We start from the raw sequence: 57,671 nt of genomic DNA on the forward strand, positions 1-57,671 counted from the left end.
CCAAAATAATTACCTCTAATCCGTAGCTGCTTTATATTCTTTTTTATCGATCACCATTTTGGCAATAATCTCTTGGTACTATTTTTACCAAAATAAATACCTCTAATCCGTAGCTGCTTTATATTCTTTTTTATCGATCACCATTTTGGCAATAATCTCTCTCAAGATTTCAGAAGTGCCGCCACCAATAGGTCCTAATCTGCTATCTCTTAACAGTCGGGCCATTGGATAATCTTCCATATAGCCGTATCCTCCTAAAAACTGCAAGCAATCATAAACAACCTCATCGGCCATTTTGGTAGATTTTAATTTTGATATGGTTGCCTCTTTAACTACATATTCACCTCGATCTAACCGATATGCCACAGCATAATTATACTCCCTACATATTTCCATATCCGCATACAAATCTGCATACTTATGCCGCAAAGCCTGGTAGCTATCTATTGTTTTACCAAAAGTAGTACGCTCAGACATATATTGACGGGCATACTCTAAAGCATATTCTGCCCTAGCATGTGCATTAACACCCATAATTAATCGTTCTAGCGCAAAGTGTTGCATGATATATGAAAACCCTTTTCCCTCTTCACCCATTAAATTAGAAGCAGGTATAACTACATTATCAAACGCAATCTCAGCAGTATCTGACGCTCTCCATCCTAACTTATTTAATTTAGAGGCAGACACCCCTACAGTTTCTTTATCTATAACAAAAATACTAATCCCTTTGTTTCCTAACTCTGGACTTGTCTTTGCCGCAACAACCATATAATCACAGTAAACACCGTTGGTGATAAACGTTTTTGAGCCATTGATAATATAAGATTCTCCCTTCCGTTCTGCTGTGGTACGCATCCCGGCTACATCACTACCTCCAAAAGGCTCGGTTACACAAAGACAACCTATTTTTTCACCTGCAATACTAGCTGTTAGATATTTATTTTTAATGGCATCATCTCCTTCCTTTGTAATATGAGTCATTGCTAAATAAGCATGTGCCCACATTGCAGCTGCAAAACCACCTGAATTAATTTTTTGCAACTCCTCTAAAAAAATCACAGTATAAAACAAATCCAAATCCAATCCTCCAAAGGTTTCCGGAGAAGCCAAACCAAAATAGCCCATATCCCCAAATTTCTTCCAAATAGAACGGTCTATGGTTCCTGTTTCCTCCCATTTTTCAATATTCGGAACTACTTCTTTCTTTAAAAAATCTTTTAGACTTTCTCTAAATAATTGATGTTCTTCTGTGAAGTACATACTTTTCATAGTATTATTTTTTAATCAAGGGTCAAATATAGCTTAATTCTATCAATCTTTTTCGCCGGAAATTCAGGAACATCTAGTAAATCTGAAAACGAAACAAACCCTCCATTTTTATCTCGGTATGCCACTATATTTTTAGCTAAGCCATACTTTATATACACGATCTTTGAAATTTCATATGCGGTTGCCGTATTAATATTAACCAACGTTACACTTGGCTCATGCTGAACTTCAAAATAGGTAAGCAGCCTATTTGCCACCTCAACATCTAACCCGTACACATCATACAACTGTTCATTGACTAGAAAACCTCCTAGTGAGGCTCTAAATTTGAGGATACGCGCTGATAATTTCTCTCCAACACCCTTTACTTTTTGTAACTCTAAAGCTGTAGCCGTATTTAAATCTTGCACCACAATAGTACTTTCTGTACTTTCCTTTTTAGCTAGGTTAGCGCCTTGAATTGAGGTATCCGATTGAACGGCACTTTTTTTAGTCCAATCTGGAAATTTAAAATATCCAGAAATCAGCTCCAATAGCGAGTCTGAAACTTGAGTTACTTTTTGAAATTCTACTGCAGAATTAACATATAGATCTTTTTGTCTAAAAGCAATGAGTCGATCTATTTCCGAAGTAGACATGCCCAACACATACCCTTTATAGTCCGTGATATAATTTGGATTGAACGGATAGATATGAAGCGTGTCTTTTTTTAAAGATTGATTTTTTAAGGAGTCTATAACTCGCTGCAGCTCTGCATCTGTGGTAAGCTGGGTTGTTGGAGTTTGAAAAACCCCCATAGTAATTACAAGGTAAAGTAGTTGAAGAATTACGAGTATCATCAACAAAAAATAAATCCCACTTCGTTCATCTTTATTGAACTTAAAGTGGGATTTAAAACTTTTCAATGTTGCGTTTTTATTAGTAAATCTTTATAGCATCCAAATACCGCTGCAGACTCTTTTTAACTTTAGGGAATAAAATTAAGAGACCTATCATGTTCGGGAACACCAATGCCAATATCATAGCATCAGAGAATTTAATCACTGCATCTAAAGTTGCAGCAGCACCAATTACAACAAATAGCAAGAATAAAACTTTATAAATTATATCTGCTACTTTTCCTCTTCCAAAAAGATACTTCCAAGATTGAAGTCCGTAATAAGACCAAGAAATCATAGTTGAAAAAGCAAATAGTATAATTGCAATTGTTAAAATATATTTAAAGCCTGGAATAACAGAATCATAGGCCATAGACGTTAAATCTACCCCTCCTACATAAGCTCCAGTTGCATTTATTTGCACTGTACTACCTACTGCATTTCCATAATCAAAGGCAGCTGTATCCATATTAAAGAAAATAATTACCAATGCCGTCATTGTACAAATAACAACTGTATCAATAAATGGCTCTAACAATGCTACAATACCTTCACTAGCCGGATATCTTGTTTTTACTGCAGAGTGTGCAATTGCCGCCGATCCTGCACCAGCTTCATTAGAGAATGCTGCTCTTTGGAAGCCAACAATAATAACACCTAATATACCACCTAATCCAGCTTCAGGAGAAAATGCTCCTGCAAAAATCATAGAGAAGGCATCTCCGATATACTTTATGTTAGCAAAAATTATCACCAAGGATGCCAAAACATAAATACCAGCCATAAACGGTACAATCTTTTCTGTTACACTAGCAATCTTTTTAATCCCTCCAATAATTACAATACCCACCAAAACGGCTAAAACTACACCTATCATTAAGCCAGTGGCACCTCCTTCTAAATTCAACATAGAACTTAATTGAACTGCCGCTTGGTTCGATTGGAACGCGTTACCTCCTCCAAAAGAAGCGCCAACACATAAAACTGCAAAAACCACAGCTAAAAATTTCCCTAAACGAGTCCAACCTCTTTCTTTTATCCCTTTTGACAAATAATACATTGGACCGCCATATACCGTTCCATCTGCACCGACATCTCTATATTTAACTCCTAATGTACACTCCACAAATTTTGTAGACATCCCAATGAGTCCACAAACAACCATCCAAAACGTTGCGCCAGGTCCACCTACGGCAATAGCCACGGCCACACCTGCAATATTACCTAAACCTACAGTACCAGACACTGCTGTTGCTAATGCTTGGAAATGACTTACTTCTCCCTCTTCACTTTCATCCCTAATTGTATCAGGAATATCACCACTTTCCGTCATGTGAAGCTCTACTTTTTCAACACCGTATTTTTCTACAGCTTCATACTTACCTCTTACTACTCTAATGGCCAAAGGAAATTTAGTAATTCCAGGAAACTTAAAATACACAGTAAAAAATGTTGCCCCAACAACTAAAAGGATAAGCACTACAGGGATATTATGCCCTGCAATATTAATAGGAGTTAATACAAGGCTCTCCCATCCATCGGCAATGGGCATAAAAAAGTCATTAATTTTCTCATCTATACTCTTTTCAGCAGCATCTTGAGCCATTGAAATTAAAGGCAAAAAAAGAGCCACTATTGAAAGAAATTTAAGTTTCATAAAGTTGGTTTTATATTTTTTTTAGTTAGTTAAGGTTGACAATATCCAAAAAATAATCAACGCAATCAAGGAATATTTACTAAATTATAATGGTTTTTGAAAGATTTGATTCAATTTTATAATCTGCTCTGGCCTCCCTAAAACAATAACTTTACTTTTAGGCTCTAGCTCTAAATCTGCTTCTGGGTTAATTATATATTCCCCGGCTGGAGTGATATACCCTATTATAGTACATCCCGTTTTTTTTCTTAAGTCCAAATCCCTTAATGAATTGTATTTCATTTGACCTCGAAGATCATCTATTGCTATCTCTTCTAATGTAGTAGTGTGCTCACCTTCCGCAGAGAGTTTATCCATAAAACTAATTAGGTCTGGCATCACAACTAAAGATGCCATATGATTCCCTCCTATTTTATCTGGCATGATCACTTTATTTGCTCCTGCCAACATTAGTTTTTTCTGAGAATTAGCCAAAGAAGCCCTACTTATTATAAAAAGTTCTTTATTTAATTGGCGCGCCGACAATACCACAAAAAGGTTAGACGCATCATCTGGCATTGCAGTTATTAAATATTTGGCCCTACCAACACCTGCCTCCTCCAAAATCTCATCATCAGTAGCATCGCCCTCCATAAAGAGAACCTCATCTTCATACTTTTCTATAACTTCCTTGTCTCTCTCGATAACTACAAAAGGTCTTTTATAAGTACTTAAACGCTGTGCTGCTTGCTCACCATTTCTACCAAAACCACAAATAATTATATGGCCAGACAATTCGTTTATCTTACTCTTCACTCTCTTCTTTTTTAATAATTGCAATGAATTTCTTCCTAAAAGATATTCCGTTATAACAGATATGGCATAGGCCACTATAAATACACTAGATACAATTAAAAAAATTGTAAATATTTTTGATACATCATCAAGCGGCTTAACTTCTGAGAACCCAACTGTGGTTACCGTAATAACTGTCATATAAACAGCTTCCATCCAGCTGTAATTTGAAATAAACCGATATCCTAAAACCCCAACCGCCAACACTAAGACAATTAACATCTCAGCCAAGTATATTTTGGATCTAAATAATTTTACCAATTTCATCTATCTGTGGTTTTGCAATACTTATCTCATGAACTCATCACCTACAACCAATTAAACCCGATCAGTTCCTATTACAAATCAAAAACAGACGTTCTCTTGGTATACATTAAGTCTTTAATTTTTAACCAAAAAGCTAGAAATAAATAAAGAGCAAATCCAAAGCCTAAAGTCACAAAAGTTACATAAATAAAGGAAGTACGCACTACTCTTGCCCGAATACCTAGTCGTTCTGCAATCCGCCTGCAAACTTCAAAGCCACGCTTTTGAAAATAATACAATATTTTATAGAAAAAAATCATTGTCTAAATTTAATTATTTCTGCTTAATAAACTACTACCAACTGCACATTGCAAACATTTATTTTTTAAACAGTAGTTCGAATAAAGCTCCAATATAGCCTGACTTTCCTTTGCAGAATGGATAGACTTGGTAAGTTTTGTAAAATTAGTTACAATACTATTCTTCTCCTTTTGCAAGCTGGAAATGATATTTAGTACAATCTCATTCTCATCTTTCCCTAGGTGTTTGGCGTAACAAAACCGCAACGGCAGTATTGTATTAATGACAATAAGTTGAACAAAGGACTTGGTTATCTTTTTGCTGCTTTTCCTAGAAATCTTTCCAAAAGTGTAGTGATCATCCCAATAGGCACTGGCAGCTACATTAAACACCTCATACATCTCCTTAAGCGAGGTTGTCCGCATTAGCACAGCAAACAATGTTTGATGCTTCCCATAGAGATTAGCAATTTGAGACAATCTAATTGTTGGAAAATTGGTTGGTCTCAATCTATAAAAAGCAGCCTTGACAACAGTTTCATCAGCTACTTTAAATTTCCTTTTCAAAAAAGTATATTCAGTATTGAGGCGACTATAATAAACATCCAAAACATCTTTATCACCCAACAAACCCGCTGCACCTAAGAGCAAACTTTCTGTTTTTACTGGGTCGTTACAAATCTTTCTAAAAACCTTATAATCAATAGATTTTGCAATTGCATAAAATGATTCGCCATTAATTATAGAACCGAAATTTTTCATCAGCATAACAAACAAAACCTGCTCCCAATCATTCTTAGACTCCTTCAATAAATTAAAAACAACAGCAGATTTTTTCTCTAAGCGTTCTATAAACAAACGATCCAACCAATTTTGAAACAAAAATTGATCTACACCTCCAATTTCCTTTTCACAATTTATAAAATTCTTGTTTCGGGTGTCGAAAAGATTCTGATAGGCTTTTAATAGTGTTGGAGCAATGAATGCTTTTAATTCTAAGGTAGGAATTTCAGAATTATCAGCTCTAAATATGGTTGCATCATCTTCCCAAACAACGTGTAGAATTACATTGTTATAATTTTCGTCTACCTCATGGTTATGAGCATACCAATCGGAAGCTTTGATATGTAGCTCCACATTACCCGCCCACAATTGACTCCCAATAGTAAGTTTTGCATTAAAAAAATCTGGACCAGCATTTGTATTATGAGTACCGACGGATTCAACCACTATAGCTTCGCCCTTGGTCGTGTGTAAACCTTTTAACTGCACTTTTTTATATTTCCATATAAAATGTAAAAGGTCTTCTCTCATCCTATATCCTTATTTTTCGTTTTGTTCCACCATGTTCAACGCAAACCTACTCTACAACATCTCCTTCCCAATTCATAAACCCTCCTTCTAAGTTATACGCATTCTCAAAACCAAGACTATTCATTATTGCGCAAGCTTGCCCACTACGGTTACCCGACCTGCAATATACATAATATGACTTTGTTCTGTCTAATTTCTCTAATTCCTCTAGGAAACCCTGTCCTAAATAAATATCTATATTGGTCGCGTTCGGTATATACCCTTCAGCTACCTCATCTTCAGTGCGTACATCCAAAACAAAAGCATTGTCATCTTCTGCTAATTTAGCACTCCATTCTTCTTGTGTTAAATCTATCATAATTATATTTTTTTCAAATGTAATTAAAATAAAAAAGAATTACATTTGTATATACAATAGTTGTAGTGTAATGAATGTAGAAAAAATTATAAAGGTTAAAAAACCACTGCCCGTAGAGACAAAAACTATTCTTCATTTACTATTGGTAAATCAAAGAATATCAGAATTTACAGCGGAAGCTTTAAAACCTTTTGATGTTTCAACACAACAATTTAACGTATTGCGAATTTTAAAAGGTCAAAACGAGAAGGCAGCAAACCTAAGTACACTTAACGAAAGAATGGTAAGTAAAATGAGTAACACCACTCGATTAGTGGATAAGTTAATTTTAAAAAAATTGGTAAAACGAACCGTTTGTGAGTCCAATAGGAGAAAAATAGAAATATTTATCACAAAAAAAGGCAAGGAAGAGCTTAAGAAAATGAGTGAGGTAATTTTAAAAACCGAAAAAAAATTACTACAAAACATTTCCACTAGTGAAATGAATGAATTAAACGAATTATTAAATAGGTTAAACACAAACAATTCAGAAGAACAAAAATTATGAAAAAACTATCAGTAAGCATTTTTGCATTAGTTATGGCATTAGGATCTATAACAGCACAAGAGAAAAAAGTAAATACAGAAGCTAGTTCCATTGAATGGAAGGGCTATAAAGTAACAGGTTCGCATACAGGAACCTTAGCCATTAAAGAAGGGGCTTTAGTTTTTAATAACGACAAATTAAGCGGTGGAGAGTTCGTTGTAGATATGACAACATTGACTGTTACAGACTTGGAAGGTGGAATGAAAGCAAAATTGGAAGGCCACTTAAAGTCCGATGATTTCTTTAGCGTAGAAAAAAATACTAGTTCCAAATTGGTATTTACCATAGATTCAGCAGAAGGTAAGAATGCATATGCTGCAACTGGAAACCTTACTATAAAAGGGATCACCAAACCTGTATCTTTTGTAATTTCCGTATATGGCAGTAAAGCTACAGCCAGTTTAAAAATAGACAGAACAGACTATGACATACAGTACAGATCTGGTAGTTTCATTGAAAACTTAGGAGACAAGGCTATTTACGATGATTTTGATTTAGTAGTGGATTTAGAATTTTAAAAAACAAAACAATGTTACAAACCTCACTTTTGTGAGGTTTTTTATTTTTTATTGGATCACAGTTTGGTATTACAAAATTCATTATTATATTTGACCCAATGAAAACAATAACAAACATATGGTGGTGGAACAACTTACGTCAAACGTCGTGAGCTAAGCACCATTGTAATTAGTATACAAAAAAGGCTTGTCTATCACGACAAGCCTTTTTTTTATACCATCTAATTAACCAAGATTACAATGAAATACAATTTAACATCACATCATAAAAAAATACTTGCAGATACCATTACCCCCGTAAGTGTCTATTTAAAAATAAGGGATCGGTTTCCGAATAGCATTTTATTAGAGAGTAGTGATTACCATGCAAATGACAATAGTTTTTCATATATCTGCTGTAATCCTATTGCATCTATAAAAATAGAAAATGAAATTATTATTGAGAATTACCCAGATGGCACCTCATCAAAAACAAATATAGTAGCTACTACAGATGTTGCAGGTGTTTTACATGATTTTAGCAAAAAATTTAGCTCGTCTACCTCTGATTTTAAGTTTATAGACAATGGCCTTTTTGGTTATATGGCTTATGATGCAGTACGTTATTTTGAAGATATACAACTCTCTCGGAAAGACAATTCTATTACCATACCAGACATGTATTATGCGGTATATCAAAATATAATTGCTATTAATCATTTTAACAACGAAGCTTATATTTTTGCAAATTGTTACGAAACTGAAAGTAATATAGCAGACATAGAACAAATATTACAAGTTAGGAACTTTGCCTCCTATAATTTTTCCAAAACCGACGAAGCTACTTCTAATTTAACAGATGCCGACTTTTTAGATCAAGTAGACTTAGCGAAAAAACACTGTCAACGTGGTGATGTTTTTCAACTTGTTCTCTCTAGAAGATTTTCTCAAAAATTTAAAGGAGATGAATTTAATGTATATCGCGCCCTTCGTTCTGTAAACCCATCCCCATACCTATTCTATTTTGATTATGGCGATTTTAAAATATTTGGAAGCTCTCCAGAAGCACAAATCATTGTAAAAGAAGGAAAAGCGGAAATTCACCCCATTGCAGGTACTTTTAAACGAACTGGTAATGATGAACAAGATGCAATTTTAGCAAAACAGCTAACAGAAGATGACAAGGAAAATAGCGAACATGTAATGTTGGTTGACTTAGCACGAAATGATTTAAGCAGAAATGGGAACGTAGTTACCGTAGAAAACTATAGAGAAGTTCAGTTTTTCTCCCACGTTATCCATTTGGTTTCTAAGGTTACAGGGCAAATGAAAAACAACAGCACTACCATGAAAGTTGTAGCAGACACCTTCCCAGCTGGCACTTTAAGTGGCGCTCCAAAGCACATGGCCATGCAACTTATAGAGAAATACGAAAAAACAAGCAGGGGTTACTATGGAGGAGCAATTGGGTTTATGGACTTTAAAGGCAACTTTAACCACGCAATAATGATTCGGACCTTTTTAAGTAAAAATCACGAATTACACTACCAAGCTGGAGCCGGCTTAGTCGCAGCATCTAACCCAGCAGACGAATTACAAGAAACCTACAATAAATTAGGGGCATTAACGAAAGCTTTAGAAATAGCAGAGAACATTTAAAAGATGAAAAAAATACTAGTTATAGATAATTACGACAGCTTTACGTACAACCTAGTTCACTATTTAGAAGATTTAGATTGTAGTGTTACTGTAAAACGAAATGATCAACTAACCCTAGACGAAGTAGATTCTTTTGACAAAATAGTACTTTCTCCAGGACCAGGAATCCCAGATGAAGCCGGTTTATTAAAAGAAATTATTGCAAGGTATGCTCCAACAAAAACCATATTAGGGGTTTGTTTGGGACAACAAGCCATAGGTGAGGTTTTTGGAGGCACACTTATCAATTTAGAACAAGTATACCATGGCATTGCAACAAAAATTAAAGTGATTAAGGAGGATATTTTGTTTAAAGGGCTGCCCAAAGAGATTGAAGTAGGAAGATACCACTCCTGGGTTGTTAATCCCAATTTACCCGAAGTCCTAGAAGCAACCTCCGTTGATGAAAATGGACAAATAATGTCGTTACGCCATAAAATATATGATGTAAATGCCGTGCAATTTCATCCCGAATCTGTGTTAACCCCAGACGGAAAACAAATGCTTAAAAATTGGGTGAATAAGTAAACCTGAATCCTGATATCAAACACTTAAAAGAAAATGAAGACAATACTAAATAGACTAATTAATCACGATATTCTTGAGAAAGAAGACGCCAAACAGGTTTTGGTTAATATTGCCAAAGGCGATTACAATACCAGCCAGATTGCCGCTTTTTTAACAGTTTATATGATGCGTAGTGTAACCATTGAAGAGTTAGAAGGGTTTAGAGACGCATTACTAGAGCTTTGCCTGGTTGTAGACTTATCTGCTTACAACCCCATTGATCTATGCGGTACTGGCGGTGATGGCAAGGACACCTTTAATATTTCTACCCTAGCATCTTTTGTAACGGCAGGTGCTGGCATTAAAGTTACCAAACACGGAAACTATGGAGTTTCAAGTAAATGTGGCAGCAGTAATGTTATGGAGCATTTAGGAATCAAATTTAGTAACGATGCTGGTTTTTTAGAAAAAACTTTAAACGAAGCTGGTATTTGTGTTTTACATGCACCCTTTTTTCACCCAGCTATGAAAAATGTGGCCCCTATACGCAGAGAGTTGGGTGTTAAGACCTTTTTTAATATGTTAGGTCCTATGGTGAACCCCGCTTTTCCAAAAAACCAAATGGTGGGCGTCTTCAATTTAGAACTTGCTAGGATGTACGGGTATTTATATCAGAATACAGATAAAAATTACACCGTATTGCATGCCTTGGACGGCTATGATGAAATTTCATTAACGGGAAACACAAAAACCATATCACGCCTATCAGAAGGAATGCTAACACCCGCAGATTTTGGAGTGAATCAAATTAAACAATCGGATATTGTTGGTGGTGAGAGCATTGAAGATTCTGCTCAAATATTCTTAAATATTTTAGGTGGGAAGGGAACAGCTCCTCAAAACAACGTTGTTTGTGCCAACGCAGGTATAGCCATTGCAACCGTAGAAAATTGCAGTCCAAAAGAAGGGTTTGAAAAAGCGAAAGAATCTTTATTGAGTGGTAAAGGACTCGTAGCGCTACAAAAATTACAAAAGCTTAGTGTATAGATGGATATCTTAGAAAAAATAGTACGTGATAAACGCAAAGAAGTAGATTTAAGAAAATCTATTATCCCCATTTCTCAATTGGAAAATTCTGTTTTATGCAACAGAAATAAAGTTTCATTGGCTCAAGCTTTAAAAAATAGTGCAACAGGAATTATTGCGGAACACAAAAGAAGATCCCCTTCTAAATCTATCATTAACAACAACCTAAACGTACAAGATGTTGCTACCGGCTACGAAAGTGCCGGTGTTTGTGGCATGTCTGTTTTAACGGATGGCAAATATTTTGGGGGATCCTTAGACGATTTGTTAGTAACCAGAGCTGCAGTACAACTTCCCCTTTTGCGCAAAGAGTTTGTCATTGATGAATACCAAATCCTTGAAGCAAAGGCCTATGGTGCAGATGTGATCCTTTTAATTGCCGCAATACTTACACGGAACGAAATCAAAAAGTTGTCAGAGTTTGCAAAAAAATTGGACTTAGATGTTTTGTTAGAAGTACACAATGAAGAGGAATTGCATAAATCTGTAATGCCTAGTTTAGATATGTTGGGTGTAAACAACAGAAATTTAAAGACTTTTTCTGTTAGCTTAGAAACTAGCAAGTCCTTGGCTTCTTTAATTCCCAATGATTTTGTAAAAGTGTCTGAAAGTGGAATTAGCAGTATTGAAGCAATAAAAGAATTACAACCCTATGGATACCTTGGGTTTCTTATAGGTGAAAATTTCATGAAGACAGAAAATCCCGGTAAAAGCGCTACTAATTTTATAAAATCTTTAGTCTCATGAAGCTAAAAGTTTGTGGTATGACGTCTACAGATAATATGGAAGCAGTGGCAACATTGCAACCTGATTATTTGGGCTTTATTTTCTGGGAACCATCTACTAGGTACTTTAAAGGAAAAATGGGAAACATCCCCAATACTATAAAAAAAGTTGGGGTTTTTGTAGATGCCTCCTTGGATCATGTCATTGAAAAAATTAACGAACATAATTTGGCTGCGGTACAACTGCATGGAAAAGAATCTCCTGAATTCTGTATGGGAATTCGCAACTCTAGTCTGGGACTGCAAGGGGCACAACCTAAAATCATAAAGGTGTTTTCTATAAAAGATACTTTTGACTTTAGTGTTTTAAAAGCATATGAAAAGGTGTGTGATTACTTTTTATTTGACACCAAAGGGAAACTACCTGGTGGAAACGGATACACTTTTAACTGGTCTGTTTTAGAAAATTACCCCGCTACCAAACCCTATTTTTTAAGTGGCGGCATTGGATTAAAGGATATCGATAAAATTAAAGATTTTTTAAAAACACCCGCATCAAAATACTGTGCAGTAATAGATGTTAACAGTGGTTTTGAAATTGAACCTGGCTTAAAAGATATTGAAAAACTAAAAGAATTTACAACAGCACTGCGTACATAGTACGTAGTCATTGTTCTAGAAAATAACACAATATGAATTACAATGTAACAGAAAAAGGATATTACGGAACATATGGCGGTGCCTACATTCCCGAAATGTTATATCCAAACGTGGAGAATTTACGTCAGAACTATCTGAAAATAATGCAAGAACCATCTTTTAAAGAAGAGTTTGACCAGTTGTTAAAAGATTATGTTGGCAGACCTTCTCCCTTATATTTTGCTAAGCGATTGTCTGAAAAATACAACACAAAAGTGTATTTAAAAAGAGAAGATTTAAATCATACTGGCGCCCATAAGGTAAACAATACCATTGGTCAGATTTTAATGGCAAAAAAACTCGGTAAAAACCGAATCATTGCCGAAACTGGCGCTGGCCAGCACGGGGTAGCAACGGCTACTGTTTGTGCGCTTATGGGAATGGATTGCATTGTATATATGGGTGAAATAGATATTGCTCGTCAGGCACCAAACGTTGCCCGTATGAAAATGTTAGGTGCAGAGGTTAGACCAGCTACATCCGGAAGTAAAACATTAAAAGATGCTACCAACGAGGCAATTCGCGATTGGATTAACAACCCAGTAGACACCCATTATATTATTGGTTCTGCTATTGGTCCACATCCCTACCCCGATATGGTAACTCGTTTTCAGTCTATCATTTCTGAAGAAATAAAATGGCAATTAAAAGAAAAAGAAGGGCGTGAAAACCCAGACTATGTGGTTGCTTGTATTGGAGGTGGCAGTAATGCCGCCGGCACCTACTATCACTTTTTACACGAAGAAGAAGTTGGTATTATTGCCGTTGAAGCTGCAGGAAAAGGCATACATTCTGGAGAAAGCGCTGCCACATCTGCCTTGGGAAAAGAGGGGATAATTCACGGATGTAGAACCTTATTAATGCAAACCGAAGACGGACAAATAACGGAGCCTTATTCTATTTCAGCAGGACTAGATTACCCTGGTGTTGGCCCCTTGCATTCGCATTTATACACCTCTGGTCGCGGAGAGTTTTATTCTGCCACAGATGATGAAGCCATGACATCTGGCTTGGAATTAACCCAACTAGAAGGTATTATCCCTGCTATTGAAAGCAGCCATGCCTTAGCTATTTTTAAGCATAAAACTTTTAAACCTGAAGATGTGGTTGTTATTAGTTTGTCTGGTCGGGGCGATAAAGATTTAGACAATTATATAAAATATTTTAACCTTTAAAGTATCGTTATAAATGCTAAGTAGTAAGGATTACCATCAAATCAATGCAGAAAATTAAAGAACGAATTTGCACATATGTTGATTTTGATAGACTTGCCAGTTTATTACGAGAAGTAAGTCAAGTGTGCAATCCTGTTCAATGAAAGAAATTAAATATGAAAAATAGAATCCATTCTAAAATGCAAGAAGACAAAAAACTTCTTTCCATATATTTTACAGCCGGTTACCCAGCACTGAACAATACCGTTCAAATACTAGAAGATCTAGAAAAAAACGGGGTAGATATGGTAGAAATTGGATTGCCCTTTAGCGATCCTTTGGCAGACGGCCCCACCATACAAGCAAGCTCGTCAAAAGCCTTGAAAAACGGCATGACAACTGCAGTGCTCTTTGATCAATTAAAAGACATCCGCAAGACGGTTTCCATACCCCTTATACTTATGGGCTATTTTAACCCAATGATGCAATATGGTGTGGAGGCATTTTGTAAGAAATGTCAAGAAATTGGAATAGACGGGTTAATTATACCCGATTTACCTGTAGCTGTGTACCACGAAGAATACCAGCCTATTTTTGAGAAATACGGACTCATTAATGTGTTTTTAATCACCCCTCAAACCGATGACGAGCGAATCAGATACATTGATAGTGTTTCCAATGGCTTCATTTATATGGTGAGTTCTGCAAGCGTAACGGGATCACAATCTGGTTTTGGAAACACCCAACAAGATTACTTTAAACGCATTGCAGCAATGCAATTAAAAAACCCGCAGATTGTAGGGTTTGGAATTAGCAACTCAGAAACTTTTACCCAAGCTACTACAGATGCTAAGGGTGCCATAATTGGTTCTGCTTTTATAAAACACCTCACAGCTAATGGCGTAGCTGCTATTGGCGATTTTGTACAACATATTCGCTAAAAAAAAGGCGCTAGTTTATTTCACTAGCGCCTTTTTTTTATTGCTTTAAATCGATATCCTTAATATTCTTAATTCGGTTTCGCTCTAAAAAGGCATCAATAGTCTCAAAGTGTTCAATAACCCGTTGCTCTTTAAACTCGAATACTTTTTGAGACAAGCCTTGTAGAAAATCGCGATCGTGCGATACCAATATCAAGGTACCGTCAAACGACAACAAGGCTTCTTTTAAGACATCTTTAGATTTTAGATCCAAATGATTTGTAGGCTCATCCAATATTAAAAGATTAACCGGCTCTAACAACAACTTAACCATTGCTAACCGCGTTTTTTCTCCCCCAGAAAGCATACTTACTTTTTTATCTACATCATCACCTTTAAACATAAAACGCCCCAATATATTTTTAATCTGTGTGCGTACATCTCCTTTGGCAACCTCATCTACCGTCTGAAATATAGTTAAGTCAGGGTCTAATAAGGAGGCTTGATTTTGAGCAAAGTATCCCACTTGTACATTATGTCCTAAACTACATTTGCCATCGTATGTTATTTCACCTAAAATAGATTTAATCATAGTAGATTTACCTTCACCATTTCTACCAACAAAAGAGACCTTTTCTCCCCTCGCAATAGACATGTTGGCGTTTTTAAACACCACATGATCTGCATATGTTTTGGTTAAATCTACAACTGACACTGGGTAATCTCCCGACCGTGGTGCAGGAGGAAATGTTAATTTTAAAGCGGAGTTATCAACCTCATCAATCTCAATAATCTCTAATTTTTCTAACATGCGTTCCCTAGAGGTCACCTGATTGGTTTTGGAATAGGTTCCTTTAAATCGCTCTATAAAACGCATATTGTCCTCTATAAATTTCTGTTGCTCTTCATAGGCCTTTACTTGATGCGCCCTGCGATCTTCCCGCAACTGTAAATAATGAGAATAATTTGCTTTGTAATCGTATATTTTACCCATAGTAACCTCTATTGTCCTATTGGTAATATTATCTATAAAGGCTCTATCATGCGATATTACCATTACTGCTTTGGCTTTGTTCACTAAAAAGTCTTCCAACCAAATTACGGACTCAATATCTATATGGTTTGTAGGCTCATCTAGTAGAATTAAATCTGGTTTCTGCAATAATATTTTTGCTAGTTCAATACGCATACGCCAACCTCCACTAAATTCGCTTGTACGTCTATTAAAGTCTTCTGATTTAAATCCTAATCCTTTTAATGCCTTTTCTACTTCTGCATCATAATTGACATCTTCCAACGCATAATATTGCTCTCCTAACTCTGAAACCTCCTCAATGATTGCCATATAGGCATCGCTCTCATAATCTGTTCTAGTTTCTAATTCCTTGTTTAGATAGTCCATCCGGTCTCTCATCACAAAAACATGAGCAAAGGCCTTAGCAGCCTCTTCCATTACCGTGCAATTATCTTCGGTTAATAAATGTTGTGGTAAGTAGGCAATGACAGTATCTTTAGGACAACTAACTTTGCCGCGAGTGGCAGATTGTTGGCCTGCAACAATTTTCATCATTGTAGATTTACCAGCTCCATTTTTACCCATTAAAGCTATCTTGTCATTCTCATTAATTACAAAATTTACACCACCAAACAATGTAGCTCCATTAAATTCTACTGCAATATTATCTACTGTAATCATAGGGTTGTTTTAAAGATTGCAAAACTAACAAAAAGTAAAGAATGTCATCGTCCCTTTTTACACTTTAGCATTAAATACTAAAAACTCTAATTAACAAGCCTTAACAAAGGCTTACAACTTCTTTAACGCTCTTTTTAGTAATAAACCCTTATATTATTGCTTAACCTAAAAAAACAATTATATGGGAATTATAGATGATAAGAGATTAAAAAGAAAAGTAAAACAAACAACCCCTACAAACCCAACTGGGAATACAGGTCAAAGAACAAATAAGTTTGATATTGATGCTGACACCATTAAAAAGCAGCAAAATAAAAAGTAATATTTACTATTATGAAAAAGCCCTAAATGCTACAGCAAGCACTTAGGGCTTTTTTTGTCTAAAAAAAACACCCAACCTACTATACAGCATTGTATTATACTTAAATAGATGCAATAGCAATAAATATTCGCTGAGATCGTTTACATAATTAACCAAAAATAATAATTTATGAAAATGAAAAGACAAACCGTACTAGCTATTGCATTCGCATGTATTTCTACTTTAGGAATTGCGCAGGAAATTGAAACCACCTCAAAAGACCAAGACCAACAACCTTTAGAGTACCAAAACAAAAAAAATATAGTTAAATTAAGTTTAACAAGTTTGGCTTTTGGAAATTATCAATTTCAATATGAAAGAATTTTAAACAAAACTTTTTCTGTAGGTATATCTTATGCAACTATTCCTAAAGATGGGATCCCTTTTGGGAATACCATTAAAAATTTAGCGGATGACGATCCAGATTTAATTAATATAATTGACAATGGTAACATAGGCTACACTAGTTTTACACCAGAAATACGTATTTACACTGGAAAAAAAGGATTTGGAAAAGGGTTTTATTTGGCTCCATTTTTTAGAGCCTCCAAATATACTTTTGATAATATAAGCTTTGAATACGATATAGACGGTGGCGGCACCGCGTCATTAAGTACAAACGGTACCCTAAAAGCAAATTCATTTGGGTTATTAATTGGATCTCAATTTAATTTAGGCAAAAGTATTGTTTTGGATTGGTGGATAATGGGTCCGCATTACGGAACAAGTGATGGAGATTTAACAGGTGTTTCATCAGAAACTTTATCTCAAACAGAACAAGATGCTTTACGAGATACTCTTAACGATATTGACATTCCACTTGTAGATATCGAAAATAATGTTAACGCAAATGGTGCTGAAATTCTAATTTCAGGACCTTGGGCAGGAGTACGTGCAGGTTTAAGCATCGGTTACCGTTTCTAAGCACATCCATTCTAAAAATTAGGATAATTATCCTTAAAAAAACTCAGCATACTGCAGTACCCGAAAATCAATTGTATTGAATTTCGGGTTTTTCCTTTTTAACAACTTATAAGTATCCATACTACCTATAGCCCTGTTGGCTGCTCCCGAGGGCGCCGTTAATGACACTGTTTTTATAATCCTATCATTTAGTTTAAAGGAATGGATACGAGGCACGCTATTGGAAACTTTATTGAGTTTCAGCTGATACTCTTTTAAATGATTTCTAAAAAAGTACTCTGGACCGTTTTTACTATTACCTCCTGTAAATAGGAGTGTATTTACATTTGGATAATTTTTTAAATACCCAATGAGATCCCTGAGGATGATGTTCTGCATTCCCAGATCTGAGGCATCAATTTTTGTGCGCTCTGCACTTGCGACGATATCACAAATTCCAATTTTTCGTTCCCTTAAAAAATCCTTTCGCTGTTGAATGGCGAAAGCTGTGGTTTCAAACCTGAGATTAAGGTTGAAAATTCTATCCAAAATTGGCCACAATTGACCGTCGCTACTACCATAACAAAAATCGACATCCCTCTCTTTTAGGTGACCACTAGTAAAGCGTGGTGGTGGCAAAGTACCTACAATAAGCTTTGTCGCTTCTGGATATAAAAAAGGTTGATAGGGATGGCTGTGATGGAACAAATTAATTGTTGGTTGTTGGTTAAAGGTAAAAAATCATTGCAATGCTATTAATTCTTCTTTTACATTTTTTAGTATGGCTCTTGTGGTATTCCGTGTTTGTTTTGTCATTTGTTCTGCCTCCAGCAGCATGTCATTTAATACACCTTTAGCTGCATCAATCTTAGTATGACGCCTATAAAACTGCGCCAACACCAAGCGTTCTTGATAATTACTAAAAGGAGCATCAAACTTTTGCAACAAAGTTTCTGCTATGGCAATCTCTCCTATTTTCTCCAAGGAAAGCCCATAAAAAAAGAGCGCTTTAGATTTTCTAAATTTGGTGTCGTTTTTAATTTTTTCGGCCCAAGCTATGGCTTCGTTAAATTGAGAAGTTTTGTAATACGCCTCCACCAATTTGGTTATGGTATAAAAATCATTCTGAAAACCCTTATTCAAGGCTTCTCTGTAGTGTTCAATAGCTTTGTCATAGTGCTGAGATTCTAGGAATGCATCTGCAAGAGCCGTTTGATTTTCAAAGGTCTCTGCAAAATGAAATTTCTTTTCTAAATCCGTAATTTTCTTCGTCGGGTTTACAACGGTCATTACATTCTCCTGAACCTTATGTACATCTGTTTTTTGATAAACCTGGGTAAACAAATACACAATACCTCCAAAAAGTGGGATAAAGAAAATTATAAAATACCAGTAATAATCGTTTCGTTTTGTATAACAATCGTAAATGCAATACGCCTGAAGAACAATGACAAAATAGTAATATAACATATAAATAAATTATTAACGTTTTACTATACGAACAACCTTACGGAAGACCCTTTTCTATGCTGAATTACGACTAGCATTAATATTACCATAAAGGGAACGTGTAACTATTTTCTCGTAAAGTTCTTTATATTCAGAATTCATACCTATTTTTTGTAGTGCATATTGTTGAATAACCAAAAGCGGAAGTACTATATTCTCCCTAATTTTAATCGATTCTCTAGAAATATGTTCTTTTTCCATCAAAATTTCCATTCCTGAAATCTCTAACAACATTTCTTTAGACAGGTCATATTCTTGCTTTAGAATTGTCCAAAACGCACCGTACTCAGCATCTTCTTTCATATAGGAAGTAAGTTCAAAATAACATTTAGATAAGGCCATCATACTATTAGACATTAGTGCTCTAAAAATTGGTACATTTTCATACAACCCTTTTATTTCATCTATTCTACCTCGATCTTTCATTGTTTTAAGTGCTGTTCCCAATCCAAAATACCCAGGTACATTCTGTTTTAATTGACTCCAAGAGCCAACAAATGAAATTGCTCTAAGATCTGTTAGTTCTAATTTAGCTTTATTCCCCCGCTTTCCAGGCCTACTGCCAATATTTGCCTTTGTATAATACTTAAGGGTACTCATATTTTCTAAATAGGACATAAACTTAGGGTGATGTTTTAAGTTGTCGTATTTTTCAAAACTTAATTCTGATAGTTCTTCTATTAATTTTCTTGACGCATCAGGAATGACATTCTTTTCTCCAAAAAGGTTATTTGACAAACCAGCTGTTAGCAACTGTTCGCAATTGTAAATAAATTGCTCCTTGGTACCGTACGTACTCGTAATTGTTTGTCCTTGAATTGTTAACTGAATTTCGTTATTAGCTATATCTTTTGTTTGAGCTGCGTAAAAGCGATGTGTTTTTCCGCCTCCACGTGCTGGTGGTCCACCTCGACCATCAAAAAATATTGCTTTAATAGTATGGTTAGCACATACTTTTGACAAACTTTCTTTAGTTTCGATAATAGACCAATTTGCTTTTAAATAGCCACCATCTTTTGTGCCATCAGAAAATCCAAGCATCATAGTTTGCGTTTCTGCCCTTTGCTTTACGTGTGCCCTATAGGCTGGCATACTAAACAATTCTTGCATAATCTTCTCGGACCTATCCATTCCAATCATTGTTTCAAAAAGTGGAACAATATCAAAAGTAATGGCATCTGAATTCCAACCACACCATCTAAATAACCCATAAACAAAGAGCACTGAAAAAATGTCTTCAGAATTACTAATTACATACCTATTACAACCCTCTTCCCCATTCTTTTGCTGGATTTCCTTTAATTGTGAAATATTTACAATAGTGTCTTTGATAATATCCTCATAATTATCAGCGTTTAATTTTAATTCTTTATGAAGTAAAATATCCACCAGGGTAGCTGTATCAAGTTCAGACAAATCTTCTTTAATAATACCATTTTTTTGCAAAACAGCTGCTATAACCTTAGTGTGAATACTATGGTCTTGTCTAATATCTAAAGTTGCAAAATGTGTTTTAAAAATTTTAACCTTATCCATAAAGTAATCCAATTCCGTTAAATACAGTTTATGATACTTCGCAATTAAAATTTTTCTGATTTTTTCTAACGGACCTATAATATCAGTATATCCAACCTGCTTGGCTGGATTAAACATAGCTGCATATAGATTAGACCGTAACTCATTAATGAATATTTGTATATCTGTAAAAGTTAATTTTTTCTGCAATTTTTTTAAATCATTATAGTAACATTTCATTAACGTAATTCGCAACTCATCTGCTACCTTACTAGTAATATCAGCAGTTACAAAAGGGTTTCCATCTCGGTCTCCTCCAGGCCAGAAACCCAGTTTCATTATATTGTAATTTTCAAATTCTGAATTATTGATATTTCTTTTTAAATACGCATATAATTCTCCAACAGCTTCATAATAGACGTTACGTAAAATATAAATGATATTTTTTGCTTCATCCAAAGGTGTTGGTTTTTTAGAGTTTATAAGAGAAGTTAACCCTAATTGCTGCAAAGTCACATCAATATCATCAATTTTATTATCTAATATCAAGGTTCTCAGTTCTGAAATAATATCCAAGACTGCAGGTGTATAAAATTGTGTTGGATGAGCAGTTAAAACTAAACGAGCACTAAATGAAGACAATTGCTCAGAAATTTTATCCCAACTTTTATTCTTATCAACCAACTCAAAATAATCTTTAATCGTTAAGTTGTTACTATGTTTATATAATTTTGGAAATGCTGCATCTTCTACGCTATCATACAAAACCACTTGTCTCTCTACATATTGAATAATGCGAAACATAAAATTAATACGTTCCTCTTCTGATGCAATATCCACATAATTTTGAAAAAAAGATTCTAATATTTCTTGCGGGCTTTTACCAGACTTTAGACCTTTTTGGCATTGATCTAGCATCAGTGGTATAACCATACCTACATTTTCAATATTCCGATACGGTAAGTTTAAAAATAGGCTATTGTATACATTAAACTTATTATATACTGATTTTTTAAACTCCTCTAATCTTTGTAACTCCTTCATATACCCAGCTATTCTACTTTTAATTAAAAATCTTTTTTAAAATTTATTTCAAAGTTAAGACCAAATCATCTGAGTTTACCAAAGACCCTCCTGCCAACTGTATTCTATCTACCACTCCCTCCGCAGTTGCCGTAACTGTTGTTTCCATCTTCATGGCTTCAATTACAAACAACGGCTGGTTCTTTTTAACTTCTTGTCCTTTCTTAACCAATACACTAGACAACAAGCCTTGTAAAGGAGCACCAATTTCTTTAGGATTATCGGCATCCGCTTTAACATTTTCAGCCTTTATTACTTTAACAGAAGTATCTTTTACCATTACGTTACGCAATTGTCCGTTAATTTTAAAATAGATACTTACATACCCATTTTCATCGGGTTCCCCTTTTAACATTAAGGAGATTAAAACATTTTTACCCTTATCTAGCTCTACAATAATTTCTTCCCCTATGTCCATACCATAAAAGAAATTTTTAGTTGGTATGTTCATTACATTACCATACTTAACATGGCTGTTATAGGCATCTGTAAATACCTTAGGATACAATTTGTAAGACAAAAAGTCTGTAATTTCTAAATCTCTACCCATACCCTTGTTGAACTTGCGTTTAAAAGCCTTGAGTTCTTTCTCAAAATCAATGGGCTCTAAATGTGCATTGGGTCTTTCTGTATACGGTACTTGATCTTTTAAAATTAATTTTTGAAGTTCTTTTGGAAATCCTCCAACTGGCTGACCTAGATCTCCTTTAAAGAAGCTAATGACAGATTGAGGAAAGGAAATAGTATCCCCCTTTTCTAAAACATCCTTAACGGTTAAACTATTGCTAATCATATATTGCGCCATATCACCCACAACTTTAGAACTTGGGGTTACTTTAACAATATCTCCAAATAACTGGTTTACCTCACCATACATTTTAGTAACCTCTGGGAATTTATCTTCCAAACCAAGTGCAATTGCTTGTCCTTTAAGGTTCGAATATTGTCCGCCTGGAATTTCATGACTATACACTTCTCCTGTTCCTGACTTAAGCCCAGATTCAAATGTATAATAGTAATTCCGTACTGTTTCCCAATAGTTGGAGTATTCTGCTAGCTTCTCCGTGTTTAGTTTATTTTCACGCTCGTGAAAACGCAACATTTCTACCACAGAGTTAAAATTAGGTTGTGATGTTAAACCTGATAATCCTCCAAGAGCAACATCAACCACATCTACACCTGCTTCTATTGCTTTTAAATACATAGCCGCCTGAATGGAAGAGGTATCGTGGGTATGTAAGTGTATTGGGATGTTTATTTCTGATTTTAAGGCAGATATTAGCTCAAATGCTGCATTTGGCTTTAACAAACCTGCCATATCTTTTACACCTAAAATATGAGCCCCAGCATTTTCTATATCCTTGGCTAATTGAATATAATACTTTAGGTTGTATTTGGTCTTATTAGGATCTAAAATATCACCAGTATAACAAATAGAACCTTCGGCCAAACCACCTGTTCTAGTACGAACATGTTCTATACAAGGTGCAATGGATTTCATCCAGTTGAGGGAATCAAAAATACGGAAAACATCTACTCCCGTTTCCCAAGATTTCTCTACAAATTTTTCGATTAGATTATCTGGATAGGCTGTATACCCCACACCATTAGAGCCACGAATAAGCATCTGCAACATCACATTAGGCATTGATTTGCGCAGCAATGCCAAACGCTCCCAAGGATTTTCTTGCAAAAAACGCAAGCAAACATCAAAGGTTGCACCTCCCCAAACTTCCATACTAAAAATTTCAGGGAAGTTTTTGGCATAGCCTTCAGACACTTTCAACATATCTATAGTACGCATGCGGGTTGCCAACAAACTTTGGTGGCCGTCTCGCATTGTAGTGTCTGTAAAATGTACCTTTTTCTCATTTTTTAACCACGTTGAAAAACCTTCGGGACCTAATTCAGTTAATAAATCTTTAGTCCCTTTTGGGTACGAACTCATTTTCTCAAACGAAGGTACCTTTGGCTTAGAGAACACATGGTTTGAATCTTTCTTTTTAACATCTGGGTTACCATTAACAATAGTTTCTCCCAAATACCCAATTAATTTATTAGCACGGTTTCTTGGCTCTACAAACTCAAACAGCGAAGGTTCGTCCTTTATAAAATTTACCGTAACCTTACCATCTCTAAAAGTTTGATGTTTTAGAATATTATCTAAAAACGCCATATTGCTTTGTACACCTCTTATACGGAACTCTGCCAATGCTCTACGCATCTTACGGCAAGCACCATCTAAAGTTCTACTTGTAGCAGAAACCTTAACCAACATAGAATCAAAGAAAGGTGAAATACTAACGCCTTGATAAATACTACCTGCATCTAAACGAATACCAAAACCTGAAGCACTTCTATACGTAGTTACAACACCGTAATCTGGCTTAAAATCATTAGCAGGATCTTCTGTAGTGATTCTGCATTGCAATGCATACCCTGTTATTTTTACAGACTCTTGATCCTGTATTTTTATTTGTTTGTCTGCTAGTTTATAACCGCCAGCAATAAATAACTGTGCTTTTACCAAATCTATATTGGTAATCATTTCTGTAACGGTATGCTCAACTTGTATTCTAGGATTAACCTCGATAAAATAAATACTGCCATCATCATCTACCAAAAACTCAACGGTACCTATATTATTATAATTTACCGCCTTACAAATATCTAATGCATATTTATACAAACTATCTCTTGTTTCTTGAGGCAACCCAATGGAAGGAGCAAATTCAATTACTTTTTGATAACGTCTTTGAACAGAGCAATCGCGCTCGTACAAATGCACCATATTGCCATGCATATCTGCGACAATCTGTACTTCTATATGTTTTGGATTTTCTACAAATTTTTCAAGAAAAACCGTATCGTCACCAAAGGCATTTAAGGATTCTCTTTTTGCTTCAGGAAATGCTTTTTCCAATTCCTCTTCTGTACGGATAACTCGCATCCCGCGACCACCACCACCCGATGCAGCTTTTAACATCAAGGGATAGCCTATTCTTTTCGCTTCAGTAATAGCAACTTCTAGGCTAGACAGATCTATATCACTACTTTGTATAATTGGAATATGATTGGCAACCGCAACTTCTTTAGCAGTAATTTTATCACCCAGGGATTTTAATACTGATACTTTAGGCCCAACAAAAATAATATCATTATCCTCACATTTTTGTGCAAATTCTGCATTTTCTGACAAAAACCCATACCCCGGATGTATGGCATCTACACCATTATCTTTTGCTACTTGTATTATAGCATCGATATTTAAATAGGGTTTTAATGGCTCATTGTCTTCCCCAATTTGATAACATTCATCCGCCTTATATCTATGCAATGAATACCGATCTTCATAGGTGTATATACCAACAGTTTTAATGCCTATTTCTACACAAGCTCTAAAAATACGAATTGCAATTTCACCTCTGTTTGCTACTAAAACCTTATTAATTTTCATCTGTAGTAATTTGTTAGTTTTTTTTGCTAAAACAATAAAAGCAATACTTTATATTCTAGATGCTCAAATGTACTCCATATAACTCTTTTTAACAATATTAAAACTTTACAAAATGCTACTATTTTGTATCAAGAATAACCCTTTAGCCACAAAAGCGTAACTATTCAATTCAGAAAATAGAATTCCAACAATTAATATTAATTATTTAAAACCAGAAAGAACACTAAAAATTAGATTTTTCTTTTAAAAAATCGTACTTTATTTAAAAAATTACAAAGCATGGGAAAAGGAGATAAAAAATCTAAAAGAGGAAAAATAATTAATGGAACCTATGGCGCTAGAAGAAAGCGTAAATTAAAAAGGAAACCAACAATTGAAGAAAAGATTAATGTAGGAAAAAAGAAATAAAAACATTCCTTTCCAATTCATTAACAGGAGAAATACCACCTTAACATTATAAATTAGCCGATACACCACGTATTCCAATTGGTTCACCACATTGGTTTTTATATGGTGTAAAAAAGTAGCATTTTAGCCACCCAAGTTTTACAAATCATTAACTTTTATTATGCTAAAAAGCACTGTTTATCTGTCCTTCTTTTTTTTAACCACATTATTTTATACGAATTCCAATTGCGATAGCGCATACTCCTCCAGTTCTTATGCTCTTAATTACGCGAAAAAAGCTTTAAAAGCAGATAATTTTGATCATCAGAAATACTATGCCGAAAAAAGTTTAATTGCCTTAGAAAAAACAAAGAAGCAGATGAAAGAGTGCGACTGCAAGGACGCCGTAAACGCAGTATTAAATGGCATTACGAATTTAGAAAAAGCGGCCACGCCTAAAGATTGGGATTTAGGCAGGCATTATTCAAAACTCGCCTTAAAAAATGTAGAAAACACAATCACAGCCTTGGACGCATTTACATTGAATTCCTCGGCCTCCGCTACCAATGAAGACATTTCTACCAATCAACAATTGCTAATATCAGAAGCTTCCGAATTAGAAAAAAAACGAATACGTCTTGATGAAGAGTTAAAAATTCTCCAAGAAAAAAGACGGCTTTTAGCTATAAAGATTACGGAGAATATTCAAAAACAAAGTCAGAATTAATCGGCGACAAAGGTAAGCACTACGCTATTGTCTTCCCTAAAACTTAACTCATAGGTATAAAAACCAATAGGTAAAGGTGTTTCACCCACAAAATCAATAGGCTGTAACGTATAGGTGTTGCCTTCTGCCAGTATATTGATGTAGGCATATTTATAGGTTTCTTCTTCATATTCCAGGTAATCCGAGAAGTCGCCTGCAGCGATATTGGTATGAATTTTATCATCTGCTCCTACTTGAACCCTTGTAAAAGTTACATCACTCAAGTTTTTAATTCTAAGGTTTACAGCATTTAAATTATCATCCCGGTCTTCACAACCAAAACACAAGGCAAGTAACAAAACCGGCAAAAACATTAACTTTCTCATAGCACACATACAATTAACTTCTATCTATGAAACGATTTTTTGACACTATTATTATCTTACAAAAACAGGCATGTTCTCTTTTACCGTATGGGCTTCACTAAACGCGTAGCCATCAACATCAAACTTTTTAAGATCATCCAAGTTTGCTGCATTACTATCTATAATATAACGCACCATAGCACCCCTAGCTTTCTTAGCGAAAAAACTTATCACCTTAAGTTTGTCATTTTTCCAATCTTTAAAAACAGGTGTAATCACTGGTACTTTTAATTTTTTGACATCAACCGCACCAAAATATTCATTACTTGCTAAGTTTACAAAAACCTCTTCATCTTCCAATTCATCATTTAGGTGTTGTGTAAGTGTCTTTTTCCAGAATTCGTGTAGGTTCTTTTTTTTGACAACCTTAAGTTGCGTACCCATTTCTAACCGATACGGCATCATTAAATCCAAAGGCTTTAAAATTCCGTAAAGCCCAGATAAAATTCTAAGTTTATCTTGTAAATCATCTAACTTCTGTTCCGGAATGGTGTAGGCATCTAACCCTTGGTATACATCGCCATTAAAAGCATAAATTGCTGGCCTCGCGATATCCGGTGTAAATGGTGTGGTAAATTCTTGATTCCGTTGCCAATTTAACTGTGCTAGATTATCTGAAATCCCCATTAAGGCTGACAAGGCTTTTGGAGTTTTCTTTTTTAAAATAGCGTTTAATTTAGCCGCCTCTTCTAAAAATTGAGGTTGCGTATACTTTTGTGTCGGCAATGTAGTTTCAAAATCCAATGATTTTGCTGGAGAAATTACAATCTTCATTTTTATCTAATTTGAGCTAAAAATAGGAATGATTTTTATGAAAACTCACAATACTGCAAAAGAGTTTTCAATAGCGCTATTGTTAAAATTGATATCTAAGGCATACGCCAATTAAACTACTCTATATGCTTCGCATAATGCTTCCATTTTTCAATAGCATTAGCCATATCTTCTGGAAGCTCTGAATCAAATCGCATAAACTCCTTAGTAACTGGATGCACAAAACCTAAGGTTTTAGCATGTAGTGCCTGTCTGGGCAAAATCTTAAACGTATTTTCCACAAATTGCTTGTATTTTGTAAAGGTGGTTCCTTTTAAAATACGCTCCCCTCCGTACCGCTCATCATTAAAAATGGTGTGACCAATATACTTCATATGCACCCGTATTTGGTGCGTTCTACCGGTTTCCAATTTACAAGAAACAACAGTGACATAGCCCAAACGGTCTACCACCTTATAATGCGTAATTGCTTCTTTACCTTCGTCGCCTTCTGGATATACATGCATCTGCAATCTGTTCTTCGGGTGCCTTCCTAAATGCCCCTCTATTGTTCCTTCATCGTCCTCTACATTACCCCAAACAATAGCTATATATTCCCTTTCTGATGTTTTGTCAAAAAACTGTTTTGCCAAAAATGTCATTGCCGCTTCAGTCTTTGCAATAACTAAAAGCCCAGAAGTGTCTTTATCTATTCGATGTACCAGTCCTGGCCTATCGCTAGTATTGTTTGGCAAATCCTTACAATGATGTAACAAGGCATTAATTAAGGTACCCGAATAATTACCGTGCCCTGGATGCACAACCATTCCTGGTGGTTTATTTACAACCATAAGAACTTCATCCTCATAAACAACATCTATGGGAATATCTTCTGCCTGTAATAAAAACTCATATGGTGGATGGGTAAACATCACGCGAATATCATCACCTGCTTTTACTTTGTAGTTCTGCTTTACAACTACATTATTCACCCAAATATGACCATCTTTAGCTGCCTTTTGTATCTGATTACGTGTTGCATTTTCAATAAAATTCATTAAAAATTTGTCAACACGTAAAGGCTCTTGTCCTTTAGATGCAACTACTTTATGATGCTCATAAAGTTCCTCGTCATTAGGCTCTGGACCCAGTTGTTCACTCATAAAAATATATGCCTTTTAGTCTTATCGATTACCGTTACCACAAACCAATTCTACCTTAGAAGTCTTTGGTAATTTATCGCCTGGTTTTACATTCTTGCCCATATACTTTATACCAAGAACCATATCCTTTCCAATATTATCTACATAGGTAATTTTTGGCTCGTCTAAACCAACTGCCAACAACATGGAGGTAGCATTTCTTTTGGTTTTCTGAATCACCTGTGGTACGGATACTTTTTTATATCCGGACGGATTTACTGTAAAGTAAATCTTTCTATTCTTTTTTACCTTATTCCCAGCTGGTGGATTCTGCTCAATAATAGAAAATCGAGGAAAACTAGGGTTGTAATTGGCTGAATCCAATACATGAGACCTCAGTCCCGCCTTATCTACTTCGTGTTTCATTTGAGAAACTGTCATTTTGGAAAAATCCGGCACCTCCACAAATTCCCCATGGTTGGTGGTAGATTTTAACCATTGTAAAATTACAAAAACCAATACCAAGACAACCATAAGGGCTAGCCCCAATTGTATAATAAATGATTTACTTTTTATGAAGTTGAAAAAATTTCGCATAATTATAGAAATATCGTACAAATATATAAAACCCTATCCTTTTTTCTTTAATTTAAAAAAATGATATTTGTTACCATCATTATATTGAATCAAAATTGCCATGAAAAAAAATATTGCCATAATTATGGGTGGCTACTCCAAGGAGTATAATATATCCCTAAAAAGCGGAAACGTTGTCTATAAATTTCTAGATGATGCAACCTATAACAAGTACAAGATTCACATTTTTAAAGACAAATGGGTATATGTAGATGCCAATGAAAATGAACAAGCTGTGGATAAAAGTGATTTTTCAATTGTAATTGATGGAAAAAAACTAAAGTTCGACTGTATTTTTAATGCCATTCATGGTACACCAGGTGAGGACGGGTATTTGCAAGCCTATTTTGAATTGGTAGGACTTCCACAAACAGCTTGTAATTTTTACCAGGCAGCTTTAACCTTCAACAAAAGAGATTTACTCAGTGTTCTAAAGCCTTACGGCATAGCATCTGCAAAATCGTATTACCTTAACAAAGGTGATGCTGTAAACGAAGATGCAATTATTAGCAAACTTGGATTACCTTGTTTTGTAAAAGCCAATAAGGCAGGTAGTAGCTTTGGCATTTCTAAAGTACACACCAAAGAAGCCTTACTACCAGCTATTGAAAATGCGTATGAAGCCGATGATGAAATCATTATTGAAGCTTTTTTAGATGGCACAGAAGTTTCCGTAGGAGTTATTACCTACCAAGGCAAAACCAAAGTATTGCCTATCACAGAAATTGTAACTGAGAACGATTTCTTTGATTACGAAGCCAAATACGAAGGCAAATCTCAAGAAATTACACCCGCGAGAATTTCCAAAGAACAAGAAGAAAAAGTGAGCAATATTGCCAAGCGTGTGTACGAAATCCTAAAAATGAAGGGATACTCTAGAAGTGAATTTATTTTTGTAGACAATGAACCCTACATGTTAGAAATGAATACGACCCCTGGGTTAACAGAAGAAAGTATTTTACCACAACAAGCAGCCGCGGCAGGAATATCTCTTGCGCAATTGTTTGACAGTGCTATTAAAGAGGCTTTAAGATAATTTAGTTAACTTTAAACAGTAAGAATTGCATTACCCTTTATAAACTCAAGTCAAAACAAACACAACACATGAAACGTGCTATTTTTCCTGGTTCTTTTGATCCGCTAACCTTAGGTCACACCGATATTATAAATAGAGGAATTACTCTTTTTGATGAAGTGATTATCGCCATAGGTATTAATGCCGATAAAAAATATATGTTTTCATTAGAAAAAAGAATGAAATTTATAAAAGCAGCATACAAAGATGAACCTAAAATTAAAGTGATGACCTACGAAGGCCTTACTATTGATTTTTGCAAAAAAATGAAGGCTAATTTCATACTCAGAGGCTTGCGCAATCCGGCTGATTTTGAATTTGAAAAAGCAATTGCACATACCAATAGAAAATTATCAGAAATAGAAACCGTATTCTTACTAACATCATCTGGAAAATCATATATCAGTTCTTCCATTGTTCGCGATGTTATCCGGAACAATGGCGATTATACCGTATTAGTACCAGACACAGTTAGGGTTAAATAAAGAAAGACAATAGATGAAAAATAGTATTTACCTTTTCTGCCTCCTTCTGCTTACGGCTTGTACCCAGGAAACCCAGAAAAAGCAAAAAGATTTTCAAACTTTTTTTGAAATTTCTCAGGGATTAGAAACGCCAACCTACCCAGAGGTCATAGCGTACTACACCAAACTAGCAAATGAATTGCCTGAAATAAACATACAAACCATAGGAGAGTCAGACAGTGGCTTTCCACTACACTTGGTCACCTACAACCCAACAAGAGAATTCAATTTCAAAAAAATCAGCAAAGAAAAAACGGTTATTTTAATAAACAATGGCATTCACCCGGGTGAAAGTGATGGTATTGACGCCACTATGTTGTTGTTTAGAGATTTAGGGATACATCATATAAAAGCACCAAAGAATACTATTATAACAACGATTCCTATATATAATGTTGGTGGCGCATTAAATAGGAATGCCACTTCTAGAACCAATCAAAATGGCCCAAAAAATTATGGTTTTAGAGGCAATGCCCAGAACTACGACCTAAACAGAGATTTTATAAAAAGTGACACCAAAAATGCCCAAACATTTGCCAAAATCTTTCACTTAACCAATCCCGATGTTTTTATAGATAATCACGTAAGCAATGGTGCTGACTACCAATACACCCTAACCCATTTATTTACACAGCACAACAAACTAGGAGGCAAATTAGGAGCCTACCTTCATACCCAAATGATGCCTACTCTAGAGACATCCCTAGAAGAGATAGACTGGAGCATAACGCCTTATGTGAATGTTTTTAACAGTGTTCCTGAAGAAGGCTTTTCTCAATTTATGGACTACCCAAGATATTCAACTGGCTATACTACCTTGTGGAACACCTTAGGCATGATGGTAGAAACGCACATGCTAAAACCCTACAAACAACGCGTTTTAGGCACTTACTTTTTAATGCAGAAAATGATAGATATCACCGAAAAGGATGGTAAGAAAATAAAAGAATTACGTCAAGCTGCTTTTGCTGAATACAAAACTAAAGAAAGCTACCCGCTTCACTATACGATCGACACAACAAAGACATCAACCCTAAACTTTAAAGGATATGAAGCAGATCAAATTACTAGTGAAGTTACAGGTTTAAAACGTTTAAAATACGACAAAACAAGACCGTTTACCAAGGAAGTCGTTTATAAAAACTACATGAAAGCCACAGATAGCATTCGCATACCAAGCGCCTATATAATTCCTAGGGGATGGCAAAAAATAATCCCCTTCCTAGACAGGAACAACATAAGCTATAAAACACTAGACAAGGATACCATTATTAATGTAGAGTCTTATAAGATTGAAGACTATCAGACGCGCAAAACCGCTTATGAAGGACATTATCCACACAGCAACACTAGCGTAACTACTACGACTAAAAGCGTACATTTTTACAAGGGTGATTATCTTGTACCAACAAACCAAGATGGCATTCGCTATTTGCTAGAAACATTAGAACCATCGGCAATAGACTCTTTTTTTAATTGGAATTTTTTTGACACTATTCTACAACAAAAAGAAGGTTTTTCTCCCTATGTTTTTGAAGATATCGCCATGCAGTTACTCCAAGACAACCCAGGGCTAAAATTAGAATTTGAACATAAAAAACAATTAGACAAAAGCTTTACAAACAATTGGTATGCGCAATTGGACTGGATTCATAAAAAATCGGAGTATTATGAAAAAGCACATTTACAATACCCTATATTTAGAATTCTGAAAAACTAGAAACTACTCGTCAAACAAAACTTTAATATTGGCATAGGAATTTTCCAATGCCTTTGCTATTTTACTCGGGCCTTTCCATTTCACTTTTTGAATACCTTCATCCAATTGACCCGTGAGTTCTCCTTTGTACGAAGTTTTCATAGCAAACCAATGTACTTCCTTAAGTTTTTGTTTGCCGTTCCGTTTAAAAATATGATAGGTAGTTTTTAAATAGTTTTCAATCTTTAAGCCTTTCACACCAGTCTCCTCTTCTACTTCCCGAAGCGCACACTCCTCTATTGTTTCCCCCTGATCTATTTTCCCTTTTGGTAAATCCCATTTATTATTTCTATAAATAAAAAGCACCTTCCCATCTTTATTGGTAACCACTCCTCCTGCAGCTACAACGATGGGTATCTTTTTTGAGAACTTCTTTAAAATCTCCTCTTTATTAGGGTGATAGATATATGCCTTGGACAGTTTATTCTTAGTCAAAGCCTTAATAGCATCGTTAATTGCCTGCTCGTTCAACAAAAAATATTTATTATCTGCAATGTCCGAGAGTTTATTTGTTAAAATCAAGGGCAATTCATTCACAAAAACTTTATACATTTGTGTTATGGTTTTAAATAAAGACACTGCAAAAAAAACAGCCGAACTTTTATTGCAAATTAATGCAATTAAGTTGAAACCAGAAAATCCTTTTACATGGGCTTCTGGATGGAAATCTCCAATCTATTGTGATAATAGAATTATTCTATCGTATCCTACAATTAGAAATTACGTTAGAGAACAGTTAGCCAAGCAAGTAGAGCTGCTCTATGGCAAACCAGATGTAATTGCTGGGGTAGCCACTGGCGCAATTGGCATTGGTATGCTTGTTGCGGAATATTTAGGACTACCTTTTATCTATGTTAGACCTGAACCAAAATCGCACGGCAGACAAAACCAAATAGAAGGGCAACTAACTCCCAACCAAAACGTTGTGGTTATTGAAGATTTAATTAGCACGGGAAAAAGCAGCTTAAATGCAGTAAAGGCGCTGAAAGAAGCAGGAGCCAATGTAAAAGGAATGGTTGCAATATTCACCTATGGTTTTAATGTTGCAGATGAAAATTTTAAAAGCGAAAGTCTACAATTACACACCCTTAGTGATTATAGCAATTTAATACAACAAGCATCAGATACCCATTATATAAAAGAAGAACAATTAAACACTTTGCTGCAATGGAAAACCAACCCAGCAGCATGGAAACCATAATATTATGCACATAGAATCACCAAAAAAAACAATTAACAAGAGCGAAAAAGAAGTTTTTGACTTTCTAATTGATATAAAAAACTTTGAAAAATTAATGCCGGAAAACATTAGTAAGTTTGAAGTACTAGGTGCGGATAAATTCCTCTTTGCCTTAAAAGGGATGCCCGAGATTGTATTAAAATTAAAAGAACAACACCCTAACAATAAAATAGTTTTAGGCGCTGCAAGTGACAAACTACCTTTTACCTTAACGGCAGACATTCTTGCCGTATCAGACACAGAAAGCGAAGTGACTCTAAGTTTTGAAGGCAAATTCAATGCAATGATGGCTATGATGGTAAAGTCGCCCATTACAAACTTCATAGAGACACTATCTAAAAACTTAGGGAAGATTTAATACATTAATTGGATTTCTTTTAAATCGTATTCCTGTAAAAGTTGATCCTCTAGCATAACTATTAGTTTTCCGCTAGGGGAAACTCCTTTAATAAACCCCATAAAATAATTTCCTTCTTTATCTTTAAAAGTAGACGGCTTGTCTATTCTAAACATTATTTTTTCATACTTACTGGTTAATTCGGCCGTATGTGATAAAAATTCCTTCGTAAGATATTTTCTTAGTTTTGCAATTATTAGCTTTAAAACTTCATCCAGATCAAAAGTCACACCCATTTCTAGCCGCAAAGAAGACACATCGGGTAAATTATAAAATGAAGTTTGATTCACATTTAACCCAATTCCTATGATGGAGGTTTTTATTTTGCTACCCAATAAAATGTTTTCGATAAGAATGCCACATATTTTAGAGTTAGCTGACAGAATGTCGTTAGGCCATTTTACGGACAAATTGGGAACCCCAAGAGCAGATAAGGCTTCATAAATAGCTAGAGATGTACACATGTTTAATGCAAACTGATTGGCAACCCTCAGTGACTCTCCTTTTTTTAATACGCTAAATGTCAAGTTTTTACCACTATCAGAAATCCATTTTGTGCCCATTTGCCCACGTCCTTTCAATTGCTCCTCCGCAACTACAACTGCAAAATCCTCCAGCGCGTTATCTGGCAATAATTGCTTTAAATAGGCATTGGTTGAGTCGGTGGCATTAAGTTTGATTATCTGCATATGTAGTTTATTACAAAAATCTACAATCTTAATATTAAAAACAATAGTTAAGAAAACAAAAAAACAATAACTTTGTATAATCTAAAATTTTTGAATGCAAAAAAAGAAAGCTAGTGCAGATGAGCTAATTGCTTTAATTTTACAAGGAGTAGAAGACGTTAAAGGACACGATATAAATTTACTAGACCTTAGGGACATAGAAAATACCGTTTGTGATTACTTTATTGTATGTAACGGTACTTCAAACACGCATGTCAATGCGATTGTAAATTCAATACAAAAAACAGTTAGTAAGGCAATACATGATAAACCTTGGCATATAGAGGGATCTGAAAATGCAGAATGGGTTTTATTAGACTACATCAATGTTGTTGTGCATGTCTTCCAAAAACAGATTAGAGATTTCTATGATATAGAAGGACTTTGGGGAGATGCAAAAATTACAGCAATTGAAAGTAGTTATAATCAGTAAAAAAGAAAAATGGCAAAAGAAAATAATACAAAACCTACGAAACCAAAGTTTAATTCTTGGTGGATTTATGGAATTTTAATAGTAGTAATCATTGGATTTCAATTTTTAAGTAGTGATAGTATTTCATCTACAAACAAAAAGACAACTTCAGATTTATTAGAATACATCAAAAAGGGTGATGTAAAAAAGGTAATGATGATAACCAATGCCGGCTATGCAAAAGTTTATTTAACGGGTGAAGCTTTAGCTAAGGAAGAACACAAACCGGTTTCTTCACCGAGTTTCTCATTAAACCCAGCTGAGTCTCCTAGTTATATCGTTAATTATGCATCTTTAGAGGTTTTTGAAAAAGAGATTAAAGAGGCAAGAGACGAAAACAATATAGACATAATCATTGATAGCGATACTGAAGACAATACTTTCCAAAGCCTTTTATTTTCGTTACTACCCTTTGTTTTAATTATAGGCATATGGATCTTTATGATGCGTAGGATGTCTGGCGGCGGCGGTGGCGGTGCTGGAGGACAGATTTTCAATATTGGAAAATCGAAAGCAAAGCTTTTTGATGAGAAAACTGATACTCGCACTTCTTTTAAAGATGTTGCAGGTTTAGAAGGAGCCAAAGAGGAGGTAGAAGAAATCGTAGAATTCCTAAGAAATCCTGAAAAATATACATCTTTGGGTGGTAAAATTCCAAAAGGAGCTCTATTAGTAGGCCCTCCAGGGACCGGGAAGACTTTGCTAGCAAAAGCTGTTGCAGGTGAAGCCAAAGTACCTTTCTTTTCATTATCTGGATCAGATTTTGTGGAGATGTTTGTAGGTGTAGGTGCATCAAGGGTACGTGATTTGTTTAAACAAGCAAAAGACAAATCTCCTGCGATCATCTTTATTGATGAAATTGATGCCATTGGTAGAGCACGTGGAAAGAATAATTTTACAGGCTCTAATGATGAACGAGAAAACACACTAAACCAATTGTTAACAGAAATGGATGGTTTTGGCACCAATACCAATGTAATTGTATTGGCAGCAACAAACCGTGCAGACATCTTGGATAAAGCCTTAATGAGAGCCGGTCGATTTGACAGACAAATTTATGTGGATCTGCCAGACATTAGAGAACGAAGAGAAATATTTGAAGTACATGTTAAGCCTTTAAAGACAGCCGAGACATTAGATTTGGAATTCTTAGCGAGACAAACCCCTGGTTTTTCAGGTGCAGATATTGCCAACGTATGTAATGAAGCTGCCCTTATTGCTGCTCGTAAAGAGAAAAAAGCAATTACAAAGCAAGATTTCTTAGATGCGGTTGACAGAATTGTAGGTGGTCTTGAAAAGAAAAACAAAATAATAACACCAGGCGAAAAGAAAACAATTGCTTTCCATGAAGCTGGACATGCCACTGTAAGTTGGATGTTAGAACATGCAGCTCCACTTGTAAAAGTAACAATAGTGCCTAGAGGGCAATCTTTAGGAGCGGCTTGGTATCTGCCAGAAGAACGCCTAATTGTACGCCCAGAGCAAATGAAAGATGAAATGTGTGCGACCCTAGGTGGCCGTGCTGCTGAAAAAGTTATTTTTGATCAAATCTCTACAGGTGCCTTAAGCGATTTAGAAAAAGTAACCAAGCAGGCAAGAGCTATGGTAACTATTTATGGATTAAATGACAAAATAGGAAACCTTACTTATTACGATTCCTCTGGACAGAACGAGTATGGCTTCTCTAAGCCGTATAGCGAACAAACTGCTCACACAATTGATGAAGAAATTTCTACCTTAATTGAAGTACAGTACAAAAGAGCAGTAGATCTTTTAGAAAAAAATAAAGACAAACTTACAGAGTTAGCAGAACGCTTATTAGAAAAAGAAGTTATCTTTAAAGACGATTTAGAAAAAATATTCGGAAAAAGGCCTTTTGCAAAGGATATTCTAGCAGATGAAGAAGAAGCAAAGCGCACCTCTTCAATTTCTGAGGAAGAAGAATAATAACATAACGTGTTAAAATAATAAATGAGCATTTTTGGTAAACTTTTTGGTGGCGGTAAAAAAAAGAGTTCTGACTATTCCGAAAAAAATCGGGGAGTTCATATGCCAGAACTTGATCTACCAATAGACGAAAAGTTTACCATTTATTTTAAAAAAAATGGCGGTAAATTTTTATACTGCGACTCTTCTGCTGAAGTATCCTCTGCGATACAAAACATAGTAATGGAGAACGATTGGGGCAATAGTTTCTTTTTCTCCATAGACCCTAGGTTGGAAGAGAAATTTTCGAATGAGCATATTAAATTTTCAAACTCTCCAAAAAACAGCACTGTATTCTTCACAACCTGTGAGCACCTAATTGCTCAAAATGGCTCCATTTTGATTTCATCAAATCAATTGAAAGAAAAAAAGATGAATGAGTTGCCCGAAAACTTTATTGTTTATGCTACAACAAGTCAACTAACACCTTCATTAGGTGATGGCTTAAAAAGTATAAAAAATAAATACCAGGGCAGTATACCTGCGAATATTACAACAATAAAACATTTTCAATCTAATATAAAGGAAGAAGATTTTTTATCCTATGGTAGCTCTTCTAAAAACTTATATCTTATCTTGATGGAGGATTTATAAGATGAAAGAAATTTTTAAAAGATCAATTACCGGTGTTATTTATGTGGTCCTATTATTGTCTGCAGTATTTCTAAATTCAGACGCCTTCGATTTTTTATTTATGGCATTTGGCTTGGCCTGCTTATTTGAATACAAACGTATCATAAAACTTAAAGGGTATTATATTTTTGTCGCTTATTTAGCGCTTTGGTGGAGCTATATTTACCTTATTCAGGACGCTTGGCTTGCCTACATTCTTTTATTACCCACTTTACTAACAAGCATATTCTTGCTGTTTTTCCTATTTTCTAAAAAGAAACGTAGTTTTAAACCTGTAGAAAAATTTTTAATAGGGCTCCTCTATATCGGTGGCGGTTGTATTTTTCTAACGATGATCCCATATATCGCTGGCGGTTTTGAAAAAATTTTAATAATGGGTATCTTTATCTTAATTTGGGTGAATGACAGTTTTGCTTATTTTGTAGGGAAGAGCTTTGGACGCACAAAATTGTTTCCATCGGTTTCCCCTAAAAAAACAATTGAAGGTGCTTTAGGAGGCTTTGTTTTTGCCTTAATAGCTGCCTATATTATATCGAGGTACGAAACGAACTTAACTTTAATCCAATGGCTTATATTAGCCGGGGTAATTGTTCTAACCGGAAACTTAGGCGACCTTATAGAATCGAAATTTAAAAGAAACGCCAACGTAAAAGACAGCGGGGCAATATTACCAGGCCATGGTGGCATTTGGGATCGTTTAGACAGTCTAGTATTTGCTGCTCCATTTGCATTTTTAACATTAATTATATTTTCATATGTTTCATAAAGAGGGACAAAAAATCATTACCATTACCTTTATAATCGTTGTGGCTATAATAGTTTTAGCGAATCAGTTTATTGATATCAACTGGTTAAAATACCTAGTGCAAATTGGCGCTCTAGTTTTTTTAATTCTGATTTTACAGTTTTTCAGAAACCCTACAAGAAAAGTAATTAAAAGTTTTGACGATGTCCTAGCACCAGTAGATGGTAAGGTTGTTGTAATAGAAGAAGTGGAAGAGACCGAATACTTTAAAGGGAAACGCAAGCAGGTGTCCATTTTTATGTCGCCCATAAACGTACATGTCACAAGATATCCTGTCAGTGGATCTATAAAATACTCTAAATATCACCCTGGAAAATATTTAGTAGCTTGGCATCCTAAAGCAAGTACTGAAAATGAACGAACTACAGTTGTGATCAACACGCCTAAATTTGGGGATATTTTATACCGTCAAATAGCAGGAGCATTAGCCAAACGCATTGTAAATTATGCAGAAGTAGGCGATAATGTTCAGCAAGGTGATGATGGAGGATTTATAAAATTTGGATCAAGAGTAGATTTATACTTACCCTTAGACAGTGTTATAACGGTACAACTTAACCAGAAAGTAGTTGGAGCAAAGACTTGCATTGCAATAATACCCAACAAAAATGAAGGATGATAAAGCACATAAAAAGTTTATAGAATCTGTAGACTTTGTAAACAATTACACGGAAGCGCTACCTGCAGACTTGCTGTTAAAACTATATGCTTACTACAGAATAGCACACAAAAATTTTGACAATCCAAGCAGTAAGACACCTCTAATCAATGCTTTTAAAGCAAATGCATTGATACAGGCAAAAAACTTGAGTCCTGCAGAAGCTATGCAATGTTATACAGATCTGGTAAACAAAGAGATTCGAAAGAATTAATAAATTTACAATGGCAGTTGTCGCTTTGCCTTTTTATTTTCCAAAACCCCAAAATAGAAGGCTCCAAAAAAAGTGATTGCAAAGTAAAAAGCTACAACAACACTCCCACTCGCGATACTGCTATTTAATCCAAACCAATCGCCTTAGGCAAGGATATAACCTATTCCCAAAACACTCCGTAAAGCTTCAATCCAAACTGCATATTTTTTACCATCCATTAAAGTGGTATACCCATAAATACCGACAAAAAGAAAAGCACCAAAAAGAAGCAGATCATTAAAACCGAGCTTCTGAAAATTATAAAACATATACAGCATTAGCATTAAAGTTACCAACATTTGAAATACTGAATACCCTTTAAATAGACTTGATGCCTCAGTATCATATCTTTTAAAATCATATACATTTTCTATAATTTTGATAGGATATTTATCCTTTACATCAGCTGGCCTCCAACCGGTAGGCATAAACCAAATTCTAATTTTATCCCAGTAGTTTTTTGTTCGCCAAGCGTCCTTGGTCAAATTCCATAAATGCTAAAAATTAATAAGAAAAGGATTCCATGTAGCCGCTGGTTTTAAAATTCCGAATTGTGGAGGAACAGTTTCTAATTCCACCTGAAATGTGCCAAACATCCGATCCCAAAAACTAAAAATCTGTCCTAAATTCTTATCAATATACTCGGGATTTATAGCGTGATGTACGCGGTGCTGCGAAGGCGTAACTAGAATATACTCTAGCCAACCAAGCCTACCAATATGGCGTGTATGATACCAAAACTGAGCAAACAAATGCAAGGGAATCAATACCGAAATAATCACTTCAGACACCCCTAAAATAGCTGCCGGCACTAATAACAATGGAAAATAACCAATAAGATTTGAAACGGATTGCCGTAGGGCACAAGCTAAATTAAATTGTTCACTACTGTGATGGATTACATGTTGGTTCCAGAAAAAATTAATTTTATGACTGAGCCTGTGATTCCAATATCCTGCCAAGTCAATTACAAGAAAAGCAAGACCCCAAACTAGCCAAGTAGTTTTAATTTGTATTACCGCCAAGTGTTCTAGCAAAAAGGGATAGGATATTATTAACACCCCAATCCCTAAAGAGTCCTTCACTATATTGGTAAAACCAGAGCTAATACTGGATACGGTATCTAAAACCCCATACATTTGTTTTTTTACAAAGTATCCGTAGGTAATTTCAACAACCATCAACACAATAAAGAAAGGGATAGCATACAATAATGCCGTTGTATAGCTGACCATAACAACTTCGGTTTTTCTCAAATATAAAAAAAAGCCTCATAGAAAATTAGCAAACAAAAAAAGCTACTCTTCAAAAGAGTAGCTTTTAATTAGCTTCTGAAAAAAAAACCTACTGCAGCCCTTTCAAACTTTTTTCTAAAGTTTCTATTTTAGCTTCAGCGTCTGCCTGTTTTTTTCGCTCTATTGCTATTACTTGATCTGGAGCATTATTTACAAACCGTTCGTTACTTAACTTCTTTTGTACAGAAATTAAAAAGCCCTTGGTGTATTTTAACTCTTCTTCAAGTTTCTGAATTTCTGCTTCTATATCTATTGCCCCAACCATAGGAATAAAATACTCGTTGGATTTTACTCGAAAAGAAAGTGCTCCTTCTACGGCGGCATCAGCGTACGAAATAGAAGACACATTGGTAAGCTTAGAAATAACCACATCCCAATCTTTAGATACATTCTCCGTATTTAAGACAGACAATTCTAAAGTTTCTTTCATTGGAATGTTTTTCTCTTTTCTAATTGTGCGAATCCCAGAAACAACCTCAGCCGCAAATTCAAAATCAGAAATAATAGCTTCATCCACTTTTTGGTTTTCTGGCCATTTTGCAATAACCAAGGCCTGTGCCGGTGTACGCTTTGCGATATGCTGCCAAACCTCTTCCGTTAAAAATGGCATAAACGGATGTAACAACTTTAAGTTTTGCTCAAAAATTGCCACCAAAGCCGTGTGAGTTTTCTTGTCTATTGGCTGTTGGTACGCTGGTTTTACAATTTCTAACAACCAAGAACTATAATCGTCCCAAACTAACTTATATATTGCCATTAAGGCATCAGAAATACGGTATTTACTAAAATGGTCCTCAATCTCTAGTAATGTTTTATGAAACTTGGCGGTGTACCACTCTAAACCAATTTTAGAGGCTTCAGGCTGTGGTAAATCTGTAATCTCCCAACCACTTATCAATCGGAAACCATTCCATATTTTATTGGAAAAATTCTTCCCTTGCTGACATAGGGCTTCATCAAACATTAAATCGTTTCCTGCCGCAGAACTCAACAAAAGTCCAACTCTTACACTATCTGCACCATACTCCTCGATTAACTTTAAAGCATCTGGAGAATTCCCTAAAGATTTAGACATTTTACGTCTTTGTTTATCCCTAACCAAACCAGTTAGATACACATTTTCAAACGGACGTTGCTTTTGATACTCATATCCAGCAACGATCATTCTAGCCACCCAAAAGAATAAAATATCTGGTCCTGTAACCAAATCGTTTGTTGGATAATAATATTTAATTTCTTCGTTTTCTGGCTCAAGAATACCATTAAAAACACTCATTGGCCACAACCAAGAAGAAAACCAAGTATCTAATGCATCTTCATCTTGACGCAAAAGGGACATTGTTAACGCACCATTTTTTGTTTTTTCTTGTGCCAATTGCAGTGCTGCCTCCTTTGTTTCTGCCACTACAAAATCGTCGGGTCCATCACCATAATAAAAGGCAGGTATTTGCTGTCCCCACCATAATTGGCGAGAAATATTCCAATCGCGCACATTCTCCATCCAATGACGGTAGGTATTTTCAAATTTTTTAGGAAATAACTTCACCTCTGGATTATCTCCAAGAACTGCTTCTATCGCCGGTTTTGCCAAGTCCTCCATTTTCAAGAACCATTGGTCTGACAATCTTGGTTCTATCACTGCCTTGGTACGTTCTGAAGTTCCTACCTTATTTAAATGCTGCTCCGTCTTTACTAAAAACCCCTTTTCCTCTAATTCTTTTGTAATTTCTTTACGAACCACAAATCTATCTTTTCCTTGGTAGTGCAAACCAAAACTATTTAAAGTCGCATCTGCATTAAAAATATCTACCACCTCTAAACTGTGTTTGTCTCCAAGGTTTTTATCGTTTACATCATGCGCTGGTGTAACTTTTAAACAGCCTGTACCAAATTCTACATCTACATAGTCATCCTCAATAATAGGAATCACTCTATTAGCAATAGGTACAATTGCTTTTTTGCCTTTTAAATGCGTAAAACGCTCATCATTTGGATTGATACAAATTGCAGTATCTCCAAAAATGGTTTCTGGACGTGTGGTAGCTATCGTTAAAGTATCCTCACTGCCTTCTATCTGATATTTAATATAATAGAGGTTGCCTTGTTTTTCTTCGTGTATAACTTCTTCATCAGACAAGGTGGTTTGCGCCTCTGGATCCCAATTCACCATGCGGAAACCTCTGTATATTTTTCCTTTATTAAAAAGGTCTACAAATACCTTTATAACGGATTTAGACATTGTGTCATCCATTGTAAATGCAGTACGTTCCCAATCACATGAACAGCCTAATTTTTTTAATTGTTCTAAAATTACGCCTCCATATTCTTCCTTCCATTCCCAAGCGTGTTTTAAGAATTCTTCTCTGGATAAATCTGCCTTATTAATCCCTTGCTCCTTAAGCTTAGCTACTACTTTAGCCTCAGTTGCAATAGAGGCGTGGTCCGTACCCGGCACCCAGCATGCATTTTTTCCCATTAATCTGGCCCTGCGTATTAACACATCTTGCAAGGTATTATTCATCATATGCCCCATGTGTAATACCCCAGTAACATTGGGAGGAGGAATAACAATGGTATAAGGCTCTCGCTCATCTGGCGTAGAATGAAAATAATTATGCTGTAACCAATAGTTGTACCAGTGGTTTTCAGATTTTTGAGAATCGTATTTTGATGCAATTTCCATTCTTTGGTATAGTTTTTGTAAAATTCTATATTGAGTATTGATTTTATGCTATAAAGGCCACAAAATTAAAGAAAATAAAGGGATATTTTATAGGATAATAAATACGAAACAAAAATAAGTAACGTTATCACATAACGAAAGAATTTTATCGATTGAATTGAAATGAGTATATTTGATCTTTAACAAAAACCCAAAATGATGAAAAAAATAGTACTATTATTATTTGTAGGCCTTTTTGCACTGAACCTGAGTGCCCAAGAAAAGAAAGCCAAAATAGAATTTAAAACGGAAACCGTAGATTATGGTAAAGTTGAAAGAGGTGGCGATGGCGTACGCGTTTTTGAATTTACAAATACAGGAAATGCTCCATTAATTATAAGTAAAGTAAGCTCTAGTTGTGGCTGTACAATTCCAAAAAAACCAAAAGGTCCAATTATGCCTGGTAAAACTGGTGTTATTGAAGTGAAGTACGATACTAAAAGACCTGCGGGACCAATTAGAAAAGCAATTACTGTTATTTCTAATGCAGAAACGCCAACGAAAGTCATAAAAATAAAAGGTGAACTTATTGAGCCTAAAGTGGCAATACAATAACACCAATTTATGTAGAATAATTTAAATAGGCGCTCTTCAGGAGCGCCTATTTTGTTTAAAACAATTTCTTAATTCTGAGGTTAAACAACAACTTCTCTCCTCTTCTTTCAATTAAAATACTAACCTTCTTCCCGGGCACATCATCTACCATATGCGTAAGTTCTTGCAATTTAAACTTGTGCGCCTCTCTTTTATTTACAGACAACACGATATCACCCACTTCTAAGCCAGCTAATTTTGCCGGACTATCTTCTCTAATATCCGAAATTATGATCTCTGGAACCATACTTATTACGATTTCATTGTCAAAACGGATCTCTACCTTATTGGAAGTGGCCTCCCCTATATTTTTCATAATCCTTTTAGAACTTGTAGATTGCTCTTTTACATAACGCACTCCACCGTGCTGCAACCCCATACCACTAGTATTAAACCAAAAAGGCTTTTTATAGTTGATGTTACTTTTAAAACTAATTTGTTTATTGGGATAATCTATAACCCAATTAAATTTCTTTAACACTTCGCCCCCAATACTCCCATTTCGTTCGCTTTGTTTGCTCAAACCTTTAATTGAAGCGTGGTCTGGAAATGCCGTTTTTGTATTTTTTATTGCATATTTACCAAGTATAAGCTCCTCTATTTTGGTTCGTTTCCCGTAAATACTACCACTGAGACCTCTACCTAAATAATCTCCAAAATTACTTACTGGTATTCGTATTCCCTTCCCTTCATTTTTAAAAAGCCAAACAGCGTCGCTACTACCCGTATCTAGCAATAACTTAATTGGAACCCTACTGTTTCCTAAAATGGCAGCAGCGTTTATATATGCTTTTTTGTTTTCTACTTGTAAGGATAATGTCTCTGAATACTTTCTTTCGTTTAAATGGTATTGATCAGCATGGTATACTTTTAAAAACTTTGAGCCATAATTAACTTCTACCACAAAATTTTCAAAAAAATCATACCCAATAATACCATGTATAGGAATTCCTAATTTAGGAGAGAAATTTAATTCCTTATCTAAAACAATATAAATTTGTTGATTGGTATTCGTTATAGATTCAATTTCAAACCTATTTCCAACAGAGCTCAATGCCTTAATAGATTCTCCTTCCCCCAAACCCTTTAAGCTTATTTCAGAAACATTTTTAACATCTATGGAATCCTTGTCCGATAAATTAAAAAGAATGGGTTTACTCACGCCCGTATCCAATATAAAAGAAAGCGGTGTGCCATTAATTTTTGCCGGAATGATAATAAGATTATTAATGAATTTAAATTTAATCTTTTCAAACCGCTTCCCTTCTGGCATTTCAAACGATTGAGCGCCAACCAAAAAAGGAAAAAACAATAAGATACCTATGATTTTCCACATTGCGAACTCTAATTTACAAGGATTGCTGTAATAATTTACAAAATTTACCAATCAACCACTTCATTTAATGTGTTAAATTGATAAAAAAATAAACCATCCTATGTTGTTTTCTACGCTTGTATTTCTCATTTTTGCCTAAATATATTTTTATGCCATCAATTTCAACAAAAGGGCTTTCAATGCCAGAATCACCAATTCGTAAATTGGTACCATTTGCAGAAGATGCAAAGAAAAGAGGAATACATGTTATTCATCTAAACATTGGCCAGCCCGACATAAAAACACCAAAAATAGCCTTAGACGCTGTTAAAAACAACACCCTAGAAGTTCTTGCATACAGTAGAACTGAAGGGTCGGAAACCTATAGAGAAAAAATTGCCGCCTATTATAAAAAAAACAGCATTATAGTTACTGCTCAAGACATTATAGTAACTACTGGCGGTTCAGAAGCACTCTCTTTTGCCATGGGGAGTATTGCAGATCCTCAGGATGAGATTATCATTCCTGAACCTTTTTATGCCAACTACAATGGTTTTGCCACTGCCGCTGGCGTAACCGTGGTTCCGGTTGTCTCTAAAATAGAAAACAACTTTGCCTTACCTCCTATTGAAGAATTTGAAAAACTAATTACCCCTAGAACAAAGGCTATCTTAATTTGCAATCCTGGAAACCCAACAGGCTACCTTTACAGCAAAGAGGAAATTAAAAAATTAGCAGCTATTGTTAAAAAACACGATTTATTCTTAGTGGCCGATGAGGTGTATAGAGAATTTACCTATGATGGCAAAGAACATTATTCCATTTTACAAGAAGAAGGTTTAGAAGACAATGCCATTGTTATCGATTCAGTTTCCAAGCGATATAGCATGTGTGGTGCCCGTATTGGCTGTTTGGTATCTAAAAATAAAGCTGTTGTTAAAACAGCAATGAAGTTTGCGCAAGCGAGATTATCACCTCCTACCTATGCTCAAATTGCAAGTGAAGCTGCCCTAGAAACTCCTGCTAGTTATTTTACAGATGTAATTGATGAGTATGTAGAAAGAAGAAACATCTTAATAGCAGAATTAGAACAAGTAGAAGGTGTAGTTGTTGCCAAACCACAAGGTGCATTTTACTGTATTGCAGCATTGCCTATTAAGGATGCAGATCATTTTGCAAAATGGCTACTAGAGGATTTTAATGTAGACGGAAAAACAGTTATGGTTGCCCCTGCAGCAGGATTCTATGCTACGGAAGGTTTGGGGAAAAATCAAATTCGTATCGCGTATGTATTAGATAAAGAAGAACTAATTAGAGCGGTAAAAATCTTAAAAGAAGCATTGGCAGTATACAAGGGCTAATGGAAATTACACCCAACATATCATTACAGAAGTACAATACCTTTGGCATTAAAGCCAAGGCCAAATTCTTTTGTGAGGTAACAACTATTGCCCAATTGAAACAAGTATTAAGCTTAGATCAATACCCTAGGAAGTTTATTTTAAGTGGCGGCAGTAATATGTTGCTTATTGACGATATTGATGCCCTAGTAATTCGCATAAACATCAAGGGAAAAGAAATCGTAAAAGAAGACAACAACACTATTTGGCTACAAGTAATGGCTGGTGAAAATTGGCACAATTTCGTTTTATGGTGTGTTAATAATGATTATGGCGGAATAGAAAACATGTCCTTAATTCCGGGCAATGTAGGTACCGCACCCATTCAAAACATAGGTGCGTATGGCGTTGAATTGAAAGATAGTTTTGTTAGCTGCAATGCGCTACATAAAAAAACCAAAGAAATTCACACCTTCAATAAGGAGGAATGCAAATTTGGGTATCGAGATTCATTTTTTAAGAATGAAGGCAAAGACGAATACATAATTACATCTGTCATCTTAAAACTATCGAAAAAAGATCACAATCTTCATATTTCGTATGGCGCAATCGCATCTGAATTGGCATCGTATAAAATTAGCAAGCCTACGATTAAAGATATCTCTAACGCTGTAATTTCCATTCGAAAAAGCAAATTACCTGATCCGGCCGAATTGGGCAATAGTGGAAGTTTCTTTAAAAATCCTGTTGTAAACAAATTAATTTTTGATAAATTTATTAAAAATAACCCTGAGGCACCTTTTTATAAGCTTACTGAAACTGAGTATAAAATCCCTGCAGGCTGGCTTATAGAACAATGTGGTTACAAAGGAAAACGATATGGGGACGCTGGAGTGCACAAAAACCAGGCATTAGTACTTGTAAATTACGGCAATGCAACAGGCCAAGAGATATTGCATTTATCACAACAGATACAGACATCAGTTTTTGACACTTTTGGCATAGAAATACAAGCAGAAGTTAACATCATAAAATAACCCCTGCAATAAAAATCACAGGGGCTATACCAAACCAAACTAACCAAAAATAAGTGGCAATAACCAGTTGCACACTTAACTTATAAATATTTTTATTAACGCAATCATTTTTGTAAACTTGCGTTTCAATTATATACGTTACAAAAAGTATATTGGATGCCAAGAGGCGAAAAAATATCAATTAAAGTAACATGACCCTATGAGCACATTTTTGGAAAAACACATTGTAGAGTTATTACAAGACCGTAATGAAAAAGCAATTTCTTTGCTATATGATCATTATGGAGACACCCTATTTGGTGTAGCTAATAAAGTAGTTAGAAATGAAGAATTAGCGCAAGATGTTCTCCAAGAAAGTTTTGTGAAAATATGGAAAAAAGCAGATTCCTATGACTCTTCAAAAGCAAAACTATTCACCTGGTTATTTCGTATCACCCGTAATACAGCCATAGATAAATTAAGAAGCGTTAACACAAAGTCTGACAAAGAGATCCAAATGGATGTTTCAGACGTATATAATTTAGGTGTAGAAAGCATAAAACCAGAATTAATGGACGTAAAGGACAACTTGGATAAGTTAGAGCCTAAATACCAAATAGTACTGGAAGCCTTATTTTTTGAAGGGATGACCCAACAAGAGGCTAGTGAAGAATTAAATATACCCTTAGGAACTATAAAGTCCCGATTAAAAATAGGACTTAGAGAACTAAAGAAAATTTATGGAGCCACAGCAATGCTTTTGTTTTTAATATTTTTGATATGACTGATAAAATAAAACAATTTTTAGAGACAGATCTTTTAGAAAAGTATCTATTAGACAGTACAACTAAGGAAGAGACCTTACAAGTTGAGCGTTATATTGCGATGTACCCTGAAGTAAGTGCAACCTATGACGAGCTTCAAGACAACTTGGAAGTGTTTGCTAAATTACACGCCTTAGAAACTCCAGATGGTTTAAAAACTAAAATCATCAATAAAGTTAAGGCAGAAAAGAAGGTACAAGGCAAATTTCACAAGTATATCGCCATTGCATGTAGTATTGCGTTTCTTTTTGCTGCAGCCTCTTTTTTCTTTTGGGATCAGAACAATTCACTAAAGGAAGAGAATTCCATTGTCAACAATAAAATCAAAAGTATTGAGGACAATATGAGACAGCAATTGGAAGACGTAAGAAACCAATTTATTGTTCTAAACAACCCTAAAACTAAGAAGTTTACGGTTCAAGGAAATACAAAAGCAAAAGAACTAAAGGCTGTTGCCTATATAAATCCGATCAAGAAGCTTTCGTATATCAATGTTAGAAATATCCCTAACTTACCTGAAAACCAATGTTTGCAAATGTGGGCAGAAGTAGATGGTAAAATGATTAACATAGGTATTATTAATGAAATAAGCGACAAAGACAAATTAATGGCCCTTCCATTTGGCGAAAATGCTGTTGGATACATTACCATTGAACCTAAGGGAGGAAATGAAAGTCCGACTGTAAAAAACATTGTCGCTAACATTAATTACGGTTTATAATAAAGCTTAATTTTGTATCTTTGCGTAAAATTACACTATGCAATTATTATTTATAACTATAGGCCTATTAGCTCTTGCCTTTGCTGGTATTGCAATAAAAATATGGGCAAAAAAAGATGGTAAATTTGCAGGTACTTGTGCGAGCCAAAGTCCCTTTCTAAATAAAGACGGAGAAGCTTGTGGTATGTGCGGGAAACTCCCAGAAGAACAAGACTGTAAAATAGAAGTATCATCTGAAATACAATAGGCAAATTTTATTTGCCTTTTTTTATGAAAATACCTGAGGAAGAACTTAGCATTATTTTAGAAAAAGCCAAGGCTGGAAATCAAATTGCTTTTAGCAACTTATTAGATGCTTTTTGGAATGATGTTTACGGGTTTCTTCTAATTAGAACAGAAAATGAGAATGATGCGGAAGATATTACCATTCAAACCTTTTCAAAGGCTTTTGACAAAATTGAGACGTACGATGCTAATTTTAAATTTAGAACGTGGCTCATTACAATTGCCAAAAACCTGCATACCGACTTATTTAGAAAGCGAAAAAAGAATATTTTAGAGAGCACTAAATACGGTAACGATGCCATAAAAAAAGTGCTGGATGATGCTCCTACAATAGAAGACAGACTCATTATAGAACAAAATTTAGCCACGCTCTTACAAGACATTAAGAAGCTAAAACCACACTATCAAAAAGTCATTAATCTCAGGTATTTTAATGAGCTTAGTTATGCTGAAATTGCAAAGGAATTAAACGAGCCCATCAACAATGTAAAAGTGAAATTATTACGGGCAAAAAAACTGTTGGCCAGCATCATTAAAACAAAAGATAAATCTTAAGCTTTCTCTACAAGTTAAAAAGCAATTTGTTCGTATATTTGTTTAAAATATTTTAATGAGCAGTAAGACTTTAGAAAACGTACATCCTCCCAAAGGAAAACCAAAATGGTTGCGTGTAAAACTTCCAACTGGCAAGAAATATACCCAGTTAAGAGGTTTAGTAGACAAGTACAAACTGAATACCATTTGTGCCTCTGGCAGTTGCCCAAATATGGGCGAATGTTGGGGAGAAGGCACAGCTACTTTTATGATTCTTGGTAATGTATGCACAAGATCATGTGGCTTTTGTGGCGTAAAGACAGGAAGACCTGAAGATGTGGATTGGGAAGAACCTGAAAAAGTGGCGCGTTCCATTAAGATTATGAGCATTAAACATGCGGTAATCACTTCTGTAGACAGGGATGATCTTAAGGATATGGGCTCTATTATTTGGACCGAAACCGTGAAGGCGATTAGAAGAATGAATCCTGAGACAACCTTAGAAACCTTGATCCCCGATTTTCAAGGAATACACACGCATTTAGATCGCATTATTACTGTTGCTCCAGAAGTAGTTTCTCACAACATGGAAACGGTAAAAAGACTCACCAGAGAAGTACGGATACAAGCAAAATACGATAGAAGTTTAGATGTTCTTCGTTATCTTAAAGACAATGGTGCCCGCAGAACAAAATCGGGAATTATGCTCGGATTAGGGGAACAAGAAGATGAAGTTTTACAAACCATGGAAGACTTAAGAAACGCCAATGTAGACATCGTTACCATCGGGCAATATCTTCAACCCTCTAAAAAACACCTTCCCGTAAAAGAATTTATACTTCCGGAACAATTTTCAAAATACGAAAAATTAGGCTTAGAAATGGGCTTTAGACATGTAGAAAGTGGCGCCCTAGTAAGGTCATCTTACAAAGCACACAAACATATTAATTAGTATTGGGTTGTTTTAGGCAGCATACAACCTGATTGTTTTTTTTAAGAACAGTATCGCATTTAGATGAAAAAAATTAACATCGGCATTAATGGTTTCGGTAGAATTGGACGTACGCTTTTTAGATTACTACAACAACACCCAAGCCTAAACGTAGTAGCTATTAATGATTTAGCAGATGCTAGAACATTGTCACATTTATTAAAATACGACAGTATACACGGAATCTTTACAGAAGACGTTAGTTATAATGAGCAAGGCTTACTGGTAAACAACAAAGCAATTGCGCTAACTAATCACAAGACACCAAAAGACATCAAATGGCACCACCATCAGGTAGACTTAGTAATTGAGTCTTCAGGGAAATTTAAAACCAGAGAAGATTTAAATCATCACCTTACCAATGGCGCAAAAAAAGTAATTCTCTCCGTTCCTCCTGATGATAATGATATTAAAATGATTGTGTACGGAATTAATCATGCTGATATTACGGCTACCGATCATATCATTTCCAATGCGTCATGCACTACAAACAATGCTGCACCTATGGTAAAGGTAATTCACGATCTCTGCGGCATAGAGCAAGCATACATAACCACCATACATTCGTATACTACAGACCAAAGTCTACATGATCAGCCGCATAGGGATCTGCGTAGAGCCAGAGCTGCATCTCAATCCATAATCCCAACCACAACAGGTGCCGCAAGGGCGTTAACTAAAATATTTCCAGAATTGGAAAATGTAATTGGGGGTTGTGGCATACGGGTTCCTGTAGCTAATGGATCCTTAACAGATATTACTTTTAACGTAAAAAAAGAAACCTCTATACAAGAGATAAACCAAGCGTTTAAAGCATATGCCAATACTAGTTTAAAAGAAATATTATTCTATACAGAAGACCCTATAGTTTCTGTAGATGTAAACAATAGTTATTATTCTTGTACGTTTGACTCACAGATGACTTCTGTTATTGGAAAAATGGTAAAAGTTATTGGATGGTATGACAATGAATCTGGATACAGCAGCAGAATCATTGATCTTATTCACCTTTTAATCAATAAAAAATATATTTGAAAACTAATTGTAATCATATAAAACCCAACACCTTCATTGTTGCTATTTTTAGCTTCCTTATGCTATTCGCTATGTACAGCCAAGATACCGCCGAATTTCCAAAGGATTTAGATTATTACTTTTCATTAGCTAGAAAATACAAAAATCAAAACAAGATAGATATTGCTCTTGAAACAATTAAAAAAGCTGCGGATATCGCAGAAAAAAATGAAGATGAAAAAGGGCAAATAGATTGTTTTCATCAATATGCCTTGCTCTACCTAAAAATAAATAATATTGAACGATCAAAGTTCTATTGGGAAAGAACTAAAGTGTTACTAAACAATATTGCCTACCCTTTTGGATCGAGCCAAAATGCCTATTTAGAAGCCATATACCTCTATCTAGAAAACAACAATTTTCAAGCAGAAGAAAAATTAGCGTATATAAGACAATTAAGTAATGACCGAAATTTAATCAATCATGTGGTACTGGCTGAGGCAAACATCAATTTTCAAAAAACCAATTACAAGAAAGCCGCAACAAACTACAATGCCTTAATTATTAACTCTGACATCTACGAGAAAGAATACCTAACTACCTTAGGGCATTTAGGGCTTGCCAAAGTAAACTATATCATAAACCCAAAAGAAAGCCCTGAAAATGCAACTGAAGCATTAAAACTAGCAAAGAAAAATGGCTTTATCAATGAATTGCTCGAAGCAAATACTTTACTCAGTAAAGGATACGAAAAAATAGGGGATTTTAATTCTTCGCTGTTGTACAACAGGAATTTATTAAAGATTAAAGATTCCATATATAATCTAAATAAATTAAAACTAAACACGAGAACAGCAGATGATATCCATATTGAAACCCTAGAGACTGAAAACAGGCGTATTGAAGACCGGCTAAAAGAAGCCGTAGATTCTAAAAGTAGATCTGAAAGTACTACCATAGTCGCTTTTGCTATTTTAGCCATAATTTCCCTTCTGGCAATTTCTCTATACCGGAACAATCAAATAAAAGTACGAACAAACACGCTTTTACAAAAAACTAATGAAGAGCTAGAAGTAGCAAAAGACGATGCTGTAAAGGCTATGGAGTCAAAAACCAATTTCCTCTCTACTGTGAGCCATGAGTTGCGCACCCCGCTCTATGCCGTAACTGGTTTAACCAATTTACTACTAGACGAAAACCCTAATGAAAGTCAAAAAGATCATTTAAAATCTTTAAAATTTTCAGGAGATTATTTACTAAACTTTATCAATGACATCCTACAGGTAAATAAAATTGATGCGCAAAAATTAGAAACCTTACAAATTGAATTTAGTCTTAAAAAAACCCTACATGATGTTATTGATTCCCTGCAACAAAGTGCAAAATCGAACAATACAAGTTTACGGTTAAATTTTGACGACAAGGTCTCTTACCTACTCATGAGTGACCCAATTAAAATTTCACAAATTCTAATTAATCTAGTAGGGAATGCAATAAAGTTTACAAAAAATGGCGAGGTAACGCTCACCGTTAAGCAATTAAAAACAATTGATGATATCGCTACCATTTATTTTGAAGTAAAAGATACGGGAATCGGTATTTCTGAAGAGTTACAAGAAAGCATTTTTGATAGTTTTGAACAAGGATCAATACAAATAAATAGAGAATATGGAGGTACCGGCTTAGGACTTACTATTGTAAAAAGTTTGCTCGGATTATTTGGAAGCACCATACGTTTAGAAAGCACAAAAGGCAAAGGCTCTATCTTTAGCTTTGAATTAGACCTCAAACGCAAAGACACTCTTGTAGATGATATGGCTTTTGAAATTACACCCGCTGAATTTGTTTTTGAAGGCCTACACCTTCTTATTGTAGAAGACAATAAGATAAACCAAGTCATCACTAAAAAGATGCTGTCCAAAAAAGAAATGACTAGTGACATTGCCAACAACGGCATGGAAGCGATAGAGCTAGCCAAAACAAACAGGTATGACGCCATACTAATGGACATTCATATGCCCGGAATTAGCGGCGTAGAAGCCACTGTTGAAATTCGAAAATTTAATAAAGAAATTCCCATTATTGCCCTGACAGCCATCTCCTTAGACGATAGTGTTGAAAATTTCTTTGAGGCCGGTTGTAATGATATTGTTACAAAACCTTTTAAGCCAGAATTTTTCTATCAAAAAATAGGAGAAAATATCTTTAGTAAAAAGAACTAACCAATTGCGTGGCGCACCCTTTGAAGCAGAGCTTCATTGTCTTTATTGAGTAATTTATGTCGCACCCCTATATAATACATAGAAGACACCTTACCTTTTAACCGCACATAATCCTTCTCCGTAGTTAACACCATCTCTTTGGTATTAAAAATTTCGATTTCTTCGGCAGTAAAAAAATGATGATCCGTAAACTGAAGGTGTTCAAACACAATGCCCTTTTCTTGTAAATAATTCAACAATGGTATCGGGTTTGCAATGCCTGTGACTAAAGTAACCCTTTTGTCCTTTAATGTATCCAGTGCTATTTTATCATGCAATCCTTGCAACATATCCTCATAAACCAAGGTTGCAAAAAACAAGGCTTGTTTTGAATTTAGTCTTAACTGTGTTTTAATTTCTATTTGGTTGTTGGCTGTAAGCTCTTTGGGACACTTGGTAACGATGACGACATCTGCTCTTTTAGATTGATTTTTAGCATCTCTTAGACTACCCGTTGGCAGGTACCAATCATTTATATACAGATTACCGTAAGCAGTGAGTAATATATTAAATGACGGTTTTACTTTTCTATGTTGAAAAGCATCATCCAACAAAATAACATCTGGTTGTACTTTCTCTTCCAAAAGAGATATCCCATTTCTTCTATCACCATCAACAGCCAAGGAAATGGATGGAAATTTCTGGTAAATTTGATAGGGTTCATCACCTATTTGTTCCACGGAAACCTCTGCCGATGCCAATAAAAAACCTTTAGACTTTCGGCCATATCCCCTACTTAAAACGGCAATATTGAATTGGCTTTGCAAACCCTTTATTAAAAACTCAATCATGGGAGTCTTTCCGGTGCCACCAGCACTCAAATTCCCAACACAAATTGTAGTTGTCTTAAACGATTGTGACTTAAAAATACCACGATCAAATAAAAAATTTCTAAAATACACTACAAAAGCATAAATTAAGGAGATGGGAGCCGCTATTTTTCGAAGTAGTTGCATGAAACGAAAATATAATATTTTATCTTTGAAAACCACCAAAGCTACTAAAAATGACTGTAAAAGAAATCACTGCTATTGTAGAAGAATTTGCGCCTTTAGAATACGCTGAAAGTTTTGACAATATTGGCTTATTGGTAGGCGATGAAAATGCAAAGGTTACTGGGGTCTTAGTTACTTTAGACACACTAGAAAACGTTATAGATGAAGCAATTGAAAAAAAATGCAACCTAATACTTAGCTTTCACCCTATCATATTTAGCGGCCTAAAGAAAATAACAGGCGCCAATTATGTAGAACGTGTTGTGCTAAAAGCCATAAAAAATGACATTTCTATTTACAGTATGCATACTGCACTAGACAATAGCAATGCCGGTGTGAATGCAAAAATATGTGAGGTTTTAGGGCTTTTCAATACTAAAATATTAATTCCTCAAAAAGGAACTATAAAAAAACTAACCACTTATGTTCCTAAAAATGACGCTAAAAAATTAAAAGAAGCCTTATTCAAGGCAGGTGCTGGAACCTTAGGAAACTACAGCAATTGTAGTTTCACTACCCTGGGTACCGGTAGTTATAAAGCTGGTAAAAACTCGAACCCAACCAAAGGGGAAATTGGCAAGACTCATTATGAGGAAGAAACCCAATTGAATGTAACTTTTGAAAAAGCCAAGGAAAAAGAAGTGGTAAAGGCTCTTATTGACAATCACCCCTATGAAGAGGTTGCTTATGAAATAATAACCCTAGAAAACAGTAATCAGAACATAGGCATGGGTATGGTTGGCGATCTTTTAAATGGCATGGAGGAGCTCGATTTCTTGAATCACCTAAAAAAAACAATGCATGTCTCTTGTATTAGACACTCTAATCTACTGAATAAAAAAATAAAAAAAGTGGCTGTTTTGGGAGGAAGTGGTTCCTTTGCAATTAACGCCGCAAAGGCTGTAAACGCTGACATTTTTATCACGGCAGATCTTAAATACCATCAGTTTTATGAGGCCGAAGACAAGTTAATATTAGCTGATATTGGACACTTTGAAACAGAGCAGTTTACAAAAAATCTTTTAGTTGACCTACTTACAAAAAAAATGCCTAATTTTGCAATCTCTTTATCGGAGAGCATTACAAATCCTATCAAGTATTTTTAAAATATGGCAAAAAAGAAAGAAGCAACGGTAGAAGAAAAATTAAGAGCATTGTATGACTTGCAATTAATTGATTCTAGAGTAGACGAAATAAGAAACGTTAGGGGAGAACTCCCGTTGGAAGTTGAAGATTTGGAGGATGAAGTCCTTGGACTTAAAACCAGATTAGACAAACTAAAAACTGATGTAGAAACAGTTAATTTTGAAATAGGCGCAAAAAAGAATTTAATTGATGAAGCCAAAGGTTTAATTAAAAAATACGCCGAGCAGCAAAAAAACGTTAGAAATAGTCGTGAATTCAACTCTTTATCTAAAGAAGTAGAGTTCCAAGAACTAGAAATGCAATTGGCTGACAAAAATATTAAAGAGTTTAAGGCTCAAATAGATCAGAAAAAGCAAGTAATTGCTGACACTAAAGAGCGTTTATCAGCTAGAGAATCTCATTTAAAACACAAGAAAAGTGAATTAAATGAAATCTTAGCAGAGACTGAAAAAGAAGAGAAAGAATTAATTAAAAAATCTGCTGAATTTGAAAATCAAATTGAGGAACGTTTAGTTAATGCTTATAAAAGAATCAGAATCAATGTAAAAAATGGTTTGGCAGTTGTACCAATTGAAAGAGGTGCATCTGGAGGTTCTTTCTTTACAATACCACCACAGGTACAAGTAGAAATTGCTGCCCGTAAAAAGATTATTACAGATGAACACAGTGGTAGAATTTTAGTTGACCCTGTTTTAGCTGAAGAAGAAAATGAAAGAATGCAAAAAATGTTTTCTAAATTTTAAGAGACTATTTTTTGATATCCTATAAAAAAAGACCGCTACTAA

At 35.1% G+C, this 57,671-nt stretch carries 59 protein-coding genes; 36 read left to right on the forward strand and 23 right to left on the reverse strand.

The genetic code is table 11. The features are described 5' to 3' along the window. Nucleotides 1-102: 102 nt before the first annotated feature. The 7 genes from MWU65_RS14500 to MWU65_RS14530 all read right to left on the reverse strand — a co-directional run bounded on the left by MWU65_RS14500 (nt 103) and on the right by MWU65_RS14530 (nt 6,858). Complete coding sequence (locus MWU65_RS14500) at nt 103-1,272, reverse strand: acyl-CoA dehydrogenase family protein (protein WP_247079061.1); 1,170 nt, start codon at nt 1,270-1,272, stop codon at nt 103-105. Between the two features lie 11 nt (nt 1,273-1,283). Continuing rightward, a complete protein-coding gene (locus tag MWU65_RS14505; RefSeq protein WP_247079063.1) occupies nt 1,284-2,111 on the reverse strand; it encodes a helix-hairpin-helix domain-containing protein in 828 nt (275 codons plus the stop codon). Nucleotides 2,112-2,190: 79 nt separating this feature from the next. Then, a complete protein-coding gene (locus MWU65_RS14510; protein WP_247079066.1) occupies nt 2,191-3,807 on the reverse strand; it encodes an alanine/glycine:cation symporter family protein in 1,617 nt (538 codons plus the stop codon). 84 nt (nt 3,808-3,891) lie between these two features. Then, nucleotides 3,892-4,902, reverse strand: coding sequence for a potassium channel protein (locus tag MWU65_RS14515; protein WP_247079209.1), 1,011 nt, complete (start codon nt 4,900-4,902; stop codon nt 3,892-3,894). Nucleotides 4,903-4,979: 77 nt separating this feature from the next. Continuing rightward, complete coding sequence (locus MWU65_RS14520; RefSeq protein WP_247079069.1) at nt 4,980-5,207, reverse strand: PspC domain-containing protein; 228 nt, start codon at nt 5,205-5,207, stop codon at nt 4,980-4,982. A gap of 9 nt (nt 5,208-5,216) precedes the next feature. After that, nucleotides 5,217-6,500 (reverse strand): DUF2851 family protein, encoded by a 1,284-nt coding sequence (locus MWU65_RS14525; RefSeq protein WP_247079071.1) that lies wholly within the window; start codon nt 6,498-6,500, stop codon nt 5,217-5,219. Nucleotides 6,501-6,546: 46 nt separating this feature from the next. Next, nucleotides 6,547-6,858 carry a rhodanese-like domain-containing protein gene (locus MWU65_RS14530; RefSeq protein ID WP_247079074.1) on the reverse strand — a complete coding sequence of 104 codons (312 nt, stop codon included), beginning with the start codon at nt 6,856-6,858 and terminating at the stop codon, nt 6,547-6,549. A gap of 70 nt (nt 6,859-6,928) precedes the next feature. Between MWU65_RS14530 and MWU65_RS14535 the strand changes: the two genes are divergently transcribed. From MWU65_RS14535 to trpA, 9 genes are all read left to right on the forward strand, one after another. Continuing rightward, a complete protein-coding gene (locus MWU65_RS14535) occupies nt 6,929-7,405 on the forward strand; it encodes a MarR family transcriptional regulator (protein WP_247079075.1) in 477 nt (158 codons plus the stop codon). Beyond that, nucleotides 7,402-7,962 (forward strand): YceI family protein, encoded by a 561-nt coding sequence (locus tag MWU65_RS14540; protein WP_247079077.1) that lies wholly within the window; start codon nt 7,402-7,404, stop codon nt 7,960-7,962. The genes MWU65_RS14535 and MWU65_RS14540 overlap by 4 nt, the downstream gene beginning before the upstream one ends. A gap of 240 nt (nt 7,963-8,202) precedes the next feature. Further along, complete coding sequence (locus MWU65_RS14545) at nt 8,203-9,600, forward strand: anthranilate synthase component I family protein (RefSeq protein ID WP_247079078.1); 1,398 nt, start codon at nt 8,203-8,205, stop codon at nt 9,598-9,600. A gap of 3 nt (nt 9,601-9,603) precedes the next feature. Next, nucleotides 9,604-10,167, forward strand: coding sequence for an aminodeoxychorismate/anthranilate synthase component II (locus tag MWU65_RS14550; protein ID WP_247079079.1), 564 nt, complete (start codon nt 9,604-9,606; stop codon nt 10,165-10,167). Nucleotides 10,168-10,200: 33 nt separating this feature from the next. After that, the gene (trpD, locus tag MWU65_RS14555) at nt 10,201-11,193 is read left to right on the forward strand and encodes an anthranilate phosphoribosyltransferase (protein ID WP_247079081.1); all 993 of its coding nucleotides are present in this window, start codon (nt 10,201-10,203) and stop codon (nt 11,191-11,193) included. Beyond that, entirely contained in the window at nt 11,194-11,979 is a 786-nt protein-coding gene (trpC, locus tag MWU65_RS14560) for an indole-3-glycerol phosphate synthase TrpC (RefSeq protein ID WP_247079082.1), read from the forward strand. It abuts the gene before it with no gap. After that, complete coding sequence (locus MWU65_RS14565; protein WP_247079083.1) at nt 11,976-12,617, forward strand: phosphoribosylanthranilate isomerase; 642 nt, start codon at nt 11,976-11,978, stop codon at nt 12,615-12,617. The genes trpC and MWU65_RS14565 overlap by 4 nt, the downstream gene beginning before the upstream one ends. 32 nt (nt 12,618-12,649) lie before the next feature. Further along, entirely contained in the window at nt 12,650-13,831 is a 1,182-nt protein-coding gene (gene trpB / locus MWU65_RS14570) for a tryptophan synthase subunit beta (protein WP_247079085.1), read from the forward strand. A gap of 155 nt (nt 13,832-13,986) precedes the next feature. Continuing rightward, the gene (trpA, locus tag MWU65_RS14575) at nt 13,987-14,751 is read left to right on the forward strand and encodes a tryptophan synthase subunit alpha (protein ID WP_247079087.1); all 765 of its coding nucleotides are present in this window, start codon (nt 13,987-13,989) and stop codon (nt 14,749-14,751) included. A gap of 37 nt (nt 14,752-14,788) precedes the next feature. Here the strand turns inward: trpA and MWU65_RS14580 are convergent, their stop codons facing one another. Beyond that, nucleotides 14,789-16,426 carry an ABC-F family ATP-binding cassette domain-containing protein gene (locus MWU65_RS14580; RefSeq protein WP_247079088.1) on the reverse strand — a complete coding sequence of 546 codons (1,638 nt, stop codon included), beginning with the start codon at nt 16,424-16,426 and terminating at the stop codon, nt 14,789-14,791. A 181-nt stretch (nt 16,427-16,607) separates the two neighbouring features. On the opposite strand from MWU65_RS14580, the gene MWU65_RS14585 reads away from it, so the two are divergent. Together MWU65_RS14585 and MWU65_RS14590 are read left to right on the forward strand one after the other, a co-directional pair. Beyond that, nucleotides 16,608-16,748, forward strand: coding sequence for a hypothetical protein (locus tag MWU65_RS14585; protein WP_247079089.1), 141 nt, complete (start codon nt 16,608-16,610; stop codon nt 16,746-16,748). A 168-nt stretch (nt 16,749-16,916) separates the two neighbouring features. Beyond that, nucleotides 16,917-17,711, forward strand: coding sequence for a DUF3575 domain-containing protein (locus MWU65_RS14590; RefSeq protein ID WP_247079091.1), 795 nt, complete (start codon nt 16,917-16,919; stop codon nt 17,709-17,711). A gap of 33 nt (nt 17,712-17,744) precedes the next feature. On the opposite strand, the gene MWU65_RS14595 is transcribed toward MWU65_RS14590, so the two are convergent. Genes MWU65_RS14595 through MWU65_RS14610 form a run of 4 tightly spaced genes read right to left on the reverse strand, consistent with a single transcriptional unit; the run spans nt 17,745 to nt 25,254 of the window. Continuing rightward, on the reverse strand, nt 17,745-18,398 hold the full coding sequence (locus MWU65_RS14595) for a uracil-DNA glycosylase family protein (RefSeq protein WP_247079092.1): 654 nt from the start codon (nt 18,396-18,398) through the stop codon (nt 17,745-17,747). 33 nt (nt 18,399-18,431) lie between these two features. Beyond that, a complete protein-coding gene (locus MWU65_RS14600) occupies nt 18,432-19,160 on the reverse strand; it encodes a hypothetical protein (protein ID WP_247079093.1) in 729 nt (242 codons plus the stop codon). Between the two features lie 54 nt (nt 19,161-19,214). Continuing rightward, nucleotides 19,215-21,758 carry a phosphoenolpyruvate carboxylase gene (locus MWU65_RS14605; protein WP_247079095.1) on the reverse strand — a complete coding sequence of 848 codons (2,544 nt, stop codon included), beginning with the start codon at nt 21,756-21,758 and terminating at the stop codon, nt 19,215-19,217. Nucleotides 21,759-21,801: 43 nt separating this feature from the next. Beyond that, on the reverse strand, nt 21,802-25,254 hold the full coding sequence (locus MWU65_RS14610; RefSeq protein WP_247079098.1) for a pyruvate carboxylase: 3,453 nt from the start codon (nt 25,252-25,254) through the stop codon (nt 21,802-21,804). A 279-nt stretch (nt 25,255-25,533) separates the two neighbouring features. Here MWU65_RS14610 and MWU65_RS14615 point away from each other — a divergent pair, with 279 nt between their 5' ends. Both MWU65_RS14615 and MWU65_RS14620 read left to right on the forward strand, forming a co-directional pair. Continuing rightward, nucleotides 25,534-25,662 (forward strand): 30S ribosomal protein THX, encoded by a 129-nt coding sequence (locus MWU65_RS14615; protein WP_247079101.1) that lies wholly within the window; start codon nt 25,534-25,536, stop codon nt 25,660-25,662. A 160-nt stretch (nt 25,663-25,822) separates the two neighbouring features. Continuing rightward, nucleotides 25,823-26,368 carry a hypothetical protein gene (locus MWU65_RS14620; protein WP_247079102.1) on the forward strand — a complete coding sequence of 182 codons (546 nt, stop codon included), beginning with the start codon at nt 25,823-25,825 and terminating at the stop codon, nt 26,366-26,368. On the opposite strand, the gene MWU65_RS14625 is transcribed toward MWU65_RS14620, so the two are convergent. The 4 genes from MWU65_RS14625 to MWU65_RS14640 all read right to left on the reverse strand — a co-directional run bounded on the left by MWU65_RS14625 (nt 26,365) and on the right by MWU65_RS14640 (nt 29,264). Then, on the reverse strand, nt 26,365-26,733 hold the full coding sequence (locus MWU65_RS14625) for a hypothetical protein (protein ID WP_247079105.1): 369 nt from the start codon (nt 26,731-26,733) through the stop codon (nt 26,365-26,367). The genes MWU65_RS14620 and MWU65_RS14625 overlap by 4 nt on opposite strands. A gap of 51 nt (nt 26,734-26,784) precedes the next feature. Next, the gene (gene yaaA / locus MWU65_RS14630; RefSeq protein WP_247079108.1) at nt 26,785-27,546 is read right to left on the reverse strand and encodes a peroxide stress protein YaaA; all 762 of its coding nucleotides are present in this window, start codon (nt 27,544-27,546) and stop codon (nt 26,785-26,787) included. Between the two features lie 116 nt (nt 27,547-27,662). Further along, complete coding sequence (locus tag MWU65_RS14635; protein WP_247079112.1) at nt 27,663-28,688, reverse strand: RluA family pseudouridine synthase; 1,026 nt, start codon at nt 28,686-28,688, stop codon at nt 27,663-27,665. Nucleotides 28,689-28,709: 21 nt separating this feature from the next. Continuing rightward, complete coding sequence (locus MWU65_RS14640; RefSeq protein ID WP_247079116.1) at nt 28,710-29,264, reverse strand: PASTA domain-containing protein; 555 nt, start codon at nt 29,262-29,264, stop codon at nt 28,710-28,712. A 100-nt stretch (nt 29,265-29,364) separates the two neighbouring features. Between MWU65_RS14640 and MWU65_RS14645 the strand changes: the two genes are divergently transcribed. From MWU65_RS14645 to MWU65_RS14655, 3 genes are all read left to right on the forward strand, one after another. Beyond that, complete coding sequence (locus tag MWU65_RS14645; protein WP_247079119.1) at nt 29,365-30,339, forward strand: D-alanine--D-alanine ligase; 975 nt, start codon at nt 29,365-29,367, stop codon at nt 30,337-30,339. Nucleotides 30,340-30,407: 68 nt separating this feature from the next. Then, a complete protein-coding gene (gene coaD / locus MWU65_RS14650; RefSeq protein WP_247079121.1) occupies nt 30,408-30,863 on the forward strand; it encodes a pantetheine-phosphate adenylyltransferase in 456 nt (151 codons plus the stop codon). A gap of 13 nt (nt 30,864-30,876) precedes the next feature. After that, nucleotides 30,877-32,622 (forward strand): M14 family metallopeptidase, encoded by a 1,746-nt coding sequence (locus MWU65_RS14655; protein ID WP_247079124.1) that lies wholly within the window; start codon nt 30,877-30,879, stop codon nt 32,620-32,622. A gap of 3 nt (nt 32,623-32,625) precedes the next feature. Here MWU65_RS14655 and MWU65_RS14660 read toward each other — a convergent pair whose 3' ends face one another. Beyond that, entirely contained in the window at nt 32,626-33,213 is a 588-nt protein-coding gene (locus MWU65_RS14660) for an NUDIX hydrolase (RefSeq protein WP_247079126.1), read from the reverse strand. Nucleotides 33,214-33,220: 7 nt separating this feature from the next. Between MWU65_RS14660 and pyrE the strand changes: the two genes are divergently transcribed. Both pyrE and MWU65_RS14670 read left to right on the forward strand, forming a co-directional pair. After that, nucleotides 33,221-33,862 carry an orotate phosphoribosyltransferase gene (gene pyrE / locus MWU65_RS14665; protein WP_247079127.1) on the forward strand — a complete coding sequence of 214 codons (642 nt, stop codon included), beginning with the start codon at nt 33,221-33,223 and terminating at the stop codon, nt 33,860-33,862. Nucleotides 33,863-33,866: 4 nt separating this feature from the next. Then, nucleotides 33,867-34,259, forward strand: coding sequence for an SRPBCC family protein (locus MWU65_RS14670; RefSeq protein WP_247079128.1), 393 nt, complete (start codon nt 33,867-33,869; stop codon nt 34,257-34,259). On the opposite strand, the gene MWU65_RS14675 is transcribed toward MWU65_RS14670, so the two are convergent. After that, on the reverse strand, nt 34,256-34,987 hold the full coding sequence (locus tag MWU65_RS14675; RefSeq protein ID WP_247079130.1) for a biotin--[acetyl-CoA-carboxylase] ligase: 732 nt from the start codon (nt 34,985-34,987) through the stop codon (nt 34,256-34,258). The genes MWU65_RS14670 and MWU65_RS14675 overlap by 4 nt on opposite strands. 94 nt (nt 34,988-35,081) lie before the next feature. Here MWU65_RS14675 and rsfS point away from each other — a divergent pair, with 94 nt between their 5' ends. Genes rsfS through MWU65_RS14705 form a run of 6 tightly spaced genes read left to right on the forward strand, consistent with a single transcriptional unit; the run spans nt 35,082 to nt 39,794 of the window. Then, nucleotides 35,082-35,459, forward strand: a complete 378-nt coding sequence (rsfS, locus tag MWU65_RS14680) for a ribosome silencing factor (RefSeq protein WP_247079132.1) — start codon at nt 35,082-35,084, stop codon at nt 35,457-35,459. A 9-nt stretch (nt 35,460-35,468) separates the two neighbouring features. Continuing rightward, nucleotides 35,469-37,445: an ATP-dependent zinc metalloprotease FtsH gene (gene ftsH / locus MWU65_RS14685; RefSeq protein WP_247079133.1), complete on the forward strand. Its 1,977-nt coding sequence runs from the start codon at nt 35,469-35,471 to the stop codon at nt 37,443-37,445. Between the two features lie 24 nt (nt 37,446-37,469). After that, on the forward strand, nt 37,470-38,078 hold the full coding sequence (locus MWU65_RS14690) for an LUD domain-containing protein (protein WP_247079135.1): 609 nt from the start codon (nt 37,470-37,472) through the stop codon (nt 38,076-38,078). Between the two features lies 1 nt (nt 38,079). Further along, nucleotides 38,080-38,883: a phosphatidate cytidylyltransferase gene (locus MWU65_RS14695; protein WP_247079137.1), complete on the forward strand. Its 804-nt coding sequence runs from the start codon at nt 38,080-38,082 to the stop codon at nt 38,881-38,883. After that, nucleotides 38,873-39,541, forward strand: coding sequence for a phosphatidylserine decarboxylase family protein (locus tag MWU65_RS14700; protein WP_247079140.1), 669 nt, complete (start codon nt 38,873-38,875; stop codon nt 39,539-39,541). Before MWU65_RS14695 ends, MWU65_RS14700 begins: the two co-directional genes overlap by 11 nt. After that, entirely contained in the window at nt 39,531-39,794 is a 264-nt protein-coding gene (locus MWU65_RS14705; RefSeq protein WP_247079143.1) for an acyl-CoA-binding protein, read from the forward strand. Before MWU65_RS14700 ends, MWU65_RS14705 begins: the two co-directional genes overlap by 11 nt. Before the next feature lie 143 nt (nt 39,795-39,937). On the opposite strand, the gene MWU65_RS17805 is transcribed toward MWU65_RS14705, so the two are convergent. The 3 genes from MWU65_RS17805 to MWU65_RS14715 all read right to left on the reverse strand — a co-directional run bounded on the left by MWU65_RS17805 (nt 39,938) and on the right by MWU65_RS14715 (nt 43,811). Continuing rightward, nucleotides 39,938-40,318, reverse strand: a complete 381-nt coding sequence (locus MWU65_RS17805; protein WP_348646041.1) for a hypothetical protein — start codon at nt 40,316-40,318, stop codon at nt 39,938-39,940. Between the two features lie 12 nt (nt 40,319-40,330). After that, a complete protein-coding gene (locus MWU65_RS17810; protein WP_348646042.1) occupies nt 40,331-41,068 on the reverse strand; it encodes a sterol desaturase family protein in 738 nt (245 codons plus the stop codon). A gap of 109 nt (nt 41,069-41,177) precedes the next feature. Then, nucleotides 41,178-43,811 carry a valine--tRNA ligase gene (locus tag MWU65_RS14715; protein WP_247079146.1) on the reverse strand — a complete coding sequence of 878 codons (2,634 nt, stop codon included), beginning with the start codon at nt 43,809-43,811 and terminating at the stop codon, nt 41,178-41,180. 195 nt (nt 43,812-44,006) lie between these two features. Between MWU65_RS14715 and MWU65_RS14720 the strand changes: the two genes are divergently transcribed. Continuing rightward, entirely contained in the window at nt 44,007-44,405 is a 399-nt protein-coding gene (locus MWU65_RS14720; RefSeq protein WP_247079149.1) for a DUF1573 domain-containing protein, read from the forward strand. A gap of 55 nt (nt 44,406-44,460) precedes the next feature. On the opposite strand, the gene MWU65_RS14725 is transcribed toward MWU65_RS14720, so the two are convergent. Next, nucleotides 44,461-45,780 carry an aspartyl protease family protein gene (locus MWU65_RS14725; RefSeq protein ID WP_247079151.1) on the reverse strand — a complete coding sequence of 440 codons (1,320 nt, stop codon included), beginning with the start codon at nt 45,778-45,780 and terminating at the stop codon, nt 44,461-44,463. A gap of 149 nt (nt 45,781-45,929) precedes the next feature. Between MWU65_RS14725 and MWU65_RS14730 the strand changes: the two genes are divergently transcribed. From MWU65_RS14730 to MWU65_RS14770, 9 genes are all read left to right on the forward strand, one after another. Next, complete coding sequence (locus MWU65_RS14730) at nt 45,930-47,120, forward strand: pyridoxal phosphate-dependent aminotransferase (RefSeq protein WP_247079153.1); 1,191 nt, start codon at nt 45,930-45,932, stop codon at nt 47,118-47,120. Then, a complete protein-coding gene (gene murB, locus MWU65_RS14735; protein WP_247079155.1) occupies nt 47,120-48,136 on the forward strand; it encodes a UDP-N-acetylmuramate dehydrogenase in 1,017 nt (338 codons plus the stop codon). Before MWU65_RS14730 ends, murB begins: the two co-directional genes overlap by 1 nt. Before the next feature lie 199 nt (nt 48,137-48,335). Beyond that, nucleotides 48,336-48,899: a sigma-70 family RNA polymerase sigma factor gene (locus MWU65_RS14740; RefSeq protein WP_247079158.1), complete on the forward strand. Its 564-nt coding sequence runs from the start codon at nt 48,336-48,338 to the stop codon at nt 48,897-48,899. Next, complete coding sequence (locus MWU65_RS14745) at nt 48,896-49,660, forward strand: anti-sigma factor (protein ID WP_247079160.1); 765 nt, start codon at nt 48,896-48,898, stop codon at nt 49,658-49,660. Before MWU65_RS14740 ends, MWU65_RS14745 begins: the two co-directional genes overlap by 4 nt. A 37-nt stretch (nt 49,661-49,697) precedes the next feature. Further along, nucleotides 49,698-49,907, forward strand: a complete 210-nt coding sequence (locus MWU65_RS14750) for a membrane or secreted protein (protein WP_247079163.1) — start codon at nt 49,698-49,700, stop codon at nt 49,905-49,907. Nucleotides 49,908-49,930: 23 nt separating this feature from the next. Further along, complete coding sequence (locus MWU65_RS14755; RefSeq protein ID WP_247079166.1) at nt 49,931-50,500, forward strand: RNA polymerase sigma factor; 570 nt, start codon at nt 49,931-49,933, stop codon at nt 50,498-50,500. A 55-nt stretch (nt 50,501-50,555) separates the two neighbouring features. Then, nucleotides 50,556-51,431, forward strand: coding sequence for a lipoyl synthase (gene lipA, locus MWU65_RS14760; RefSeq protein ID WP_247079169.1), 876 nt, complete (start codon nt 50,556-50,558; stop codon nt 51,429-51,431). Nucleotides 51,432-51,494: 63 nt separating this feature from the next. Next, entirely contained in the window at nt 51,495-52,505 is a 1,011-nt protein-coding gene (gene gap, locus MWU65_RS14765) for a type I glyceraldehyde-3-phosphate dehydrogenase (protein WP_247079172.1), read from the forward strand. Further along, nucleotides 52,502-54,706: an ATP-binding protein gene (locus MWU65_RS14770; protein WP_247079175.1), complete on the forward strand. Its 2,205-nt coding sequence runs from the start codon at nt 52,502-52,504 to the stop codon at nt 54,704-54,706. The genes gap and MWU65_RS14770 overlap by 4 nt, the downstream gene beginning before the upstream one ends. Here the strand turns inward: MWU65_RS14770 and lpxK are convergent. Continuing rightward, entirely contained in the window at nt 54,703-55,701 is a 999-nt protein-coding gene (gene lpxK / locus MWU65_RS14775; protein WP_247079178.1) for a tetraacyldisaccharide 4'-kinase, read from the reverse strand. The two genes, MWU65_RS14770 and lpxK, sit on opposite strands and share 4 nt — an antisense overlap. A gap of 50 nt (nt 55,702-55,751) precedes the next feature. Between lpxK and MWU65_RS14780 the strand changes: the two genes are divergently transcribed. Both MWU65_RS14780 and MWU65_RS14785 read left to right on the forward strand, forming a co-directional pair. Beyond that, entirely contained in the window at nt 55,752-56,846 is a 1,095-nt protein-coding gene (locus tag MWU65_RS14780) for a Nif3-like dinuclear metal center hexameric protein (RefSeq protein WP_247079180.1), read from the forward strand. Nucleotides 56,847-56,849: 3 nt separating this feature from the next. Continuing rightward, nucleotides 56,850-57,629, forward strand: a complete 780-nt coding sequence (locus tag MWU65_RS14785) for a C4-type zinc ribbon domain-containing protein (RefSeq protein ID WP_247079182.1) — start codon at nt 56,850-56,852, stop codon at nt 57,627-57,629. Nucleotides 57,630-57,671: the final 42 nt, after the last annotated feature.

Source organism: Cellulophaga sp. F20128 (assembly GCF_023015805.1).
Lineage (GTDB): Bacteria > Bacteroidota > Bacteroidia > Flavobacteriales > Flavobacteriaceae > Cellulophaga.

Coding starts and splice junctions, on each gene's coding strand:
- MWU65_RS14705 (WP_247079143.1), top strand. CDS start 39,531: ATGAAGGATGATAAAGCACATAAAAAGTTTATAGAATCTGTAGACTTT.
- MWU65_RS14600 (WP_247079093.1), bottom strand. CDS start 19,160: ATGTTATATTACTATTTTGTCATTGTTCTTCAGGCGTATTGCATTTAC.
- MWU65_RS14635 (WP_247079112.1), bottom strand. CDS start 28,688: ATGAGTGAACAACTGGGTCCAGAGCCTAATGACGAGGAACTTTATGAG.
- MWU65_RS14740 (WP_247079158.1), top strand. CDS start 48,336: ATGAGCACATTTTTGGAAAAACACATTGTAGAGTTATTACAAGACCGT.
- MWU65_RS14610 (WP_247079098.1), bottom strand. CDS start 25,254: ATGAAAATTAATAAGGTTTTAGTAGCAAACAGAGGTGAAATTGCAATT.
- MWU65_RS14785 (WP_247079182.1), top strand. CDS start 56,850: ATGGCAAAAAAGAAAGAAGCAACGGTAGAAGAAAAATTAAGAGCATTG.
- MWU65_RS14500 (WP_247079061.1), bottom strand. CDS start 1,272: ATGAAAAGTATGTACTTCACAGAAGAACATCAATTATTTAGAGAAAGT.
- MWU65_RS14695 (WP_247079137.1), top strand. CDS start 38,080: ATGAAAGAAATTTTTAAAAGATCAATTACCGGTGTTATTTATGTGGTC.
- MWU65_RS14565 (WP_247079083.1), top strand. CDS start 11,976: ATGAAGCTAAAAGTTTGTGGTATGACGTCTACAGATAATATGGAAGCA.
- MWU65_RS14620 (WP_247079102.1), top strand. CDS start 25,823: ATGCTAAAAAGCACTGTTTATCTGTCCTTCTTTTTTTTAACCACATTA.
- trpD (WP_247079081.1), top strand. CDS start 10,201: ATGAAGACAATACTAAATAGACTAATTAATCACGATATTCTTGAGAAA.
- MWU65_RS14690 (WP_247079135.1), top strand. CDS start 37,470: ATGAGCATTTTTGGTAAACTTTTTGGTGGCGGTAAAAAAAAGAGTTCT.
- MWU65_RS14780 (WP_247079180.1), top strand. CDS start 55,752: ATGACTGTAAAAGAAATCACTGCTATTGTAGAAGAATTTGCGCCTTTA.
- trpB (WP_247079085.1), top strand. CDS start 12,650: ATGAATTACAATGTAACAGAAAAAGGATATTACGGAACATATGGCGGT.
- MWU65_RS14590 (WP_247079091.1), top strand. CDS start 16,917: ATGAAAATGAAAAGACAAACCGTACTAGCTATTGCATTCGCATGTATT.
- lpxK (WP_247079178.1), bottom strand. CDS start 55,701: ATGCAACTACTTCGAAAAATAGCGGCTCCCATCTCCTTAATTTATGCT.
- MWU65_RS14525 (WP_247079071.1), bottom strand. CDS start 6,500: ATGAGAGAAGACCTTTTACATTTTATATGGAAATATAAAAAAGTGCAG.
- trpC (WP_247079082.1), top strand. CDS start 11,194: ATGGATATCTTAGAAAAAATAGTACGTGATAAACGCAAAGAAGTAGAT.
- MWU65_RS14725 (WP_247079151.1), bottom strand. CDS start 45,780: ATGTGGAAAATCATAGGTATCTTATTGTTTTTTCCTTTTTTGGTTGGC.
- MWU65_RS14520 (WP_247079069.1), bottom strand. CDS start 5,207: ATGATTTTTTTCTATAAAATATTGTATTATTTTCAAAAGCGTGGCTTT.
- MWU65_RS14715 (WP_247079146.1), bottom strand. CDS start 43,811: ATGGAAATTGCATCAAAATACGATTCTCAAAAATCTGAAAACCACTGG.
- MWU65_RS14605 (WP_247079095.1), bottom strand. CDS start 21,758: ATGAAGGAGTTACAAAGATTAGAGGAGTTTAAAAAATCAGTATATAAT.
- MWU65_RS14750 (WP_247079163.1), top strand. CDS start 49,698: ATGCAATTATTATTTATAACTATAGGCCTATTAGCTCTTGCCTTTGCT.
- MWU65_RS14675 (WP_247079130.1), bottom strand. CDS start 34,987: ATGCAGATAATCAAACTTAATGCCACCGACTCAACCAATGCCTATTTA.
- MWU65_RS14505 (WP_247079063.1), bottom strand. CDS start 2,111: ATGATACTCGTAATTCTTCAACTACTTTACCTTGTAATTACTATGGGG.
- MWU65_RS14645 (WP_247079119.1), top strand. CDS start 29,365: ATGAAAAAAAATATTGCCATAATTATGGGTGGCTACTCCAAGGAGTAT.
- MWU65_RS14660 (WP_247079126.1), bottom strand. CDS start 33,213: ATGTATAAAGTTTTTGTGAATGAATTGCCCTTGATTTTAACAAATAAA.
- MWU65_RS14550 (WP_247079079.1), top strand. CDS start 9,604: ATGAAAAAAATACTAGTTATAGATAATTACGACAGCTTTACGTACAAC.
- MWU65_RS14655 (WP_247079124.1), top strand. CDS start 30,877: ATGAAAAATAGTATTTACCTTTTCTGCCTCCTTCTGCTTACGGCTTGT.
- MWU65_RS14670 (WP_247079128.1), top strand. CDS start 33,867: ATGCACATAGAATCACCAAAAAAAACAATTAACAAGAGCGAAAAAGAA.
- MWU65_RS14585 (WP_247079089.1), top strand. CDS start 16,608: ATGGGAATTATAGATGATAAGAGATTAAAAAGAAAAGTAAAACAAACA.
- MWU65_RS14625 (WP_247079105.1), bottom strand. CDS start 26,733: ATGAGAAAGTTAATGTTTTTGCCGGTTTTGTTACTTGCCTTGTGTTTT.
- MWU65_RS14700 (WP_247079140.1), top strand. CDS start 38,873: ATGTTTCATAAAGAGGGACAAAAAATCATTACCATTACCTTTATAATC.
- MWU65_RS14530 (WP_247079074.1), bottom strand. CDS start 6,858: ATGATAGATTTAACACAAGAAGAATGGAGTGCTAAATTAGCAGAAGAT.
- MWU65_RS14510 (WP_247079066.1), bottom strand. CDS start 3,807: ATGAAACTTAAATTTCTTTCAATAGTGGCTCTTTTTTTGCCTTTAATT.
- murB (WP_247079155.1), top strand. CDS start 47,120: ATGGAAATTACACCCAACATATCATTACAGAAGTACAATACCTTTGGC.
- gap (WP_247079172.1), top strand. CDS start 51,495: ATGAAAAAAATTAACATCGGCATTAATGGTTTCGGTAGAATTGGACGT.
- MWU65_RS14580 (WP_247079088.1), bottom strand. CDS start 16,426: ATGATTACAGTAGATAATATTGCAGTAGAATTTAATGGAGCTACATTG.
- MWU65_RS14720 (WP_247079149.1), top strand. CDS start 44,007: ATGATGAAAAAAATAGTACTATTATTATTTGTAGGCCTTTTTGCACTG.
- MWU65_RS14730 (WP_247079153.1), top strand. CDS start 45,930: ATGCCATCAATTTCAACAAAAGGGCTTTCAATGCCAGAATCACCAATT.
- MWU65_RS17810 (WP_348646042.1), bottom strand. CDS start 41,068: ATGGTCAGCTATACAACGGCATTATTGTATGCTATCCCTTTCTTTATT.
- yaaA (WP_247079108.1), bottom strand. CDS start 27,546: ATGAAGATTGTAATTTCTCCAGCAAAATCATTGGATTTTGAAACTACA.
- MWU65_RS14615 (WP_247079101.1), top strand. CDS start 25,534: ATGGGAAAAGGAGATAAAAAATCTAAAAGAGGAAAAATAATTAATGGA.
- coaD (WP_247079121.1), top strand. CDS start 30,408: ATGAAACGTGCTATTTTTCCTGGTTCTTTTGATCCGCTAACCTTAGGT.
- ftsH (WP_247079133.1), top strand. CDS start 35,469: ATGGCAAAAGAAAATAATACAAAACCTACGAAACCAAAGTTTAATTCT.
- rsfS (WP_247079132.1), top strand. CDS start 35,082: ATGCAAAAAAAGAAAGCTAGTGCAGATGAGCTAATTGCTTTAATTTTA.
- MWU65_RS14540 (WP_247079077.1), top strand. CDS start 7,402: ATGAAAAAACTATCAGTAAGCATTTTTGCATTAGTTATGGCATTAGGA.
- MWU65_RS14640 (WP_247079116.1), bottom strand. CDS start 29,264: ATGCGAAATTTTTTCAACTTCATAAAAAGTAAATCATTTATTATACAA.
- lipA (WP_247079169.1), top strand. CDS start 50,556: ATGAGCAGTAAGACTTTAGAAAACGTACATCCTCCCAAAGGAAAACCA.
- MWU65_RS14545 (WP_247079078.1), top strand. CDS start 8,203: ATGAAATACAATTTAACATCACATCATAAAAAAATACTTGCAGATACC.
- pyrE (WP_247079127.1), top strand. CDS start 33,221: ATGGTTTTAAATAAAGACACTGCAAAAAAAACAGCCGAACTTTTATTG.
- MWU65_RS14745 (WP_247079160.1), top strand. CDS start 48,896: ATGACTGATAAAATAAAACAATTTTTAGAGACAGATCTTTTAGAAAAG.
- trpA (WP_247079087.1), top strand. CDS start 13,987: ATGAAAAATAGAATCCATTCTAAAATGCAAGAAGACAAAAAACTTCTT.
- MWU65_RS14535 (WP_247079075.1), top strand. CDS start 6,929: ATGAATGTAGAAAAAATTATAAAGGTTAAAAAACCACTGCCCGTAGAG.
- MWU65_RS14755 (WP_247079166.1), top strand. CDS start 49,931: ATGAAAATACCTGAGGAAGAACTTAGCATTATTTTAGAAAAAGCCAAG.